At 43.5% G+C, this 56,787-nt stretch carries 60 protein-coding genes (2 of these 60 only partly in view); 29 read left to right on the top strand and 31 right to left on the bottom strand.

The window, feature by feature from the left end; translation table 11 throughout:
* On the bottom strand, nt 1-26 hold the 5' portion of the coding sequence (locus ACYVGZ_RS15015) for an isocitrate lyase (protein WP_460757370.1). Its footprint begins 1,579 nt before the window's first position; only the first 26 of its 1,605 coding nucleotides appear in the window; the start codon lies at nt 24-26; its stop codon lies off the left edge, out of view.
* Between the two features lie 79 nt (nt 27-105).
* A complete protein-coding gene (locus ACYVGZ_RS15020; RefSeq protein WP_460757373.1) occupies nt 106-2,268 on the bottom strand; it encodes a malate synthase G in 2,163 nt (720 codons plus the stop codon).
* A gap of 130 nt (nt 2,269-2,398) precedes the next feature.
* Between ACYVGZ_RS15020 and ACYVGZ_RS15025 the strand changes: the two genes are divergently transcribed.
* Entirely contained in the window at nt 2,399-3,925 is a 1,527-nt protein-coding gene (locus ACYVGZ_RS15025; protein ID WP_460757376.1) for a DUF3612 domain-containing protein, read from the top strand.
* Nucleotides 3,926-4,035: 110 nt separating this feature from the next.
* The gene (locus ACYVGZ_RS15030) at nt 4,036-4,521 is read left to right on the top strand and encodes a TlpA family protein disulfide reductase (protein WP_460757379.1); all 486 of its coding nucleotides are present in this window, start codon (nt 4,036-4,038) and stop codon (nt 4,519-4,521) included.
* 1 nt (nt 4,522) lies between these two features.
* Here ACYVGZ_RS15030 and ACYVGZ_RS15035 read toward each other — a convergent pair whose 3' ends face one another.
* The 14 genes from ACYVGZ_RS15035 to ACYVGZ_RS15100 all read right to left on the bottom strand — a co-directional run bounded on the left by ACYVGZ_RS15035 (nt 4,523) and on the right by ACYVGZ_RS15100 (nt 17,002).
* Entirely contained in the window at nt 4,523-4,957 is a 435-nt protein-coding gene (locus tag ACYVGZ_RS15035; RefSeq protein ID WP_460757382.1) for a copper chaperone PCu(A)C, read from the bottom strand.
* 9 nt (nt 4,958-4,966) lie between these two features.
* Complete coding sequence (locus ACYVGZ_RS15040) at nt 4,967-5,467, bottom strand: hypothetical protein (protein ID WP_460757385.1); 501 nt, start codon at nt 5,465-5,467, stop codon at nt 4,967-4,969.
* 33 nt (nt 5,468-5,500) lie between these two features.
* On the bottom strand, nt 5,501-6,124 hold the full coding sequence (locus ACYVGZ_RS15045) for an SCO family protein (RefSeq protein ID WP_460757388.1): 624 nt from the start codon (nt 6,122-6,124) through the stop codon (nt 5,501-5,503).
* A gap of 10 nt (nt 6,125-6,134) precedes the next feature.
* On the bottom strand, nt 6,135-7,022 hold the full coding sequence (gene cyoE / locus ACYVGZ_RS15050) for a heme o synthase (protein ID WP_460757391.1): 888 nt from the start codon (nt 7,020-7,022) through the stop codon (nt 6,135-6,137).
* Nucleotides 7,023-7,041: 19 nt separating this feature from the next.
* The gene (gene cyoD / locus ACYVGZ_RS15055; RefSeq protein ID WP_460757393.1) at nt 7,042-7,374 is read right to left on the bottom strand and encodes a cytochrome o ubiquinol oxidase subunit IV; all 333 of its coding nucleotides are present in this window, start codon (nt 7,372-7,374) and stop codon (nt 7,042-7,044) included.
* Nucleotides 7,374-7,994, bottom strand: a complete 621-nt coding sequence (gene cyoC / locus ACYVGZ_RS15060; RefSeq protein WP_460757396.1) for a cytochrome o ubiquinol oxidase subunit III — start codon at nt 7,992-7,994, stop codon at nt 7,374-7,376. The genes cyoD and cyoC overlap by 1 nt, the downstream gene beginning before the upstream one ends.
* Nucleotides 7,995-8,086: 92 nt before the next feature.
* Complete coding sequence (gene cyoB, locus ACYVGZ_RS15065; RefSeq protein ID WP_460757398.1) at nt 8,087-10,162, bottom strand: cytochrome o ubiquinol oxidase subunit I; 2,076 nt, start codon at nt 10,160-10,162, stop codon at nt 8,087-8,089.
* Entirely contained in the window at nt 10,149-11,000 is an 852-nt protein-coding gene (cyoA, locus tag ACYVGZ_RS15070) for a ubiquinol oxidase subunit II (protein ID WP_460757401.1), read from the bottom strand. The genes cyoB and cyoA overlap by 14 nt, the downstream gene beginning before the upstream one ends.
* Before the next feature lie 456 nt (nt 11,001-11,456).
* The gene (locus ACYVGZ_RS15075; protein WP_460757695.1) at nt 11,457-12,032 is read right to left on the bottom strand and encodes a hypothetical protein; all 576 of its coding nucleotides are present in this window, start codon (nt 12,030-12,032) and stop codon (nt 11,457-11,459) included.
* Nucleotides 12,033-12,186: 154 nt separating this feature from the next.
* Entirely contained in the window at nt 12,187-13,443 is a 1,257-nt protein-coding gene (locus ACYVGZ_RS15080; protein ID WP_460757403.1) for an amidase family protein, read from the bottom strand.
* A 17-nt stretch (nt 13,444-13,460) separates the two neighbouring features.
* Nucleotides 13,461-14,114, bottom strand: coding sequence for a DUF2848 domain-containing protein (locus ACYVGZ_RS15085; RefSeq protein WP_460757406.1), 654 nt, complete (start codon nt 14,112-14,114; stop codon nt 13,461-13,463).
* Between the two features lie 8 nt (nt 14,115-14,122).
* Nucleotides 14,123-15,403, bottom strand: a complete 1,281-nt coding sequence (locus tag ACYVGZ_RS15090; protein ID WP_460757409.1) for a TRAP transporter large permease — start codon at nt 15,401-15,403, stop codon at nt 14,123-14,125.
* Nucleotides 15,400-15,933, bottom strand: a complete 534-nt coding sequence (locus tag ACYVGZ_RS15095; protein WP_460757411.1) for a TRAP transporter small permease subunit — start codon at nt 15,931-15,933, stop codon at nt 15,400-15,402. The genes ACYVGZ_RS15090 and ACYVGZ_RS15095 overlap by 4 nt, the downstream gene beginning before the upstream one ends.
* 10 nt (nt 15,934-15,943) lie before the next feature.
* On the bottom strand, nt 15,944-17,002 hold the full coding sequence (locus ACYVGZ_RS15100) for a TRAP transporter substrate-binding protein (RefSeq protein ID WP_460757414.1): 1,059 nt from the start codon (nt 17,000-17,002) through the stop codon (nt 15,944-15,946).
* Between the two features lie 194 nt (nt 17,003-17,196).
* On the opposite strand from ACYVGZ_RS15100, the gene ACYVGZ_RS15105 reads away from it, so the two are divergent.
* On the top strand, nt 17,197-18,090 hold the full coding sequence (locus ACYVGZ_RS15105) for a LysR family transcriptional regulator (RefSeq protein WP_460757416.1): 894 nt from the start codon (nt 17,197-17,199) through the stop codon (nt 18,088-18,090).
* A gap of 8 nt (nt 18,091-18,098) precedes the next feature.
* On the opposite strand, the gene ACYVGZ_RS15110 is transcribed toward ACYVGZ_RS15105, so the two are convergent.
* Nucleotides 18,099-18,491, bottom strand: a complete 393-nt coding sequence (locus ACYVGZ_RS15110) for a hypothetical protein (protein WP_460757419.1) — start codon at nt 18,489-18,491, stop codon at nt 18,099-18,101.
* 145 nt (nt 18,492-18,636) lie between these two features.
* Here ACYVGZ_RS15110 and urtA point away from each other — a divergent pair, with 145 nt between their 5' ends.
* The 14 genes from urtA to ACYVGZ_RS15180 all read left to right on the top strand — a co-directional run bounded on the left by urtA (nt 18,637) and on the right by ACYVGZ_RS15180 (nt 32,586).
* On the top strand, nt 18,637-19,920 hold the full coding sequence (gene urtA, locus ACYVGZ_RS15115; protein ID WP_460757421.1) for an urea ABC transporter substrate-binding protein: 1,284 nt from the start codon (nt 18,637-18,639) through the stop codon (nt 19,918-19,920).
* 171 nt (nt 19,921-20,091) lie between these two features.
* Nucleotides 20,092-21,693, top strand: coding sequence for an urea ABC transporter permease subunit UrtB (urtB, locus tag ACYVGZ_RS15120; protein ID WP_460757424.1), 1,602 nt, complete (start codon nt 20,092-20,094; stop codon nt 21,691-21,693).
* A complete protein-coding gene (gene urtC, locus ACYVGZ_RS15125; RefSeq protein WP_460757426.1) occupies nt 21,690-22,820 on the top strand; it encodes an urea ABC transporter permease subunit UrtC in 1,131 nt (376 codons plus the stop codon). The genes urtB and urtC overlap by 4 nt, the downstream gene beginning before the upstream one ends.
* Entirely contained in the window at nt 22,817-23,677 is an 861-nt protein-coding gene (gene urtD / locus ACYVGZ_RS15130; RefSeq protein ID WP_460757429.1) for an urea ABC transporter ATP-binding protein UrtD, read from the top strand. The genes urtC and urtD overlap by 4 nt, the downstream gene beginning before the upstream one ends.
* A gap of 2 nt (nt 23,678-23,679) precedes the next feature.
* Complete coding sequence (urtE, locus tag ACYVGZ_RS15135; RefSeq protein WP_460757431.1) at nt 23,680-24,387, top strand: urea ABC transporter ATP-binding subunit UrtE; 708 nt, start codon at nt 23,680-23,682, stop codon at nt 24,385-24,387.
* A 40-nt stretch (nt 24,388-24,427) separates the two neighbouring features.
* Complete coding sequence (locus tag ACYVGZ_RS15140) at nt 24,428-25,351, top strand: urease accessory protein UreD (protein ID WP_460757433.1); 924 nt, start codon at nt 24,428-24,430, stop codon at nt 25,349-25,351.
* A 61-nt stretch (nt 25,352-25,412) separates the two neighbouring features.
* Nucleotides 25,413-25,715, top strand: coding sequence for an urease subunit gamma (locus ACYVGZ_RS15145; RefSeq protein ID WP_445977398.1), 303 nt, complete (start codon nt 25,413-25,415; stop codon nt 25,713-25,715).
* A 14-nt stretch (nt 25,716-25,729) separates the two neighbouring features.
* Nucleotides 25,730-26,062, top strand: a complete 333-nt coding sequence (locus ACYVGZ_RS15150) for an urease subunit beta (protein ID WP_460757437.1) — start codon at nt 25,730-25,732, stop codon at nt 26,060-26,062.
* Nucleotides 26,055-27,788 carry an urease subunit alpha gene (gene ureC, locus ACYVGZ_RS15155; RefSeq protein WP_460757439.1) on the top strand — a complete coding sequence of 578 codons (1,734 nt, stop codon included), beginning with the start codon at nt 26,055-26,057 and terminating at the stop codon, nt 27,786-27,788. The genes ACYVGZ_RS15150 and ureC overlap by 8 nt, the downstream gene beginning before the upstream one ends.
* 10 nt (nt 27,789-27,798) lie before the next feature.
* Entirely contained in the window at nt 27,799-28,248 is a 450-nt protein-coding gene (locus ACYVGZ_RS15160; protein WP_460757442.1) for an urease accessory protein UreE, read from the top strand.
* Nucleotides 28,223-28,900, top strand: a complete 678-nt coding sequence (locus ACYVGZ_RS15165; protein WP_460757445.1) for an urease accessory protein UreF — start codon at nt 28,223-28,225, stop codon at nt 28,898-28,900. Before ACYVGZ_RS15160 ends, ACYVGZ_RS15165 begins: the two co-directional genes overlap by 26 nt.
* Before the next feature lie 27 nt (nt 28,901-28,927).
* On the top strand, nt 28,928-29,575 hold the full coding sequence (ureG, locus tag ACYVGZ_RS15170) for an urease accessory protein UreG (RefSeq protein WP_460757448.1): 648 nt from the start codon (nt 28,928-28,930) through the stop codon (nt 29,573-29,575).
* A 30-nt stretch (nt 29,576-29,605) separates the two neighbouring features.
* Entirely contained in the window at nt 29,606-30,196 is a 591-nt protein-coding gene (locus ACYVGZ_RS15175; protein WP_460757450.1) for a HupE/UreJ family protein, read from the top strand.
* A 200-nt stretch (nt 30,197-30,396) separates the two neighbouring features.
* Nucleotides 30,397-32,586, top strand: a complete 2,190-nt coding sequence (locus tag ACYVGZ_RS15180) for a bifunctional diguanylate cyclase/phosphodiesterase (RefSeq protein WP_460757452.1) — start codon at nt 30,397-30,399, stop codon at nt 32,584-32,586.
* 57 nt (nt 32,587-32,643) lie between these two features.
* Here ACYVGZ_RS15180 and ACYVGZ_RS15185 read toward each other — a convergent pair whose 3' ends face one another.
* The 4 genes from ACYVGZ_RS15185 to ectA form a co-directional block, all read right to left on the bottom strand.
* Nucleotides 32,644-34,086, bottom strand: coding sequence for an aspartate kinase (locus ACYVGZ_RS15185; RefSeq protein ID WP_460757455.1), 1,443 nt, complete (start codon nt 34,084-34,086; stop codon nt 32,644-32,646).
* Between the two features lie 200 nt (nt 34,087-34,286).
* A complete protein-coding gene (locus ACYVGZ_RS15190; RefSeq protein ID WP_460757458.1) occupies nt 34,287-34,676 on the bottom strand; it encodes an ectoine synthase in 390 nt (129 codons plus the stop codon).
* Between the two features lie 27 nt (nt 34,677-34,703).
* The gene (gene ectB, locus ACYVGZ_RS15195; RefSeq protein ID WP_460757460.1) at nt 34,704-36,017 is read right to left on the bottom strand and encodes a diaminobutyrate--2-oxoglutarate transaminase; all 1,314 of its coding nucleotides are present in this window, start codon (nt 36,015-36,017) and stop codon (nt 34,704-34,706) included.
* Between the two features lie 27 nt (nt 36,018-36,044).
* Entirely contained in the window at nt 36,045-36,533 is a 489-nt protein-coding gene (gene ectA, locus ACYVGZ_RS15200; protein ID WP_460757463.1) for a diaminobutyrate acetyltransferase, read from the bottom strand.
* Between the two features lie 351 nt (nt 36,534-36,884).
* Here ectA and ACYVGZ_RS15205 point away from each other — a divergent pair, with 351 nt between their 5' ends.
* Entirely contained in the window at nt 36,885-38,231 is a 1,347-nt protein-coding gene (locus ACYVGZ_RS15205) for a sodium-dependent transporter (protein ID WP_460757466.1), read from the top strand.
* Between the two features lie 101 nt (nt 38,232-38,332).
* On the opposite strand, the gene ACYVGZ_RS15210 is transcribed toward ACYVGZ_RS15205, so the two are convergent.
* Together ACYVGZ_RS15210 and ACYVGZ_RS15215 are read right to left on the bottom strand one after the other, a co-directional pair.
* The gene (locus tag ACYVGZ_RS15210; protein ID WP_460757470.1) at nt 38,333-38,572 is read right to left on the bottom strand and encodes a DUF2061 domain-containing protein; all 240 of its coding nucleotides are present in this window, start codon (nt 38,570-38,572) and stop codon (nt 38,333-38,335) included.
* Nucleotides 38,573-38,671: 99 nt separating this feature from the next.
* Nucleotides 38,672-39,526 (bottom strand): MerR family transcriptional regulator, encoded by an 855-nt coding sequence (locus ACYVGZ_RS15215; RefSeq protein WP_460757472.1) that lies wholly within the window; start codon nt 39,524-39,526, stop codon nt 38,672-38,674.
* A gap of 156 nt (nt 39,527-39,682) precedes the next feature.
* Between ACYVGZ_RS15215 and ACYVGZ_RS15220 the strand changes: the two genes are divergently transcribed.
* From ACYVGZ_RS15220 to ACYVGZ_RS15245, 6 genes are all read left to right on the top strand, one after another.
* Complete coding sequence (locus ACYVGZ_RS15220) at nt 39,683-40,654, top strand: YbgA family protein (RefSeq protein WP_460757475.1); 972 nt, start codon at nt 39,683-39,685, stop codon at nt 40,652-40,654.
* 9 nt (nt 40,655-40,663) lie between these two features.
* Entirely contained in the window at nt 40,664-42,049 is a 1,386-nt protein-coding gene (locus ACYVGZ_RS15225) for a cryptochrome/photolyase family protein (protein WP_460757477.1), read from the top strand.
* Between the two features lie 162 nt (nt 42,050-42,211).
* A complete protein-coding gene (locus ACYVGZ_RS15230) occupies nt 42,212-42,700 on the top strand; it encodes a MarR family winged helix-turn-helix transcriptional regulator (protein WP_460757481.1) in 489 nt (162 codons plus the stop codon).
* 216 nt (nt 42,701-42,916) lie between these two features.
* Nucleotides 42,917-43,915, top strand: coding sequence for an ABC transporter substrate-binding protein (locus ACYVGZ_RS15235; RefSeq protein ID WP_460757484.1), 999 nt, complete (start codon nt 42,917-42,919; stop codon nt 43,913-43,915).
* 69 nt (nt 43,916-43,984) lie between these two features.
* Nucleotides 43,985-44,884 (top strand): ABC transporter permease, encoded by a 900-nt coding sequence (locus ACYVGZ_RS15240; RefSeq protein WP_460757487.1) that lies wholly within the window; start codon nt 43,985-43,987, stop codon nt 44,882-44,884.
* Nucleotides 44,877-46,052: a quaternary amine ABC transporter ATP-binding protein gene (locus ACYVGZ_RS15245; protein ID WP_460757490.1), complete on the top strand. Its 1,176-nt coding sequence runs from the start codon at nt 44,877-44,879 to the stop codon at nt 46,050-46,052. Before ACYVGZ_RS15240 ends, ACYVGZ_RS15245 begins: the two co-directional genes overlap by 8 nt.
* Before the next feature lie 54 nt (nt 46,053-46,106).
* On the opposite strand, the gene dapB is transcribed toward ACYVGZ_RS15245, so the two are convergent.
* The 3 genes from dapB to pomA form a co-directional block, all read right to left on the bottom strand.
* Nucleotides 46,107-46,907, bottom strand: a complete 801-nt coding sequence (gene dapB, locus ACYVGZ_RS15250) for a 4-hydroxy-tetrahydrodipicolinate reductase (protein ID WP_460757493.1) — start codon at nt 46,905-46,907, stop codon at nt 46,107-46,109.
* Between the two features lie 122 nt (nt 46,908-47,029).
* On the bottom strand, nt 47,030-48,028 hold the full coding sequence (locus ACYVGZ_RS15255; RefSeq protein WP_460757495.1) for a flagellar motor protein MotB: 999 nt from the start codon (nt 48,026-48,028) through the stop codon (nt 47,030-47,032).
* A gap of 26 nt (nt 48,029-48,054) precedes the next feature.
* Nucleotides 48,055-48,810, bottom strand: a complete 756-nt coding sequence (pomA, locus tag ACYVGZ_RS15260) for a flagellar motor protein PomA (protein ID WP_460757498.1) — start codon at nt 48,808-48,810, stop codon at nt 48,055-48,057.
* 171 nt (nt 48,811-48,981) lie between these two features.
* On the opposite strand from pomA, the gene ACYVGZ_RS15265 reads away from it, so the two are divergent.
* From ACYVGZ_RS15265 to dxs, 3 genes are read left to right on the top strand one after another with little or no spacing between them, the layout of a single operon-like run.
* Complete coding sequence (locus ACYVGZ_RS15265) at nt 48,982-49,224, top strand: exodeoxyribonuclease VII small subunit (protein ID WP_460757501.1); 243 nt, start codon at nt 48,982-48,984, stop codon at nt 49,222-49,224.
* On the top strand, nt 49,221-50,102 hold the full coding sequence (gene ispA, locus ACYVGZ_RS15270; RefSeq protein ID WP_460757504.1) for a (2E,6E)-farnesyl diphosphate synthase: 882 nt from the start codon (nt 49,221-49,223) through the stop codon (nt 50,100-50,102). Before ACYVGZ_RS15265 ends, ispA begins: the two co-directional genes overlap by 4 nt.
* A gap of 49 nt (nt 50,103-50,151) precedes the next feature.
* The gene (gene dxs, locus ACYVGZ_RS15275) at nt 50,152-52,032 is read left to right on the top strand and encodes a 1-deoxy-D-xylulose-5-phosphate synthase (protein ID WP_460757507.1); all 1,881 of its coding nucleotides are present in this window, start codon (nt 50,152-50,154) and stop codon (nt 52,030-52,032) included.
* 26 nt (nt 52,033-52,058) lie between these two features.
* Here dxs and ACYVGZ_RS15280 read toward each other — a convergent pair whose 3' ends face one another.
* Both ACYVGZ_RS15280 and ACYVGZ_RS15285 read right to left on the bottom strand, forming a co-directional pair.
* Entirely contained in the window at nt 52,059-52,520 is a 462-nt protein-coding gene (locus tag ACYVGZ_RS15280) for a GyrI-like domain-containing protein (RefSeq protein ID WP_460757510.1), read from the bottom strand.
* A gap of 49 nt (nt 52,521-52,569) precedes the next feature.
* Nucleotides 52,570-53,439, bottom strand: coding sequence for a LysR family transcriptional regulator (locus ACYVGZ_RS15285; RefSeq protein ID WP_460757513.1), 870 nt, complete (start codon nt 53,437-53,439; stop codon nt 52,570-52,572).
* A gap of 94 nt (nt 53,440-53,533) precedes the next feature.
* Between ACYVGZ_RS15285 and ACYVGZ_RS15290 the strand changes: the two genes are divergently transcribed.
* Nucleotides 53,534-54,034 carry a lactoylglutathione lyase family protein gene (locus tag ACYVGZ_RS15290; RefSeq protein ID WP_460757515.1) on the top strand — a complete coding sequence of 167 codons (501 nt, stop codon included), beginning with the start codon at nt 53,534-53,536 and terminating at the stop codon, nt 54,032-54,034.
* A 64-nt stretch (nt 54,035-54,098) separates the two neighbouring features.
* Here the strand turns inward: ACYVGZ_RS15290 and ACYVGZ_RS15295 are convergent, their stop codons facing one another.
* Complete coding sequence (locus ACYVGZ_RS15295) at nt 54,099-54,839, bottom strand: DUF1499 domain-containing protein (RefSeq protein WP_460757518.1); 741 nt, start codon at nt 54,837-54,839, stop codon at nt 54,099-54,101.
* A gap of 107 nt (nt 54,840-54,946) precedes the next feature.
* Nucleotides 54,947-55,210 carry a Rho-binding antiterminator gene (locus ACYVGZ_RS15300; RefSeq protein ID WP_460757520.1) on the bottom strand — a complete coding sequence of 88 codons (264 nt, stop codon included), beginning with the start codon at nt 55,208-55,210 and terminating at the stop codon, nt 54,947-54,949.
* Between the two features lie 70 nt (nt 55,211-55,280).
* Here ACYVGZ_RS15300 and ACYVGZ_RS15305 point away from each other — a divergent pair, with 70 nt between their 5' ends.
* A complete protein-coding gene (locus ACYVGZ_RS15305) occupies nt 55,281-56,459 on the top strand; it encodes a putative manganese transporter (RefSeq protein ID WP_460757523.1) in 1,179 nt (392 codons plus the stop codon).
* Between the two features lie 13 nt (nt 56,460-56,472).
* Here the strand turns inward: ACYVGZ_RS15305 and ACYVGZ_RS15310 are convergent, their stop codons facing one another.
* Nucleotides 56,473-56,787, bottom strand: the 3' portion of a protein-coding gene (locus ACYVGZ_RS15310) for a LysR family transcriptional regulator (RefSeq protein WP_460757525.1). Its footprint extends 591 nt past the window's final position; only the last 315 of its 906 coding nucleotides appear in the window; the start codon falls outside the window, past its right edge — the gene reads right to left on this strand; its stop codon occupies nt 56,473-56,475.

Below are 56,787 nucleotides of genomic sequence, written 5' to 3' on the forward strand. Positions count from 1 at the left end.
TGGATTTTATTGTTATAAGTTGTCATCGCTTTTATCCTTTTTTAAGAATGAATGGCATAAGCCTTCTACGTTTTTAGTCATGCTTGGAATGCATACCTAGTATGCTTATTGCTCTTGCTTGGCCATCAATCGATGGGCATGCAATAGAGGTTCGGTGTAGCCGTTTACTTGCTCAACACCCTTGAAAATAAGGTCATGAGCGGCTTGGTAAGCACGGCTTTCAAAAAGTTTGTCTGACATGCTGATATAGCCTTTGATGTCTGCATTCTGCTCATCTACGACCTTGGCCATGCGCTCCATAGCCGCTTCTACTTGCTGCGGATTACACACACCATGTAGCAACCAGTTGGCAAGGTGCTGGCTCGAAATACGTAGTGTTGCCCTGTCCTCCATAAGGCCGACATGGTTGATATCAGGGACTTTTGAGCAACCTATGCCGGCATCAATCCAGCGCACAACGTAGCCCAAAATGCCTTGTACGTTATTGTCGATCTCTTTGTTGATCACGGAGTCAGACAATCGCAGTGTATTAGGAATCACAGGAATACTAAGTAAGTCATGTAGCTTGGCCTCAGGACGAGTTAGCACTCTTTGCTGCTCACTAAACACATCAACCTTATGGTAATGAAGCGCATGTAACGTGGCAGCAGTAGGAGAGGGAACCCAAGCGGTATTCGCTCCGGATTTAGGGTGGCTAAGCTTTTCTTCCATCATGGCAGCCATTTCATCAGGCATGGCCCACATGCCTTTACCAATCTGTGCTCTGCCAGATAAACCGCATTTAAGACCTATCTCAACATTGCGATTTTCATAAGCTTTTATCCAAGCTTGCTGCTTAATTTGCGCCTTAGGTAAAAAAGCACCACAGTGCATGCTGGTATGAATTTCATCGCCGGTGCGATCAAGAAAACCAGTATTAATAAACACCACTCTACTCTTCGCTCTACGGATGCACTCTTTTAAGTTCAGTGTGGTTCGACGCTCTTCATCCATGATGCCAATTTTTATTGTGTTCTCAGCAAGACCCAAAAGCTGTTCAACACGTGAAAACAGTTCACAGCTAAAAGCGACTTCATCTGGGCCATGCATTTTAGGCTTAACAATATAAATACTCGCTGTTCGGCTATTGGTTAACGCCCCCTTACCCTGTAGATCCAACGCGGCAATCAAACTGGTTACGACGGCATCCACAATTCCCTCTGGAGCAAATTGTCCATTTGCATCCTGCATTAAATCTGTTTCCATCAAATGACCCACATTGCGAATAAGCAATAAAGAGCGTCCGTGAAGTACGTAGGGTTGGCCATCTAAGTCAGTGAAGATGCGATCTTTTTGTAAACGGCGAGTTATCTGCTGACCTTGCTTATTAAATTGTGCAGTTAAATTACCAAGAGTTAGCCCCAACCAGTTACGGTACACGTCGATTTTGTCTTGCGCGTCGACTGCGGCAACCGAATCCTCACAATCCATAATGGTGCTTAAGGCTGACTCAATAATAATGTCATTAATACAAGCTTGATCTCTTGAGCCATTTGGCCCATTACGGTCAAATTGAATTTCTACATGCAAGCCATTGTTTTTTAACAATATAGATTCTGGCTCACTGCGTTGTCCGTTTACAGCAACCAACTGTTGAGGATGCTGTAAACCCGCTTTCGAGCCATCTTTAAAAAATGCTAAGAGGTGATGGTAGTAAACCACATAGCTGGTCACTTCCTTATGAGAGCCTCGGTCTAATGGAAAAATATCATCCAGCAAGGCTTTACTCTGCTCAACGACACGGTTTTTGCGACCGTTTACATCTTGTTCATCCGTTTCTTCATGAGCCAGCGCATCCGTACCGTATAGTGCATCATATAAGCTTCCCCAACGCGCATTCGCTGCATTTAAAGCAAAACGCGCATTCTTTAATGGCACCACAAGCTGAGGTCCTGCCATGGTAGCAATTTCTGCATCAACATTTGTGGTCTCTACTTGGAAATCTTCTCCCTCATCCACCAAGTAGCCAATCTCACGCAAGAAGGCTTCATAATTAGAAATGTCCAAAGGCTGGGATTGATTGGTCTGATGCCACTCATCAATTTGCTGTTGCAATCGATTTCTTGTGGCCAATAGTTCACGGTTTCTAGGGGCCAAATCAGCCACTAAGCACTCAAAGTCACGCCAGAAAGCGTCTGGATTTAAGTTGTGCAAAGGCAAAACTTCTTCATTGATGAAGCTAATAAACCCTTCATTGATGCTGCTGTTTTTGTGTAGGGGCATATTCATCTAAATTATCCTTTATGGCGTTGTTCTTATTGTTAATGTCAGTAAGCAAGATGTGTTGCTTGATTTTTAGTCTATGTGAAACTAAATTAAAATTTCACAATAAAAATTACACAGTGTAAATTTTACAAAAATGAAAAATAAAAATAGTTTGTCTCGTAAAGCCCATTTTTTGGGCACAAAAATTCGCAACCTTAGAAAAAGTAACCGTTTAACAATGGAGGATTTGTCTGCCCGCTGTATCAAGTTGGCACCAGATTACGCCCCTTCAGTGTCTTATTTATCCATGATTGAGCGAGGCAAACGGGTACCAAGTGAAGAAGTGTTAGAAGTGATCGCCGAGGTGTTTCAAAAAGAAGTCGCTTGGTTTTTAGATGATATTCCTGAACAGCAAGCCATTACCCCTAACAAAGGCGCAAGCGGTGGCATCAATGGCATGGCTTTAGAACCTAACTTTTTGTTTTCAAATGAAATTTTACAAATTGCCATCCCAGAAATTTTGTCCCAAACAGGCACTAGCGGCCGTCAGTTTGCACATCTATTAATTCGCGCCCATCAAGAACATCATCAGAATCATTTCCCCGATTTAGAAAGAGCGGCAGAAGAAATTGGCCAAAAAAGATTACCCTTGAGTTTGGAAGAGTTATTCGCCATTACTAAACAGCACGGCATACAAATCAAATGGTTTAGTCGTACTCCAAAAACGGTTCGAGAGAGCATGCAGTTAGAGCCACATCACGTTGTGACTTCTTTCTTCGAGCCTCCACATACCATTTACATCAATAAAATCATGGAAAACCAACCCATTCGATTGAAGTATAATTTGGCCGTCCACATTGGACATTGTGTATTACACGACAAAGACGGAATGCGAAATGTATTAGTAACAGGGCGTGATGAAATCACCCCTTTACAAGAAAGAAGCCAACCAATACAGGGTTCGGGCATGGACGCTCAAGATATTTTAAAAGCTTGGCGTGATTTTGAATGCAGCTTCTTTGCCGGTGCCCTACTGTGCCCCAAAGTACCATTTAGACAAATGTTAGATCGCCGTGGTTATGAGATAGACACCTGTCAAATGGCTGGAGTGTCTCCTTCTGTTGCCATGCGCCGCATGACCGCCGTATCCCCTTACCCTCATTGGCATTACTTTGACGCCTATGCACCAGGTAAACTTAAAGCGGTTTATCGGGGCAATGGTATTCCACTTCCCTGGGGGAATATGCGCCTAGTTGAAGACCCATGCCAGCATTGGGCGGTATTTCGTATGATTAACACTCCTATGGAAGGTACTTCCTCACAAATATCCATACTCAATGTGGGAGATCAGCCAAGAATTTACGCTTGCGAATCAATTAAGGTATCGGATCTTGCTAATCACCAGCACGTGCTTTGCTCCGGCATTGATTTAAACCCTGCCATTGAAGCACAAGGTGGGGATGCAATAAGCCTTGCAGAAGAATTAAAACAAGCCTGTGTAAGCAAAGGAGGGTCGGCTCAGATTCCGAGAAAAATTCAAAAAGAGCTCCTAAGTGTTGCAAGAATTCTAAACATTAATTGGGTGGAAAGAGGCATAGCAAACGAAGCTCGTACAATCTGTTCAAGAGGTGCTGTGTGCCCAAGAACACCAAGCTGCTATCGAGTCTGTGAAACAAATTAACACTTTTTTAGTAAGCCTTGCTCATCGCTGTTCGCCTAGCTATTATGCCCTCACCATGGTGGGGGCAACCCTTTCTTTGAGTTTTTTGCGACCGTTTTGAGTGTCTGAATATGTTACTGAAAAATAAATCTCTCGTGATTAAATTGTTTGCCTGTGCCATGTTGCCTGCGATTGTACTCTTGGTTGTATTAAACCTGAAAAACAACCCGAGCTTTACAACGGTAGATGATCAAAAGCATCACTGGCAGAGTGAGCAATGGACACTAATCAATTACTTTGCAGAGTGGTGTAAGCCATGTTTAGAAGAACTGCCAGAATTAAATGAGCTTTCTCATAGTACTGAGTTACGAATTTTTGGTATCAGTTATGACAGCCTAACTGACCCACAAATTAAGGATTTGATCGACAAGTATAACATTGAATTCCCTATTCTCACTACCCCTTCAGCAACCAAACTCCCAGTTGCCTTACCCAGTGTCCTACCTACAACTTACTTAATTGCCCCAAATGGTGAGATTGCCGGTGTTATTCACGGCGTGGTAACAAAGCAGTTGGTCATGGAGCGTATTGCTAAACTTCAAAATGAAGAGAGCTGAGTTATTTACTCAGCTTTCTTGGGTCAATGATGTCGAAGGGAACATCCTGTGATGTGCCGTCATCATATTGGAAGGTAATAGTCGCTTGCTCACCATGCTTAAGGCGCTGCTTTAAATTAATAAGCATCACATGGTAACCATTCGGAGCAAAGCGAACAGACTCTCCTGAATCAATGTCTAAATGCTCAATGTGGCGCATCATCATTCGATCGCCGTCCATCGTATGAGTATGTAGCTCGGTAAACTCTGCCACATCGGACTGAGCCCCAATAATACGCACATCTTTGTTCGATGTATTTTCAACCAACATATAGGCAGCGGTATTATCACTGCCAGGTACATTAGCCTTAAGATTCGTTCGGCTAATTTCTAACTCAGCAGACACGGCAATTGAGCTTACTAAAGCGACGGCCAGTGCTGAAACTCGTTTTTTCATATACAGTCCTTAAATTCCACTGTGACGGCGAGTGACTAGACACTCAGATCCAGACTTAATGCTGGTCAAGGTTGCATTACGAGTTAAGCGCTCTTTATGTCGTAAAAAGAAGCTGTCATCACTTAATCTTCCAACATATTCCCACTTTTTAAACACCTGCTCACGCACGGCCAGACAGGTTTCTGGTAATGCAAAAACCTCTTGATAAGACACTTCACATTCACCGTTAACCATAGGTGATGCGTTGAAAACAACTTGAGAGTCTTGATCGTTATAGGTAATGACTCCTATTACTGTAAAAGGGTATTTGTCAGCATGACTTTTAGGCTGATCTACATATAATCTATGTTCTTTCTTGTCGATTATCTCATCTGCAATGGCAAGCAAGGGTTGTCGACATTGTTGAATATTATGTTCATCAACAATTTCAATCATTTTAGTTTCAGCAAAAGCTGCCGTTGATAACCCCAACATTGCTGTAACGAGAGGAACAAAAATCAAATTTCCCATGGCTTGGCTACCCTAATCAAAAAATATTGGCACTTAAGATGCAAACTGGCTTGAACCCATTAACTGCTTAATTCGAGCAGCTAACTCACTTGGAGTGGTACTGTGACTCATAGTTGTAAACAGTTCGCCGTGTTTATCAATCATGTAAAAGCGTGATGAGTGATCAACCGTATAGCCAAGTGCAGAGCCTTCTAGGTCTTGTAGCTCAAAGAACACGCCATAATCTGAGGTAACTTTATCGATTTCTTCTTGGCTTCCAGTCAAAGCCAGTAAATCATTATCGTAATATTCACCAAAATCGTATAGATCTTCTAAAGAGTCACGCTCTGGATCAACGCTAACAAATAAAAATTGAACCTTATCTCTTTCCTCTGGAGTAAGCTGCTTATAAGCCGCTTGCACCACACCAATCGATGCGGGACACGCTTCTGTACAACTCAAAAAACCAAAGTATACAACCCCTACTTTGCCTTCAATGTCTGACAATGAGAAAGGTCCGTTTTTGGTTTCTAAAGTAAAAGGGCCACCCAATTCTTCAATCGGGCGATACTTCTCACCGATTGGTACAGTCGTAGTAGTGACATACAGTACAATGATCACAACTGACAACAGGATGGCACCAATCACGGACATTTTCAGCAATCGAGACTCATTCATACAAACCTTCCTAATAGCCTGTCAACAAGGTCACGCTTGGCGCGGCATTGACATAATCAACTGAAATGAGCACGCTAAAAACGGTAATCATAAGAATAGAAAATACGAACAACTTTCTTCCCCAGACTTGTTCACTTTCAGCTTTATAGCCTACTTTCACTAAATAGATCCAATATAGACTCATAGCACTAACGACCAGTGCATAAATATTGCCGACGTACCCTCTTTCTACTAATAACAAAGCAGCAACGGCAAAGGCTAAAATGTACACATACATATGATATTGCGCAGCCTTAACACCATATTTCACAGGCAAGACTGGAATATTTGCCGCTTTGTAGTCCTCGAAACGACAAATGGCAATGGCATATGAGTGAGGAATTTGCCAAAAGCAAAAGGTTAACAGCAATATTGCGGCTCCAGCATCGAAGCTATTAGTCACACTAACGTAGCCCATTACAGGAGGACAAGCACCAGATAGACTGCCGACCAAGGTGCCATATACTGAATTACGTTTATACTTTAACGTATAAAAACCCACATACACGAGTATGCCAATAACACCAAAAAGTACGGCATAAAAAGTGGCATAGAGGTAGAGAAGAAGAAAACCAACCGCCCCTAGAACAAAAGCTAGAGACAAAGCAGAAGAAACACTGATTCTACCTTGAGCGAGAGCACGATTCTTGGTGCGGCTCATTTTCAGGTCAATGTCGCGATCGACATAATTATTCACAATACAACCAGCAGCCACAATACAAGCCGTGCCTACTAGGACAATTAGCAACAAAAAGAGATCAATATCCCCTTTTGCTGCAAGGAAAAAGCCGCTTGCAGCGGCTATAAGATTTCCGAAGATAATGCCTGGCTTGGTCAGCGAAACATAGTCTTTAAGCATAATTTTCTCGACTAGGTTATTAATGACCCATAAGCATGTTGTGATTAAGATGCTCAAAAATCCAAAGTGAGCCAATCACAACCAAAAGCATAATCAGTACTGTGTAAACAGCAGATGCTGTTAACCAAGTTTGCTCTGATGAGCCATTCATGTGCAAAAAGAAAACCATTTGCACAAGCACCTGAGCAACAGCAGCAATAACAATAGCAACCACAGTTAGTGTATCGCTTGCTACACCAGACATAACTAGGTAGAAAGGAATAACCGTTAAGATAATAGATAGGATCAAGCCTGTAACGTATTCTTTAACGCTACCGTGCGCTTGACCACCATGACCTGTTTCAGATGACATTACATTGCACCTCTCAAATAAACGAAGCTGAATACACAAATCCAAATAATATCTAGGAAATGCCAGAACAAACTTAGGCAAGACAGTCTGATTTTGTTCTCATGAGAAAAACCATCACGCTTAAAGTGAATGAACAGGATAAACATCCAAATCAAACCGGCAGTAACGTGAAGACCGTGAGTTGCTACAAGGCTATAAAATGCCGTCCAGTAACCACTCGTTTGCGGCGTGGCACCTTCATGGCTGAAATGGACAAATTCGTATATTTCCATTCCCAAGAAACCCAGGCCAAGCAAAGCGGTTACCATTAACCAACCTTTGGTTTTCGCCATATTCTCTTCATTTGCGCCCAACATAGCCATACCAAAGGTAAAACTACTGAATAGTAGCAAGGTCGTTTCAACCGCTACAAAACCCAAGTCAAAAAGTTCATGTGGGGTAATTTGGTTTGCAAAGTTCTGGCTCATTACCGCATAGGTTGCGAATAAGGTACAGAACAACAAACAGTCACTGATTATGTATAACCAGAAACCAAACATGTAGCGATCAGCCGCCTCAGCCTCATGGTGGTGGTGATCATCATGTTCATGAATGTCATGATCGTTCGTTAATGCAGTCATATGTATATTCCAAACATTTTAATTTCTAGGGCAATACCTAACTTTAGGTATTGCCGCTATGGTTCACTGAATACTTAGTAACAACCTTGCTCTTACTTAGATGGCGTCCACTTTTTATAGTGCTTAGCGAACTTCTCAAAGTAGTAGCTACGACCTTCGTTGCTCTTCAAGAACTTAGACTCAATCTCTTCAACTTCAGGCACTTCAACATAGTAATCCTTGTTGCGCTCGAAGTTTAGTTTGATCCAACAAGCAAAGATAGCAACAACAGATGCAATGACCATCCACCAAATGTGCCATACGAAACCAAAGCCCATTGGTAAAGTTAGTAAGCCAATGACTGGACCTGCCCAAGAGTTTTTCGGCATATGGATACGCTCGTATTTCTCTGGACGCTTATAAGCCGCACCTTTTTGTTTCATGTCTAACAGCGGATCACGGTCATCAATGTGAGGGACTTCACCAAAGTTATAGAACTGCGGAGGCGAACTTGTGTACCACTCAAGAGTATGACCATCCCATGGGTCACCCGTTTCGTCTTTGTAACCAGGCTCATTGCGCTTGTACAAACTCCAAGCGATGTTTGCTACTTGAGTACCAATACCTAGCGCAATTAAAGCAACACCAATCAGAGCGATGTTCATACTGAATTGCCACTCTGGGTTGTCAACGTACTGTAGACGACGTGTCATACCGTCGAAACCTGTGTAGTAAAGCGGTAACCAAGCGAAGAAGTAACCGAAGAACCACAAAGCTACAGACCATTTACCTAAGGTTTCATTCAATTTCACACCAGTTGCTTTAGGGAACCAGTAAGTGAAACCAGCAAAGTAACCATACACGGCACCACCAATAATTACGTTATGGAAGTGAGCAGGTACGAACATACTGTTATGTAGAACAAAGTCATTGGCAGGAATAGACAACATTACCCCTGTCATACCACCAATGGTAAAGGTAATCAGCATGGCAATTACCCACCACATAGAAGCCGTTAGCTCCACGCGGCCCTTGTACATGGTAAAGATCCAGTTGTAGAGTTTAACACCTGTCGGAATACCTATGATCATGGTCATGATACCGAAGAAGGCGTTAACACTTGCGCCAGATCCCATTGTAAAGAAGTGATGCAACCATACTAGGAAGGATAACAGCATGATAACAACGGTTGCCCATACTAGAGAGGCATAACCGAATAGTCTCTTACGAGAGAAAGTCGCTGTTACTTCTGAGATCATACCGAATGCAGGTAATACTAAGAAGTATACTTCAGGGTGACCCCATGCCCAGATAAGGTTAACCCACATCATCTGATTACCACCGTCGTCGTTGGTAAAGAAGTTGAAGTCCAGGTAGCGGTCTAATGTTAGTTGCGCAATAGCAATGGTCAAGATAGGGAAGATAACCAAGGCAATTACGTTGGCACAAAACGTTGTCCAAGTGAATACAGGCATTTTCATCATAGTCATGCCTGGAGCACGCATCTTAAGGATGGTTGCTACAAAGTTAACCGCTGTTAACGTTGTACCAATACCCGAAATTTGCAGTGCCCATATCCAGTAGTCGACCCCTACCCCGGGACTGTATTCAATACCTGATAGCGGTGTGTAAGCCAACCAACCTACGGCAGCAAACTCACCTACGAACAAAGAAATGTTCACAAGCAAGGCACCTACTAGGAAGAGCCAGAAACTTAATAAGTTCAGGAATGGGAATGCCACATCACGAGCACCAATTTGCAATGGCATGATCACGTTCATAATACCCACCATAAGCGGTGTGGCAACGAAGAAGATCATAATAACGCCGTGGGCGGTGAAGATTTGGTCATAATGCTCTGGAGGCAAATATCCTCCTCCAAAGCTGTCACTCGTCGCTAGAGCTTGGTGCGTTCTCATTAGAACCGCGTCAGAGAAGCCTCGTAATAACATCACGAGTGCGACGATACAGTACATGATACCTATTTTTTTGTGGTCTACTGATGTGAACCACTCGTTCCACAAATAGCCCCACAATTTTTTGTAGGTAAGGAATCCTAGCAGCATCAATCCGCCAACCACAACGGCTGCCATAACCGGTGCGACAACAGGATCATGAATAGGCAATACACCCCAGTGCAGCTTACCAGTCAGCACATGTGGGTCTTTAATTAGATCAGTTTGAACCATTTTGGGCTCCGATGAAAGACTCAATAATATTCTTGAATTGCAAAGGGTTTATAGAAGAGAAGTACTCTACTTTATGATCACGGGTCTTTTCTGTTAAACGATCATACTCTTCGTCTGTCAGCGCTTGACCAGAGGCTTTTACGCCCTCTACCCATGCCTGAAAATCTTCTTCGCTTGTCACTTTTGCTTTAAAGCGCATACCAGCAAAACCAAAACCACTGTAGTTAGAAGAAATACCGCGGTATTCTCCAACTTCTGTGCCCATTAAGTTCATACGGTTTTCCATCCCAGCCATGGCGTAAATCTGACCACCAATTTTAGGGATAAAGAAAGAGTTCATTGTAGATTGGGAAGTAACCAAAAACTCAACGGGACGGTCAACAGGAAAAGCAACTTCATTTACGGTTGCAATTTTTTCTTCTGGGAACAAGAACAACCATTTCCAATCCATTGCCACAACTTGAATGGTGAGAGGCTCTTTATCAGAAGCAAGCTCTTTACGTGGATCAAGAGAATATGAGGTTACGTAAGCAATCCAAGCTAACACCACGATAATGGCGACAGGTACACCCCACGCTAAGAATTCGATCTTAGTTGAATGCTCCCACTCAGGCTCGTACGTCTCGTCTGTTTTCTTTTCATGGAATTTGTAGGGAATCCATACAGACATAATTATGGTGGGAATCACCACTATAAGCATTAAGCCCATAGTCAATAAGATAGTATCACCAATTTCTTTTCCTGTGACACCGCTAGAATCGAACAAGGTCAAATCACAACCACTTAACAAGAGTGCCAGTGAAAATACCATAGTTGATTGGAACAGTTTTCTCTTCATCTGTAACCTCAGAATGTCCTAGAGCAAGCTTTGCAAGCGAACTAGGCGCTTAAAAAACGCTTAGAATTCATTAACACAACCCATAAAAATCAGGTCACGAAAGCTAAATGGAGTGCTTAAAAAATAAAATCATGATTATCATTGAGAGACACAATTCATCGCTTGCGCATCACGCGTGGCGAAATTTAAGCGCAACAATTATATTTTTGCCACACGGCTTTTACAATAGATAACCCCTAGAAATTGTAAAATGGCAGGTGTTTCCTCAAGAGTATTGCGAAATATCAATAAAATATGCTTTATCCGCTAATTTTATTGCGACCTTGTCACTTTTTTGTATCTGTAATTTACATGAGCGAGGTTTCTGACCAGATCACACCTCACTCTATATTGAAGAGTTACGCACCTGTTAAACAACTGGATCACTTAAAATGTTAGAAAGTTATCCTAAAAAACCTACTCTCTAAAAGTAAATAATAAGATGTCTTGAATTTTTCGCTCCACCAAGACCTGTGCAGTATCAAAGTCTGATTTTTGAAGTTTATACAAGAAAGGTTGGACATTACGTAGTTTTTTGATGGCTTCAGGGTCTGTTGCTAATACATCAGCAGCATAATTAAATGCGTCATAATAGGAGAACCCTCTTTGCTCTAACGCATTAATATAAGTGGCTAATGTTTCTTCCCCAAACACCTGATTGATTGCTGTGACGGCACCGTAAACAGCAACTCCTTCACTCAATACATTCGGTTCGAATGCTTGATCCTCTAATGGGTACAAGCCTCTTACCAATTCCTGAACAACATCACAGAGCAGCATCACCTCGTTAGTAAAGCTACGTTCAGGAATTTGAATCTGGTAAGTAAGCTGTTGCTCTTGTTTTGTCACTGTTACCACAGGCTTGGCTATTTCATTACTGACGTCAAAACCTGCAAAGCTAACATTGTCAGGGGATGGGCCAAAAAGAAATTCAACGACAGGCAACCAAGCCGTGCGCAGTTTATTAAGCTTTTCAATTTGGTTGGTTTTCATTTCGGACACTGTGACTTCCTTCGTTACACTATTTGTACTTGTCTTATCACGTTAAAAAAACAGGCACTCTAGCACAAAGCGTATGGGATTTATAAATCGTTATAAAGAAAAAAAGCCCTATATCTTCTGCAAGAAATAGGGCCAAAGGGATATGCTATTGACTTATATCAGCTTCCAGCCGTTTTGCTACGCCGAGCAAACTAAGATCACTACCGTTTATACCTGTCAGCATGATGCCGATATGATCTCCCTTGTATTGATAGGGCAAGGAAATGCTACACGCGTCTAACACATTCGCTATGGAGGTATTCCTCAAACACAAAAGATTAATGCGATCATAGTCGCTATCTTGCTCCAAAGAAGACAGTTTAGGCGGCAAAATAGCGACCGTAGGCAATAACAACTTGGCATCTCCAACCTGCTCTTTATAAGCTTTGATTAACTCAGCTCGTTGTTCACAGGTCTCTGCGAACTCCTGCTCTGTAACCTGCTGAGCTCGTGCCATTCTCGAAGCAACCCTTGGATCCAACGATTCCAAAGCGACACCTAGTCCGTCTTGATAATAACGACTGGACTCTACTGCCGAAAACTGCCAAACAGGAAGCTTTTTATACTCATCAAAAATACTTAATACCTTCTCTTCTACTGTAATGCCAGGCAGTTTTTTTAGTTTGTTAACAAAATCATTAAAAGCCGTTTTCACCGTGGCATCCATATCGTCAAAACCAAAGTTCGTAGGCACAATAAAATGCGCCTGCGTTGCCTCTTCAGCAACACCTGTTTCTCCTGACAAAACCCGCCAAGCGGCTTCACAATCAGAAACCTTGTTTGCAATCGGTCCAATAGAGTCTAAGGAGTTCGACAAAGGCAGCGCTCCTTGTAAGGAGACACTTTGCTGAGTGGGTTTGAACCCTGTTACACCACAAAATGCTGCAGGTATACGTAAGGAACCTCCCGTGTCACTGCCTAAGGCAATATCGGCCATACCCAAAGCAACCGACACCGCTCCTCCACTGGTTGAGCCACCCGCAATGGCACCAGGGTAAAGAGGGCTTTGAGGAGTGCCATAGTGTGGGTTCACCCCCAAACCAGAATAAGCCAGTTCAGTCATGTTCGTGTGCCCCAATAAATATGCTCCTGCTTGGCGTAAACGCTTTACTGCTTCAGCATCCTTAGTGGCGGGTTCAGCACAATTAAGAAACACAGAGCCAGACCTGGTTTGATAACCTTTTACATCAAATAGGTCTTTTATTGTGACAACGGCCCCTGCCAACTCACCAACCTTATTTTGATCTTCAACTGGCTCATGAAAACGCTCGGTAAAAATCGCGTCACCGCGTGTTTCAATTAGACTTTCAACTTGCGTTAAATGAGAGGTAAGTTCTCTGCCTTGCCATGCCTTTGACGTCATATAAACTCCTTAAATTGCTACTTAACCGCAGGTAACTCTTGTGTGCTATAAACACACTCAATCGTTCGATTTAAAACAGGGTCATGCAAACTCATCTTAAATTTTAATGTTTTCCGCACACCACCAATGGCTGCAAAAGTACCACATAGCATGGCACTGTTATCTTGTAGGTCAGCGTTCTCAATAAGCTCTTTAAGAGGACGAATCGCAGCCAAAGTACCTTCTTGATATAAGGTCCAACCCTGCCCTTCATCTACCCAGGACTTCATTTCTAATTGGTCAAGGTGGCCTTCAACTTCGTCAAAAGACCATAACTCTTTTGCGACTGGTTTAGGACAAACCTGCTTAGACAATGCAACTGAATGTGCTTCAAGCTCTCTATCAGTATGGTCTGAACCAATACCTAACCAGCATTCATTACCTTGTTTAATAATAAGCGGCTCTACTTCTCCTGAAGAGTCTTCACCAACAACTTCCACTTTTTCTTGTTGTGTCACCAACAGGTTTGCCGCACGGTAGTAAAGTGGCACACTTGATGGAGGAGCCACGCCGATTTCAGCCAATTCATCAATATGGATTTGAACAGCACGAGCATCACGAGCAGTCCAGCCAGCCACGACCAAATTTTCTATATTAAACTCTTTTGATACGCCATTTACTTGAAAAAACATAATATTCCTTAGAAATTATCCGGTAAAAATAGGGCTAAACTTGGGAAGGCGATCAATAAAAACACCATCATAAGCATAATCAGTACATAAGGAATACTGCCCACTATGACATCCATCATGTTACCTTTCTGGCGAGCTGAATTAACCACATAGAGGTTGAGTCCAACAGGCGGTGTGATCAAAGCCATTTCCACTAAAATGATCATTAAAATACCAAACCAAATGGTGTCGTAACCCATAGCCGCTATGATGGGAACAACAATTGGAATAGTGGCAACCATTAATGAAAGGGTCTCAATAAAGAAGCCTAAGACGATGTAAGTCAGAATGATCACCAAGAGCGTCGCTGTTGCACTTAAGCCCAAGCCGTTAAGCAGATCCTGCAAAGCACGACCAACACCAGCGGCCGTTAAAGCAAAGTTCAAAACATATGCGCCAATCACCACCAGCATGATCATAGAGGTGATTTTGATTGTCCCGACCAAGCTATCAACCAACATTTGAGTATTTAGCGCTTTGGCCAGCATAGCAATCACAAGCGAGATCAATACACCTACTGCAGCAGCCTCAGTAGGTGTTGCCCAACCCATATAAATTGAACCCACTACCGCAATAAATAAAAACAAAATGGGTCCCAAAGCTTGGAGAGCACGCCATTTTTCAGACCAGCTACTGTGTTGCTTAGGGCCACCTAGCTTAGGATACAAAGTACACAGAATCACGGTCGCAAGCATGAAGAGCAGGGCCATTAAAATACCGGGCACTATACCTGCAAGAAACAGCTTTGGTATTGAGCTTTCAGTTAAAAAACCATAGACAATTAAGTTAATAGAAGGAGGAATTAAAATCCCCAACGTGCCTCCGGCAGCAATAGAACCAGTGAACAGGCGCGGATCATACCCCAGCTTTTCAGCCTGAGGCGTTGCCACGGTCGCCACGGTAGCGGCTGTTGCAACGGAAGAGCCCGACGTAGCAGAGAACATGGTTGCTGTTGCTATGTTAGCGTGAATCAATCCACCAGGTAACCAAGACACCCAAGCATTCAAAGCCGCGTAGGTTTTTTGAGCGACACCACTTCGCAGAAGTATTTCACCGATCAACACAAAAAAAGGAACAGCAATTAACGTAGGATGGTTAGACGATGACCAAACCACTTGCCCAAGTCCACGCATCAAGGGGAAAGGGCTAAAAAACTCATCAATACCAAATGCCAATAAAAAAAGCACGATACCCACAGGTATTGATAAGGCCAGTAACCCCAACAAACCTAGAGATGTAAATAAAATCATACCTCGTCTCCTGTACCAATACTTTCATCGACTTGTTGATACTTGCCTTGTAACACCATAACTAAGGCAACCAATAATAAAATTGAAGAAGATAAGGCCAACCATAACCAACCTGAGAACCAAATGGCTTGCGGAATAATTAAAGGCACTTCCAGGGCCGTATTTGATAGAGCACCAGACTTTAATGTCTTCTCGACCACAGACCAACCACGATAAGCCACATACACAGCCACATAAGATAAGGAAAACAAAGCAATCAAATCAAAAAGGCAGCGAACGACAGGCTGACTCTTCTCTCTTAACAGATCGATTCTTACGTGCGCTTTGGTGGTTAACCCGTAGCTTATGCCCCAGCTGGCTAATGCCGCCATCACATAACCCGAAATCTCTTCTGAGCCACTAAACGTAATGCCCACTTCTCGCAATAGAATATCGACAATAATAATGACAATGCAGGCTAGCAACGCTAGCCCTGCTATCACTGCCACGCCATTATTTATTCCTCTCAGAATAGAAATAATGCGATTCATAAAGAGTACCTTAGTTAATTTCGATCTCTACGTTGGCCACTTTACCAACGGACTCATTCCAACGAATTGCCCAATCTTGGCCAGCTCGTTCAGCCCATTCAGGCAACACTTTGCTAGTCAAAATGGTTTTGGCTTGCTCAACGTCTTGAGCACTTGGCTCTACTAACACAAGATCTCGTTTATCCCCTTTTGAACAATCGCCCTGACCTGTTAAACAAGCAATATCTTCATTCAAGGCACCCTGGGCGTCTTGCCATGCTGGCGCTTCTAACTTAGTAGCCACTGCATTTGCTAAGAATGTTTGGTCTTCTTTACTTAGGCTTTCCCATTTGTCTAAATTCACAGCGGTTACAACCGGATCCCAACCACCTAAAGGTAAAGTCATCAAATGAGTGGTTACTTCCCACCACCCAGCACTGTAGCCAGATCCTGCTCCAGTTACCGCACAATCAATCACCCCACGCTGTAATGCGCCTGGCACTTCACCAAAACTAATATTGACACTTTGAGCGTTTAACGCTTCAAGAAATTTTGCTGTCATACGGCCAGAAGCGCGTATTTTCAAACCTTCTAGGTCTTTAAGGTTTTCAACTGGTGCATTACAAAAAACAACTTGTGGAGGGTAAGGCACAATTGCCAACACTTTCGAGTTGAAGGTGTTTTCATATATGTCTTCCACCATTGGGCGAGCCGCTTCCACTAGAGATTTTGCTTGTAGGGCATTCGTTGCTAGTAAAGGCACATCCAAGCCTTCTAGCGCTGGCGCATCTGCTACTGCATAATCACCAACCGTCATACCCACATCAAAGACACCATCGCCCAACATACGAAATACATCACCGCCGCCAATGCCCATTTGGTCATGAGTGGTCATCGCCACTTCGAACTCACCTTGGCTCTCTGCTGGAACTGTCTTAGTCCAAAAAGGCGTTTCAAACTGCTTATTCAACGGTAAGCTACTCCAACTCCCTACTACAGAAAGAGTTTCACTGGCAGAAACGTTCATGGCAAAAGTAGCCGCTACAACTGAAGTGGCTAACAAACTTTTCGAGCTTAATTTCGTCATCATGCTGTCTTCCTATTTATCGTTTAAACGGTCGTTATCTCAAACTTCACCCAATGTAATTTTTAGGCCTCATAAGAAAGGCTTGGGTTTCAGTTTTGTTTCTAACCATGATAATGTCAATTCGTAAAATTTTATCATTTGTGATCAGATATTATGATCACCTATTGGCAAGCGTATTTATAAAGAGAATTTAATGAATGAATTTTGATCAGCTCAAAACCTTTTTATGGGTGGCAAAATTGGGTGGTGTGCGTCGTGCTGCTCATGAAATGAATCTTTCCCAGCCTGCTATTTCTGGGCGTATCGCCGCCCTAGAAGAGGAGTTAGGTGTTTCGCTATTTGAGCGCCAAAAAACTGGCGTCGTGTTAACCAAAGAAGGGTTATTACTGCGCGCCCATGCTGAAAAAATTGAATCATTTATGGAGCAAGTGAAAGACGAATTAACGCCGAGTGAGGAAATAAAAGGTGTTATTCGAATTGGCGTTGCCGAAACCATTGCCCAATCTTGGTTGTCAAATTTTCTTAGCGCGCTGCGAAAACTGTACCCAAAACTGGTGGTTGAGCTTTCCGTCGATATTACTTTGAACTTAAAAGAACAATTGCTGACAAGACACTTAGATTTGGCTTTTCTCATGGGACCACTGGCTGAGGGAAATGTCGAAAACATACCACTCCCAACATTTAAACTTGGCTGGTTTTGCAGTGTCGACGAGCCCTCTCCACACCCTTCAACCAGCCCTATTATGTCATTCTCACGTTTATCACGCCCATATCAAAATCTCACGACAGAGCTCATGCATAGGTACGGTTCAGTAGGCCAAATTTTTCCTTCTACGTCACTTTCCACCAGTTTTGAAATGATTGCATCAGGCATTGGGATTGGAGCACTCCCTACCCTTTTGGCACAACGATTTATTAAGGACAAGCGCATTAAAGCCTTTAGTCCAGGCTGGCGTCCGAAGGATCTTTTATTTACCGCGTCTTACTTGAATGATCCAAGATCTGAGATTGTCCATAAAGCCGCTTATTTAGCCGCTAAAACAGCCAATCAATATGCTCAGGCACAAGAACTTGAACAAGATTCTCATTAACCTAGAGACTAAAAAGGTTGTTTTTTTCGATCATAGGTAAAAGCCAATTCAATACAATGTGCTAAACAGTTGAGGGGCATATCCCCCTCTATTGTCATCATTAGCTCGCGATTGCCTTGGTAGTCAAACTGTTCGGGATACATAGCTCGAAAAGCACCAATCAGAGAAGTCTGGCAATGCACATAAAAGTGCAGCTTATCTTTTGTCGTTTCATTCCAGTCCATTCGGATTGCCGTTCCTTTTGAAACCTTATAACTTAATTGCCCCCATTTGAGTGACTCTTCCACCTCACCTAACCGGCAGTTCTCGGCCACACCAAATATGAGCTTACGGATACTCAGCATTATCTGCCGTATACTTTCTGGGTAGCCGTTCAGCTTTTGCTCAACATCTTGTTTCATACCGCCCTCATCATTACTCTAATTTTCAGCATACGTCATTTGACGTAGCTGACTGGGTCATTCAGCCAATATTCAGATCGAGCACTTTATTGAATACTAACTCTATCGTTACATACCAAAACACGACCTAGAGGAAAGCTCAATCATGAAAATGAAGACGTTAGTTTCCGCAATCGCTTTAACCAGTGCAACTTTTGTTGCTCTTCCTTCCTTCGCAGCTGACACCATTAAGGTGGGGGTTTTACACTCACTTTCTGGCACCATGGCGATTTCTGAAACCACATTAAAAGATACCGTATTAATGATGGTTGAAGAGCAAAACAAGAAAGGCGGCCTGTTAGGCAAGCAACTTGAAGCAATAGTGGTTGACCCGGCATCCAACTGGCCTTTATTTGCCGAAAAAGGACGTGAGCTGCTAACTCAGGAAAATGTTGATGTTATTTTTGGTAGTTGGACATCGGTATCACGCAAGTCTGTTTTGCCTGTTCTTGAAGAGCTTAATGGTCTGATGTTCTACCCAGTTCAGTATGAAGGTGAAGAATCGTCTAAGAACGTATTCTATACTGGCGCAGCGCCAAACCAACAAGCCATCCCTGCGGTCAATTACTTAATGGACGAACTGGATGTTGAGCGTTTTGTTTTAGCCGGTACGGATTACGTATACCCTCGTACGACCAATAAGATCTTAGAAGCTTACCTAAAAGCCAAAGGTGTTGCTGCAGAAGACATCATGATCAACTACACGCCTTTTGGACATTCTGATTGGCAATCAATCGTTTCAGACATCAAAAAATTTGGAAGCGAAGGCAAAAAAACGGCCGTGGTTTCAACCATCAATGGCGATGCCAACGTACCATTTTATAAAGAGTTAGGTAACCAAGGCATTTCTTCTGAAGACATCCCAGTGGTCGCCTTTTCTGTGGGTGAAGAAGAACTTTCTGGTTTAGATACGGCACCATTAGTTGGGCACCTAGCCGCCTGGAACTACTTCCAAAGTGTTGAAGCGGATGCCAACGATGAGTTTATCACCCAGTGGAAAGCCTTCACTAACAACCCTGATCGAGTTACCAACGACCCAATGGAAGCAACCTACATAGGCTTCAATATGTGGGTAAATGCAGTTAAAGATGCTGGCACTACTGATGTCGATGCTGTTGAACAAGCCATGATAGGTCAAGAGTCACCAAACCTCACGGGTGGCATCGCTGTCATGAACAAGAACCACCACTTGAGCAAACCTGTACTGATTGGCGAAATCCAGGATGACGGTCAATTTGAGGTGGTTTGGGAAACCGACGGGGTGGTTCCTGGTGATGCTTGGTCAGACTTCTTACCAGGCTCTAAAGACCTTATTTCTGATTGGACGGCGCCAATTAAATGTGGCAACTACAACACCAAAACAGAAACCTGCTCTGGTCAAAACTACTAGTATTATCTAAAGGGCTCGGTGCCATACCTAGCCCTTAACTCTACTACTTTGTTGTTTTCCCTCTGCTATGCAGAGGGCTTTTTAACCGCAAATGTGATGATCATAAGTCACGATCAAACCAGCCCCTTTGTTTGGATACAAATTCAAACACCTGCGACATGGAGTATAACCTTGAGACATTTAATTGCACTGTGCTGCTGTCTTTTTGGTGCCTTATCTTTTTCTGTCAACGCTTCTCAGCCAAGCCAGACTAACACCCTCTTGGCGGAGCTTACAGGCGCAAAACTGAAAGAGATGGCTCCCATTTTAGAACAGCTAGCGACTAATGAAGGTGAAAGTATTTTACCACTCTTCGAAACCCTATTGGCTGGAGACCTATACTATTTAAAAGCCAACAAACAAGTTCTAGGTCAATCAAAAGATCAAGGCACAACGCTTTATAAGGATATTTTTTCTCAAGATTTGGTTACCGTCCTAAGCAAAAGAGACGTTAAAAAAATTCGAGTAAACAACAAGCTTCGAAGCTTTTTGCGCTCTGCCATTGCGCGTATTCAATTAACCTCTGCTGATCCTGATAGCCGCGAATCTGCTGTTCAAGAATTACTTTCTCAACTCACCCCAAGCACGATTGAGCTCATCGAAAAACTCTACCTTAACGAGCAGAGTGAACAGGTTAAAGAGGCAATGGAAGTCGCCCTTGCAATACATACCGCCAGTACCACTGAACTGAAAACAAGCCAGCGCATCCAAGCTATCCAAACTCTTTCAACCAGCCTTGAGAGCGAGGTTCGCAATAGCTTAATCAAGTTAACCAAAGACCCGCAGCCGTCTATTGCTTCAGCGGCACAGACTTCCCTAGATAAAATCGCTCAACGCACCGAACGGTTTGCCTTTCTGGATCAATTATTTTTCGGCCTAAGCCTTGGCTCAGTACTTTTACTTGCTTCGATCGGTTTAGCTATTACCTTTGGGGTTATGGGTGTTATTAACATGGCCCATGGCGAAATGATCATGCTTGGTGCCTATACAACCTATGTTGTTCAATTACTGATGCCACATCATATTGACTACTCTATTTGGGTTGCTATTCCTGCGGCTTTCCTTGTTTCAGGGCTCATGGGGGTATTAATTGAACGCCTTGTCATTCGCCACCTTCATGGGCGCCCACTGGAAACCCTGCTAGCTACTTTTGGTATCAGCCTGATACTACAGCAGTTAGTAAGAACCATTTTCTCACCCTTGAACCGTCAGGTATCTGCACCAAGTTGGATGAGTGGCTCATGGGAGATAAACCCTGTGTTGTCACTGACTCTGAATCGTTTATACATTTTAGCCTTTGCTCTATTGGTCTTTTTCGCACTGGTTTTAATTTTGAAAAAAACGTCTTTAGGTCTAAATGTACGAGCCGTTTCGCAAAATCGAAATATGGCAAAATCTATGGGGGTAAAAACCCATTGGGTAGACGCTATGACCTTTGGTCTAGGTTCTGGCATTGCCGGTATTGCGGGGGTTGCACTAAGCCAATTAACCAATGTTGGCCCTAATTTAGGTCAGGCCTATATTATCGACTCCTTTATGGTGGTTGTATTTGGAGGCGTAGGTAATCTACTGGGCACACTCGTTGCCGCTTTCTCTTTAGGCATTGCGACTAAGTTCTTAGAACCTACCACTGGCGCCGTGCTAGCCGCCATCATTGTACTGGTATTCATCATCTTATTTATTCAAAAGCGTCCTAAAGGGCTCTTTCCACAAAAAGGGAGGGCGGCAGAATGACACGTCTTATCCAATGGTTTAGCGAGGGCCGTACCTCTGGTAAGCACACACTGCCTTTTGTTGTAGTGCTACTAAGCGTGACGCTATTAGCCAGTGCGGCCAATTTATTCTTAGCACCAGACTCGCCACTTTATGTGAGCACTTACACTATCACCTTACTAGGGAAATACCTTTGTTACGCCATGCTAGCGTTAGCAGTAGATATAATCTGGGGATATTGCGGTATATTAAGTTTAGGCCACGGCGCCTTCTTCGCCTTAGGTGGCTACGCCATGGGCATGTATCTAATGCGTCAAATTGGCGACCGAGGTGTTTACGGAAACCCTTTGTTACCGGACTTTATGGTGTTTCTTAACTGGCAAGAACTGCCTTGGTTCTGGTTAGGTATGGATCAATTTTGGTTTGCCATGATAATGGCCGTACTGGTCCCTGGTTTATTAGCCTTTGTGTTCGGCTGGCTGGCATTCCGCTCACGGGTAACTGGCGTATACCTCTCTATCATGACTCAAGCACTCACCTATGCGCTATTACTGGCTTTCTTTAGAAACGAAATGGGCTTTGGTGGAAACAATGGCTTAACCGATTTTAAAGAGATTCTTGGCTTCGATCTGCAGGCTGATAGCACCCGAGTGAGTTTATTCATGATAACTGCTTTTATGTTGGCGATTGTCTTTGTTATTAGCCAACGTATCTTGTCATCACGTTTTGGTAAGGTCGTTTTAGCGGTGCGCGATGCTGAATCCCGTTCACGTTTCATTGGTTATCGCACAGACCGTTATAAAGTATGGTTGTTTGTATTCTCTGCTGTGATTGCCGGAATCGCAGGGGCGCTATATGTACCACAAGTTGGCATTATCAACCCGGGGGAATTTTCTCCTATAAACTCCATTGAAATTGTGATCTGGGTGGCTGTAGGTGGCCGAGGCACACTCATTGGTGCCGTCATTGGAGCCTTATTGGTGAATTATGCTAAGACTCGTTTTACAGCAATTTTACCCGATGCCTGGCTATTCGCTTTAGGTGCTATGTTTGTATTAGTCACCCTATATCTGCCAAAAGGACTAATGGGCTTATACGAAAAATTGCGTTTCAAGCGTCCCCTTAACAACAAGGAATCACAAGCATGAATCCACTAGAAAACACTGTTGATAACTTACGCGAGACCTTTCGTAGGGACCAAGTTTGGCCGTTCTTAACCCCTGCCCAAAAGACCGTCAATGTAGACAACCAAATGATTCTCTACGTAGAAGGACTAAACTTGAGTTTCGACGGTTTTAAAGCACTTAACAACCTCAACTTATATGTTAATGATGGAGAGTTGCGTTGTTTAATCGGTGCTAATGGCGCTGGAAAAACAACCCTAATGGATGTTATTACAGGAAAAACTCAATGTGACTCAGGTAGCGTCTATTTTGGTCAGAATCATAATTTATTAGACAAGGACGAAGCCAGCATAGCCCAACTTGGGATCGGCAGAAAGTTCCAAAAACCCACAGTATTCGAAGAGCAATCGGTTTTTGATAACTTAGAACTCTCCTTAAAAACGGATAAAGGTGTGATACCAACTCTATTTTCTAGGCTTACCCCTACTCAAATAGATCGCATTGATGAGGTGTTAAAAATCATTGGTTTGGATCTGCACAGATTCATGCTCGCTGGAGCCTTATCTCACGGCCAGAAACAATGGCTTGAAATTGGCATGCTATTAGCAGCAGACCCTAGGTTATTACTGATTGACGAGCCAGTTGCGGGAATGACCCCACAAGAAACAGAGCGTACAGCAGAGCTTTTAACCTCTCTGGCCGGTGAAAGGACCGTTATTGTCGTTGAGCATGACATGGAATTTGTACGAAGTATTGCTCGCACTGTTACCGTGCTACACCAAGGCTCAGTGCTGGCTGAAGGCACAATGGATCAAATCCAAAGTAATAAAGACGTTATTGAAGTATACCTTGGCGAAGAAGCCGCAAGTGAAGGAGCCTAAGCATGATTTCCATAAACAACGTTGATCAACTTTATGGGGGCACACAAATTTTGTGGGGCTTGGATCTGGACATAGAACCCGGTTCCATCACTTGTATCATGGGCCGTAACGGAGTGGGCAAGACCACGCTTTTAAAAGCAATAATGGGGCTACTACCAATTAAAAGTGGTGATATTTCCCTAGCCGGCACCTCCTTAACGAAGCAAAGTGCAGAAAAAAGAGCCTATTCAGGCATTGGCTATGTTCCGCAAGGGCGCGATATCTTTCCCATGCTAACGGTTGAAGAAAACTTACGGATCGGCTTACCAGTCCGTAGCAAACGCACCAAGGACTCGCCAAAAGAGATCCCTGAAAAGATTTTTGAACTTTTCCCCGTCCTTAAGGATATGCTACATCGTCGTGGTGGTGACTTATCCGGTGGCCAACAGCAGCAGCTTGCTATTGGTAGGGCTTTAGTACTTGAACCGAAAGTGTTAATTCTTGATGAGCCCAATGAAGGCATCCAGCCAAATATTGTTAAACAGATTGGCGACGTTATTCTAAAACTCAACGAAGAAGAAGGTTTAACGGTTATTTTGGTAGAGCAGAAACTGGGCTTTGCTAGACGCGTGGGTAAGGAGTTCCGCCTTATGGAAAAAGGCCGAGTAGTCGCAGCGGATAAAATGGAAAGGCTCAGTGACGAGCTAATTAAGCAATATTTAGCCGTATAGCCTAATCGCTAAACTGATTGACTAGAGCAACAAAAAACACATGAGCAAACACAGTAATCTAGCCAGTGTTCAAGAGGATCCAAGTGCCGAGGCTGCTTATTCAAGTAGGCCGGCACCTGTTTCTGCTTCACGCTGGCGGGCTTTCCTTTCTTTAGGTTTCCAACGCACTAGCAGAGGAACCGTTCTTAAAACGTGTGAGCACAAGGGGCCGTTATATGTGCAAAAAGCCTTTTACCCTGAAGGGGCTGACGTTGCTCACACCTATTTATTGCACCCTCCTGGAGGCCTCGTTTCAGGAGACAAGCTTTCCATTGAGGCAAAGCTAGCAGAAAACTGCCATGTACTCATTACTACCCCCGGAGCAGGCAGAGCATATCGCGCTCGTGAGGACCGCAGCTTACAAGAACAAACCACAACATTAACGGTTGGCGAACACAGTACTTTGGAATGGTTGCCACAAGAAACGATTCTTTATCCTAATGCCAATACCCGTTTGGAAAGTGTTATTAATCTAGCCAAAACTGCCCATTTTATTGGCTGGGAAATTACCTGTTTTGGCTTACCTGCCAACCAATTAGATTTTGACCAAGGTCAAGCCGAACAAGGTCTAGAAATTCGAGTAGAGAACAGCATTAAGTTTCGAGAGCGTTTGATTATTAACGATGCTAATCGTCACCTAATGCAAGCTTGTGCTGGATTACAAGGGGCGGTGAATAACGGTGTTATGATCGCAGGGCCTTTTCCACCCAAGGCAGATACAAGCTCTCTTATCGAGCAGATCAGAACCGTATGTGATGCACACCCTGCTACTTGTGGTGTGACACAAACAGGAGAGTTTCTGGTACTTCGAGCATTACACCATGATTGCGAAGCGATGAAGCACTTGTTCAGCCATTGCTGGCAATATATTCGGCCCTGTCTAATTGACAAACCAGTTTGCGAACCGCGTATTTGGGCTACCTAAGAGCAAGCTGACGAGAGTCATACCATTCTATACAGAACAACAAGTTAATAAAGGTGATTTGATGGAACTACTGCCAAGAGAAAAAGACAAGTTATTAGTATTTACGGCGGCCTTGTTGGCTGAACGGCGTTTAAACCGTGGTCTGAAACTTAACTACCCTGAGGCTATGGCCTATATCACCATGGAGATTATCGAAGGGGCTCGTGATGGTAAAACCGTTGCCGAGCTCATGAGCTACGGTAAAACATTGTTAAGTGCTGAACAAGTCATGGAGGGGGTCGCCGATTTGATTCACGAAGTACAAGTTGAAGCCACGTTCCCAGATGGCACCAAACTGGTGACTGTGCATCACCCTATCAACTAAGCGAGGATATGCAGATGAAACCAGGAGAAATACAAGTTGCAGAGGGCTCTATCGCCTTAAACAACGGACGTAGAACGTGCCGTGTACGAGTAGAAAACACCGGCGATAGACCCATACAAATTGGTTCCCATTATCACTTTTATGAAGTAAATCCCGCTCTCAGTTTCGACCGTCAACAAACAAAAGGTTACCGCTTAAATATCGCCTCTGGCACAGCCGTACGATTCGAGCCAGGCCAAGGACGCGAAGTCGAACTTGTAGAATACGCAGGCAGTCGAACTATCTACGGCTTTAGAGGAGAAGTCATGGGTAAGCTGGAAAACAATACAGGGGATAGCCATGAGTAATTCAAAAAAAACCACCAGCCAATCCACCATGGATAGACAAAGCTATGCGCAAATGTTCGGCCCAACAACTGGCGACCGTGTTCGTTTAGGTGATACCGATCTGTGGATTCAAGTAGAGAAGGACTTCACCACCTATGGTGACGAAGTCAAATTCGGAGGTGGCAAAGTCATTCGTGATGGCATGGGCCAAAGTCAACTCAGCAATGATGTGGCCGTGGACCTCGTTATCACTAACGCTCTCGTTCTGGATCACTGGGGCATTGTTAAAGGTGATGTAGGTATTAAGAACGGACGAATCTACAAAATTGGCAAAGCCGGCAACCCAGATATTCAAGATCAGGTGGATATCATAATTGGCCCAGGTACAGAGGTTATTGCCGGAGAAGGTTCGATCCTGACTGCTGGCGGAATTGACGCACATATTCACTTTATTTGCCCGCAACAAATCGAAGAAGCCCTAACCTCTGGAATCACTACCATGATAGGCGGTGGCACAGGCCCAGCGACGGGAACGAATGCAACCACCTGTACTTCAGGACCTTGGTATATCGGAAAAATGCTACAGGCGACCGACAGTATGCCAATGAATCTTGGTTTTTTAGGGAAGGGCAACGCCAGTCAACCTCAAGCCCTTGAAGAGCAACTTGAAGCGGGCGCCTTTGGCCTAAAACTACACGAAGATTGGGGCACCACACCCGCCTCTATTGATTGCTGCTTAAGCGTTGCAGAGAAATACGACATACAAGTTGCGATCCACACAGATACGTTAAATGAGTCTGGCTTTGTGGATAGTACAATCGAGGCCTTCAAAGACAGGGTGATTCACACCTACCATACAGAAGGTGCGGGCGGTGGACACGCCCCAGATATTATTCAAGCCTGCGCAAACCCCAAAGTGCTTCCCTCTTCCACCAATCCAACTCGCCCCTACACCCACAATACGGTAGACGAGCATTTAGACATGCTCATGGTGTGTCATCACCTAGACAGTAACATCCCTGAAGACGTCGCGTTTGCAGATTCTCGAATTCGTAAAGAAACCATTGCGGCTGAAGATATCTTACATGATAAAGGGGCTTTCAGTATGATCTCCTCTGACTCTCAAGCAATGGGCCGAGTCGGCGAAGTGATTACCCGAACTTGGCAAACCGCTCATAAAATGAAGCAGCAATTTGGCTTGCTTGAAGAAGATAAAGCCATAGGTGCGGATAACTTTCGTGCTAAGCGTTACATCGCCAAATACACCATAAACCCGGCTATTGCCCATGGTGTTAGCCACGAAGTAGGGTCAATTGAAGCCGGTAAACTTGCCGACCTAGTGTTATGGAAACCCGCTTTTTTTGGTGTTAAACCATCCATGATCATTAAAGGCGGCATGATTGCTAGCGCGCCAATGGGAGACCCGAATGCCTCTATTCCAACCCCACAACCTGTCCATTATCGCCCTATGTTTGGCGCTTTCGGAAAAGCCGCGGCTGCCACTTCATTAACTTTTGTTTGTAAAGCAGCCTTGGGCAATGGGTTAAAAGAAACGTTAGGACTAGAGCGCCAGCTCGTAGCTTGTGCCAACACTCGTAATATTTCTAAACTAGACATGATTCACAATGATTGGCTACCCAATATTAGTGTTGACCCACAAACCTATGAGGTGCGTGCGGATGGCGAGCTATTGACTTGCGAACCTGCAGAGGTCCTACCTCTTGCCCAGCTCTACACTCTATTTTAGGAAGCTAACCATGCTAAATATATATGAACGATTAGGTACCCATTGCCACGCCCCCGTTGACACCAAGGTCGTGTTAAATCATGAACAAAGAGAACGGGGCCGTTTAAAATTAGTGGATATTCATGGTGAAGAAGTGCGCGTTTTCCTCGACCGAGGCAAACCGCTTTTGGTGGGTGAATACTTGCGCTCTGAATGCAATAAAATTGTCTTTATTGAAGGCGCCCAAGAAGACGTTGCCCACGCCAGTTGTGATGACTGGGAAAGCTTTGCCAAAGCTTGCTATCACCTTGGCAACCGACACACCAAGATCCAAATAGGTCAGCGCTGGTTACGGATAAAACCAGACCATGTTTTAGAAGAAATGCTGCACTTATTGGGGTTGGTCGTTAGCCATGAAAAAGCCGTGTTTATTCCAGAGTCAGGAGCCTATCAACATGGACATCACCACCACGGACACTAGCTTACTGAGATTATTACAGCTCAGCAGTGTCAGCTTACCTGTGGGCGGTTATGCTTTCTCGCAAGGTATGGAGTACGCCATTGATTGTGGCTGGCTCACAAATCAAATAAAGGTAGAAGATTGGATTAGCTTGCAGTTACATCAGTCTATTGCTCGTTTAGATTTACCTGCTCTCAGGCTCTGTTTAGACGCCTGTCAGATACCACAAAGCAATCGACTAGCAGAACTCAATGAACTTATTCTGGCCTGCCGCGAAACCAAAGAGCTACGTTTAAACGACACAGCGATGGGGGAAGCGCTGGGAAGACTTTTAACGAGTTTGACTGTCCCTCACCCTTTTCAAGGAAAGCAGGACGCTAGCTACATATGTTTATTTGCAGCGGCTTGTCATCACTGGCAAATAACATTTGACCAAGCCGCCATAGGCTTCACTTGGTCTTGGCTGGAAAACCAAGTCGCTGCTGCAACCAAGTTGGTTCCGTTGGGTCAAACACAAGCTCAGCGACTGCTTGGCACACTGCAACAAGATATTGGCGCCGCTATCACTGCGTCTTACGACATAGCCGAAGATCGACTTGGCGCAGGGCTTCCTGCACTGGCCATTGCAAGCACCTTACATGAAACACAATATTCTCGACTTTTTAGATCGTAACGAACAAAAACTAGATAAGGAAAACATATGACAAAGCCAAAACAAACTTTACGCGTAGGCGTAGGCGGCCCAGTAGGCTCTGGTAAAACAGCCCTATTACGCTCTTTATGTTCAGCATTAAGAGATCATTACAATATTGCAGTCGTCACTAATGACATTTACACCCAAGAAGATGCCAAATTTCTGACTGAGCACCAAGCCCTCGATGCTGATCGAATTTTAGGCGTTGAGACAGGAGGCTGCCCTCACACAGCCATTCGCGAAGATGCCTCGATGAACCTAGCTGCCATTGATCAATTAATTGGCCGTCATGGGGAACTGGATGTGGTTTTTGTAGAAAGTGGCGGAGACAATTTAAGTGCGACTTTCAGCCCTGAGCTCTCAGATCTAACCATCTATGTCATCGATGTGTCTGCTGGAGATAAAATCCCTAGAAAAGGTGGGCCAGGCATAACCAAGTCAGACTTATTAATCATTAACAAGACCGATTTGGCTCCGATTGTCGGCGCCTCTTTAGAGGTAATGGATCGCGATGCCAAAATGATGCGTAAAGAAAGGCCTTTTATTTTCTCTAACCTGAAAAAAGCACAAGGTCTTGATGACATCATTCAATTTATCATTCGCGAAGGTATGTTAGAATCTAAATCTATTCCAGCCGCAAGAGCGGTGGTTTAGTCGTATTATTCATTCATTTAGGAGAATTCCATGCGTTTAACTATGCTTAAGTTTAGCCTAGTCGCTTTTATTACATCACTACCCGCTCTTGCTCTTGCTCATACAGGCCATGAGGGACACGCCTCAAATAGCTTTATGACAGGTTTTTTACACCCTTTAGGTGGCTTTGACCACCTATTAGCTATGTTTGCTATCGGTATGTGTGCCAGCCGCCTAGGCGGACGAGCACTGTTTGTTGTACCTGCAGCCTTTGTCAGCGCTATGGTGCTAGGTGGAGCTGCGGCCATGGCCGGTACGGCCATTCCTTTCATTGAGCAAGGTATCGTTTTATCTGTCATCGTTGCCGGTGCTCTGTTAATTGCAACGGCTCGCCTTTCTACCGGCATTTGCGCTGCTATTGCAGCCTTGTTCGCACTATTTCATGGGGCTGCTCACGGTTTAGAAATGCCGATGAATGCCAGCGGTCTAACTTATGCAATTGGTTTTTCCTTAGCCACTGCCGCTTTACATTTAGCTGGCGTAGCTCTTGGCCAATTCATCAGCAAGTTACAACTACCAATTTTATCCCGTCTAATCGGTGGCATCGTTGCTTGCTCTGGTTTGGTAATGGTAGTCGCTTAACCCTTAAGCCTCCTTTTCAGATTCGAAAAACCACAATGAAGTAAATTCATTGTGGTTTTTTTGTAAAGTGAATTGTGAATTTAAGTTAAAATTAAGGTTTACTAATTTCCTCAAAAAGCAGACCATAGTCTATTATTCCCAATGAGTTATTCATTAGAAATATTTATGACCATGAGACTCAAAGATTCTAGGATAGAAACGTGAGGAACACTCCCAATCATTTGTTTGCCATTGCTTTTGCTCTGATCGCTTTTTTGGTTATATCAGTGACAGGGATCTATTGGACCAAAATATCTAATAACACCATTATTACAGAACAAAAGTTTCTCTTAGGTGGCATTGTTAGGTCGCAAGCATCTGCATTGGAGCGTCGACTTGCTCTGGCTTTCACCTCTGCGCAAATTCTTGCTTTGGATATAGAAAAGCATGGGGGTGATGATAGTCACTTCGATGAGTACGCACGAGATATCCAAGAAGCCATTGGTGGAGTCGAAAGTCTTCAGCTAGCACCACAAGGTATCATTAAGAAAATTTATCCACTTGAAGGCAACGAAACCGCGATAGGGTTAAATATTTTAAAGCATCCTCAGTGGGGAGCGGTAACAAAAAGCGCCATAGAAAGTAAGGAATTAGTACTAATTGGCCCTATGATATTGGTGCAAGGTGGAGAAGCAGTACTAAGCAGATCTCCAATTTTTCTTAATAGGCATACGCCAAACGAAACATTTTGGGGGTTCGCTACCACCGTCATCATGATGAAGCAACTCATTGACTCGACAAATCTAAGAGAGTTAGAAAACGATGGCTACAGTTATCAGTTAGACAGGCAATTTACTCATTCAAATAGCCACTCCATTTTCTTTCGATCCAAGCAACCTCTATCGGAAAGCTACGTCTCAACAGAATTGATATTACCTTCTGGAAAATGGACATTGAAAATTAGCCGAGACCTTTCCGTTTCCATTAATAGCCGAGCCTATATTGGCTATGCCCTGACCTTTACTTTTGCAGTGCTTGCGGCTTTGTTTTTACATTACATGGTGTCTCAACCTGCAAAATTGCGCGAACTCGTCAAAGAAAAAACCAAAGCATTACAAGATATTGCTTATACGGATCCGTTAACGGGCTTGCCAAATCGACGCTACCTAAACGACTACCTCCCTAAAATTCTTCTTAAGAATAAAATTAATCGACAAGCCTCCACCTTTGTTTATTTTGATTTAGATAATTTTAAGCGAATTAATGACACCATAGGACACGACATTGGCGATAGAGTACTTGAGCTTATCGCTTTGCGGCTTAATAGTATTATTCAAGATGATGATAAGATAACTCGTCTAGGTGGGGATGAGTTTGGTTTATTTTTACACAACACCACAGGGCAAGAAAACATCACAGCCATAGCAAAGCAAATTTTAGAAGCTGTGCGAGCCCCTCTAAAAATAGACAATAGAGAGTTCGCATTGACCACTTCATTGGGCATTGCACAGATCCCTAAAGACGGAGACAATTTGGTCAGCATAATGCAAAATGCTGATATGGCTCTGTATCATGCTAAACAAAGGGGTAAAAATAATTTCTCTTTCTACCACTCTGACATGAAAGATCAGGCTATCCTTCTTGCCGCCACTGAAGCAGATCTTGATCACGCTATTACGAATCAAGAATTTGAACTGTATTATCAGCCCCTTTTTAATATTCGCGATCAAAAAATCTATGGGGCTGAAGCTCTAATCCGCTGGAACCACCCTGAACGAGGTTTGTTATTCCCTGACAGTTTTATCGAACTTGCTGAAAGTACTGGGCAAATAGTTGATATCGGATATTGGGTTATTGAACAAGCTATCATGTATTTAGCCAAGCGAAGCTCTTCCAATCAAACAGAGCTCTTGGTTCACGTTAATTTGTCAGCCCTACAGCTGGCAGACCAAACATTAGTATCACAGGTTAGCAAGCTACTTAAGAAGCATTCTGTTCATGCCAACCAGTTAGGGTTTGAAGTAACGGAAACCGCACTTCTGAAAGACAATGAACTTGCCATCAATGCACTACAAGCCTTTAAAGATATGGGGATTTGCATCGCCATTGACGATTTTGGTATTGGCTACTCATCATTAGGCCAGCTCAAAAACTTACCTGTAAACCAGTTAAAGGTTGACCGCAGCTTTATTACTGACATAGAAGATGACCCTAACGACCGAAAAATTGTCGAAGCTATCATTGCCATGAGCCATAAGTTAGGTCTATTGGTTGTGGCCGAGGGCATTGAAAACCAAACACAATGGCAAATGCTCAACGACTTTCAGTGTGATTTCGGGCAAGGTTATCTGATCGGCCGCCCAATCCCTGAAGAAGACTTTACTGCTTTATCAAACCGGCAGGCTCTATAACACAAAAAAACCCTTTAAGATTTCTCTACAAGGGCTTTGTTATAAAGGCCTATACGCTTAAGAAGCTAAGCAAATAGCACTACCATGGTTATGCACTTCAACTAGCTCACGATGCAAACTGCATATCGCTTTATCGTAGTCTTCCTCATCTACAACAAACTGCATATCTACCTGACGCATAGATTGGTGCATTGCCAGAACATTCACATCTTGCTCAGCAATCGCTTTTACTGCTTTTGCCAACATACCAGTCGTTTTCATATCACTGCCTATAGCAGACACAAGCGCCACTTTGCGTTGCGCAATTTCGGCATCAACAAATTTCTTCTGTAGGCACTTCATCACACGCTTAAGGTTTTTCAAGTTTAGCGCTAAATAATGGGTAATTGTATTAGCGTTAATGTCTTTAGCAATAATGTGTACATTAAACTGGTTTAATATATCTAAAATCGCACTGTCGTATTGATCAATGTCACCCGCCATATCCTGATCAAAGACCTCGACAGCAAAGACACCACGACAACCAGCAATAATCTCAACACAAGGAGCATCACTGACATAATCCCCTGTGATCAGAGTTCCCGTGTGCTCAGGTTCAAAGGTATTTTTTACTCGCAGTGGAATATTGCTTTGACGCAGACCTTTAGCCGCTTTAGGGTGAATGGCTTCCATTCCTAGATTGGCCAGTTGATCCGCTACATCATAGTTCGTTCGGCCGATAGGCACTGCTTTATCTTCCCCCACTAGGCGAGGGTCCGCACTACTTAAATGAAACTCTTTATGAATAACCGCTTCGACCGCTTGCGTCAGTACCGCAATGCGGCTAAACGTCATCTCGCTATAACCGCGGTCAAACGTAGACATTAAACCGTTTTCGCTGTGAGCATAGCCTGTCACGATAGGCAATTGTGTCGACAGGTCCACGTCTTTAAAAGCATCAAGGATACGCTCATCTAGAGACATATGGCTTGGACTATTCCAACCTGTCAAATCAACAAATACTGCATTCACACCGTCTCTCTTTAAGAGCGTTGCGGTGTTCCAAGCACTGTGCGCTTCACCAATACTGGCTAGCATTTCGCGTACGGTCGCCAAATGCTCATTGATAGAAAAATGACCATGCTGACATAAACGGTGCAAATCTTCTAAGCACTCTTGCGCTTCTTGCAAACGGCCATGTAAAAACGCATTTGCTTCAATCAACAATTCACCTTGACCAAATAAAGAAGCGTTTATTTCTCGCATTGTCTCTCGTACATCTTGTAATGCACTAGCCCAACGATTTTGCTGGCGGTCTTGAGCAAATAAGGCATAAACACCCGAATCGCCTGTCTTTTTATGTTCAAGTAGTTTGTCCGTAATACCACCATAAGCAGATACAACAAAAGCTCTTTGGTAAACACTATTCTCACGAACAGGCTTAAAAATAATATTATCTCTTACCGACTGGTAGTCACTCATGGACGTACCGCCGATTTTCTCAACTGTATGCTGTCCCATTTCTAACCTAGATATCATGCGGCTAAAGAGGGTACTTCAGCCAAGTTTAAACGTGGCGCTATATTGTCATAAGGCGAGACAAAAATTAAGCACCTTAAAAGTAATTTTAGAGAATACAATAGGTAACACTAATAAGGTGCCCTTTCGCCAAATTTTATACTGGTCTTTCCCCAAAGTGAGCACCCTACACTCTGGCTATTTTAATCAATAAGTTCGTAAGCACCTTCTTTATTGTGAACTTCCTTACCTGTAATCGGCGGGTTAAACACACAAGCCAATTTAAGCTCTTTAAAGGCTCTTAATGTATGAGGATCGTGCTGATCAAGCACATACACCACACCTGGAGTGATCGAGTGTTTTTCGCCTGTCTCACGAGACTCCACTTCACCTTCCCCTGAAATACAATAAACGGACTCCAAGTGATTTTGATAGTGCATGTCAAAATCCTTGCCTTCATAAATAGTTGTTATATGAAATGAGAAGCCCATATTGTCTTCTTTTAGGATCATGCGAGTACTTTCCCAGTTCCCGTCCGGTGACACCACGCGGCGATCGGTTTTTTCACACTCTGCTAAATTACGAGCAAACATTTTACCTCCTTATTAGTAATGTTTTGATTAAATAGCGATATCGTAATCTTCATCAAAATAGCTTTTCGCTTCTGGCATGGTGTCTTCTTTTGCACACACCTCTCGAATGGCTTTCTCAAGAATATCAATGCCTTTTGCTAGATCTTCGTCACTGATAATCAATGGACAAAGGAACTTCACTACTTGGTCGTCTGCTCCTGACGTTTCGATCATAAGGCCGTTTTGAAAACATTTTTGAGTAATTTTGCTCGCTAACTCACCACTCACACAGTTAATACCTCGCATCATGCCTCGGCCTTGTAGTGTGAAATTACCCTCACCAAACTCGTTCACTATTTGTTGAGTACGCTCGTGGATATACTTCCCTTTACGTTGCACTTCTTTGGCAAAATGATCGTCCTTCCAATAATGGTCAATTGCGGCTTTAGCCGTCACAAAAGCCAAATTATTACCTCTAAAAGTACCGTTGTGCTCGCCCGGTTTCCATTCATCAAGTTCAGGCTTCATCAAGACCACAGCAAATGGCAAACCATACCCACTTAGAGATTTAGAAAGAGTGACGATGTCAGGCGTGATACCGGCTTCCTCAAAGCTAAAGAAACTCCCAGTTCGCCCACAGCCTGCTTGGATATCATCGACGATAAGTAACACACCATGTTTCTTACATACCGCTTCTAAATTTCTTAGCCAACTTACACTGGCGGAATTTATTCCCCCTTCACCCTGTACTGTTTCAACAATAACGGCAGCAGGTAGATCTACCCCACTACTAGAGTCAGTCAGGACTTTATCAAGGTATTCTGTTGTTTCAATACCTTCACCTAAGTAGCCGTCAAACGGCACCGTCGACACACATGCCCCTAAACTTGTACCAGCCGCACCGCGGTGATGAGAATTCCCCGTGATAGATAACGCTCCTAAGCTACAGCCGTGAAAACCATTGGTAAAACTGACAATGTTTTCTCTGCCTGTAACGTTACGAGCCAATTTCAATGCAGCTTCTACGGCATTTGTGCCTGTTGGTCCAGTAAATTGCATGACATACTGCAAATCTCTAGGCTTGAGAATGTGGTCATTAAAAGACTCCATAAACTCTCCCTTCGCCTTAGTGTGCAAATCCAGTCCATGAGTGATAGCGTCTTCCATTATGTATTCAACCAGCTTTTCTTTTAATACAGGGTTGTTATGACCATAATTTAATGTGCCTGCCCCTGCTAAAAAGTCGATATAACCTTTTCCACTTTCATCGTATAAGTAAGCGCCTTGGGCACGATGAAACACTCGTGGAAATGAACGGGCGTAAGATTGAACTTCAGATTCTAACTCTTCAAAGATTTTCATTATTTTCTCCGTTTAAAAGTATCTAAATTAAAAAGGGCCAATTTGTACTAAATATTCAGTGTCATGCTGGTGATCAAAATGTTTGGCTTTATCAAACATAACTCGCTCTGTAAGAGGCGCGTTTAAATGGACGGCTAGGCGACGAAATAATGCCCATGAGGCTTCGTTGGAACGAGTAATCGTGGTTTCTAAGAGCTGCACATCTGTGCATGCCTCTCGAGCCAACAGCGCTAGTAACATGCGTAAAGCCAAGCCTTGCCCCCTTGCACTTTCAGCCACCGCCACTTGCCAAATAAACAAACAGTTCTGACGTTTAGGAATCAGGTACCCCGAAATAAAACCTTGTAAGGCGTTATCTCTTTTGGCTGCCACGGACGTGCCATTGAAATGTCCCGCTTGCAGCAAGTTACAGTAGACCGAGTTGCTGTCTAACGGTGCACACGCCTCTACTAGTCGATTTATTGCCATTCCATCCTCAAAACAGGGTTCAACAAGTTTCATTTCACCTAGGTCCATCAAAACACCTCATTAGAACTCAAACATTAAAATATGAAAAAAAAGCCTATTTTTCTCAAAAAAAACCGAAAATTAGTTTGAACTCTAATTAGATTAACAAACCAGGAGTATTTATCAAGAATTAATTAGAACTCTAATCTTTTACGGGAAATTATTTGGTAGGTTTGATTACAGAACCGTCCATCAGAGCCGGTAGAAAAAGAAAAAATAGATAAAAAAACAACAAAAAATGCTTTTTTGTTGCAAAATTCGCTTAAAATCAGGAAAATGCGCGACTTATGTCAAAGAACATAGAACATTTTTCATGCGCCAATTTGGGGCAAAACATTACACCTATAAAAAGAGAGTTCCATGGAAAACAAAACATCAATTCAAGGCTCTTGGGCGAGCCGTTGGATTTTCGTACTAGCTGCAACCGGTTCGGCCGTTGGTCTTGGTAATATTTGGAAGTTCCCCTATATCACTGGCGAAAACGGCGGCGGTGCCTTCGTACTGGTTTACTTAATTTGTATTGCTCTAGTTGGCTTACCGATTATGATGGCGGAAGTCTTTATTGGACGAAGAGCACGCAAGAACCCTGTTAATGCCTTACAGGACGTTGCAGCTGAGTCAGGCCAGTCTAAACACTGGGGAATCATTGGCCTAATCGGCATGCTCTCAGGTGTGTTTATCTTCTCTTTCTACTCTGTTGTGGCTGGTTGGGTATTGCATTACATTAAAGCAATGGCAACTGGAGAAATGGTTAATATTAGCTCTGAAGATGCCGGTAACGCCTTTAACACCTTACTTGCGGACCCTGCAACTATGCTCGGTTGGCATACCCTCTTTAGCATTATGGTACTAGCCGTGGTTATTGCAGGTGTGAATAAAGGTTTGGAACGTGCGACACGCATCATGATGCCAGCACTTTTCTTCTTACTAATTGCGCTACTGGGCTATGCCATGACAACAGATGGCTTTGCACAAGGCTGGGACTTCATGTTCCATTTCGATTTCAGTGAACTGTCTTGGGATGCAGTACTGGTTGCTCTTGGGCACGCTTTCTTTACCTTATCTTTGGGAATGGGCACCATCATGGCTTACGGTTCTTACATGACCAAAAAGTCTTCAATTGGCAGCACGGTTCTAATGGTAGGCACACTTGATACCCTTGTTGCTCTTATCGCTGGATTGGCAATTTTTCCAATCATTTTTGCGAATGGAATGAACCCAGGCGCAGGCCCTGGCTTAATGTTTATTTCTCTGCCTGTTGCGTTTGGTCAAATGGCACTAGGTCAATTCTTCGGCCTGCTGTTCTTTATTCTGGTCGGTGTGGCTGCTTGGACTTCTGCCATTTCTCTTCTAGAACCAACAGTGGCCTACTTAGTTGAGCGTTTCAACCTGACTCGTACTACCGCATCGGTTGCATTAGTCGTTGTTGTTTGGGCTCTGGGGATCGCATGTCTAGGCTCATTCAACTTTATCAGTGATGTTACCTTCTTTGGCAAAAACACATTTGACGCGCTTGATTATCTAACGGCGAATATTATGTTACCGCTAGGTGGTATCTTAATTGCTATCTTTGCAGGTTGGTTCGTTAAGAAACAATACGCTGCTGAAGAGCTCGAAATTTCTGCAACTACTTTCTCTTTATGGAAAGTAGCCATTATGATCATTGCGCCAATTTCAGTCTCTATCGTATTCATTCTTAACCTCTAGTTAATACTTGGTTAAATAACGACAGAAGCCTCAGCAATCACATTGCTGAGGCTTTATTTTTTAAGCCCCGCAGAAAGGAAGAAAAGCATCATCGATAGCATTTAAATGGATTTTAGAGCATAGCTTTCACTTACGGATGCGATCATACTGCCCATGGCATTTCGACTTTTGGCTTTTTCAAAACTAGCCCATATTTTCTCATGAAAAAAGAAGGCCACCGTATTCACGGCGGGCTCTACAATGGCAACCAAGCCACCCACGACGAAACTGCCTGTTAATAAATAAGCTACCGTAAAAGCAATAGAAAAGTGCATCGCGGCAAAAGTCATCGTTTTCATCATCACTGTCTCTCCAAATCTCTTCAAATTATCAACAAGATTAATCAGAATCAGAAAAACAATAAAATAAATTAATGTGAATATTTCAATAGATATTATCTATTACCGACAATTTTCCAACACGCCTGATATTTCAGCTAGATTAAACTGCGCCATGAGATGTAATTGCTCTGGCAAGACAATGCCCTTTTCCTTAACAAGGAGCCACAGGTTTGGGCTTACTAAGACTAAATGCTTATTACTAACTTGCAGATAAGACAGCAGGGGCTCTAGCCCCTTATCATTTAAAAGATCGCATAAGAGCACACTGGTAGTCACATCAACCTTCTTCAATAAGGATAGGCAAGAAGCTAGGTCACTAAGGTTCGGCATAACCAATGTAGCACTTCCTTGGTCTTCCAGAACAGCAGCGGTTAGCAAACAAAGAAAGCTTTTTTCACTGCCACAACTGGTAATTAAAAGCTGATTAGACTTGGCTGATGCATTAACAAATCGCCCAAGACGTTTTGTTAATGCCTGCGCTAGAAGCCCTTCACAAACAATTTTTTCAGCTCCGACAAGGCGCTCTACAACCGGTAGCAACCAACTCTCAGCGTATGTGAGTGCTGGATATTGAGAAGATACCTGTTTATACAGTTGCTCAACTTTGTCTATATGACAGTCTACTACAGCTTGGATCAGTACCTCTTGGTACTTCACCCATTGCTCACTCACAGGAACGGAAGAAGTTTCACTTTGCAATAATGCTCGAACCTTGCTTACCGCTACCCCCTGTTGAATCCAATATAAAATACTCTCAACTAACTGAATGTCTTGTTCACTGTATAAGCGGTGCCCTTTATCCGTCCTTTGGGGTTTTAATAAGCCATATCGTCTTTCCCATGCACGTAAGGTCACGGTATTCACCCCAGTACGGAGGGATAGTTCTCTTATTGGAAAAAGGCCTTCAGTATTCATACATGCTCATCATTTTTTAAGAATTCATACACTTAATTTATTTATACAAAATTTATTTTGTATAAATATTTGATTTCTTTCTTATACAGAGCTATAAGTTGTACAACATAAAAAGTTATACACACATAGCTTTCGTATAAGTATTAGGAGAATCTCATGATCTACTCTTTAAAACAACAAAATAAAAAAATCCCAGTCGGCATTAGTGCCTGCCTTGTTGGAGATAATGTTCGTTTCAATGGAGGCCATAGCCGATCTTCTTTCTGCACTAACGATCTTGCTGATTTTTTTGAATACCAGAAGTTTTGTCCAGAAATGGCTGCGGGGTTCGACTCTCCAAGACCCAGCTTACGATTAGAGGGAGACCCAAATAGCCCACGCATGGTTTTTTCGAAAAACTCAGAGCAAGACGTGAGTGGGGTCTTTTTGTCTGCTTCCACCCCTTACATTGATACCTTAAGTCACCTTGATGGCTATATTCTGATGAAGAAATCGCCAAGTTGCGGCTTAGAACGTATCAAGGTCTATCAAGAAAATGGGCATCCACATATGCAACGCACACAAGGACTTTTTACCCAGGCGCTTCAAAAGCGATTTCCCCTGTTACCCATGGAAGAGGAAGGTCGCTTAAACGATCCGAGATTAAGAGAAAACTTTATTTTACGGGTTTTCACTCATCATGATTATCGTCAGAGCATTGGAGACACCCCAAGCATGCATAAATTAATCAACTTCCATAGTCGATACAAGTACACTGTGATGGCTCATTCTCAAAGCACTTACAAAGCATTAGGAAAACTACTTAGTGGACAAGATATACGACCAGTTGAGCAGATTGCAGACGATTACTTTACTCAATTAATGACCTGCCTATCGACACCTGCGAACCGTAAAAATCACTGCAATGTCCTTATGCACTTGGTCGGTTACTTAAAACGTCAAGTCGATGTGGGAGTTCGCCAAGACATTCTTAACGTGGTGGAGCAATACCGCCGTGGAGAAGTCAACCTAGCCACCCCTATGACCTTGTTACACCATTACCTGAAACAATATGGCAGTCGTTACATCAATCAACAAAGTTACTTTATGCCCTACCCAGCAACCTTAGGGATAAGAAATCAAATTTAAGGAGTCAATATGATTTGTGATGCTGTATGGCTCAGAAACGACTTAAGGCTAGTCGATAACCCTGCCCTATTTTATGGGCAGCAAGCTGGCAATATTCGCGTAGTAATTATAACCAGTCATAAGCAGTGGAAGGAGCACCATGAGTCTGAGGCCAAAACAGCCTTAAGGTTAAACTTAATTAATGAGCTTGCAGCTAAGCTTGCTCAAAAAGGTATCCCTTTATCAATCATAGAAGAGGTCGATTTCTCTCATACCGATAAAGCTCTTGGTAATTTTTGTCACGAATTTGGTATCAAGCGTCTGTGGTATAACCAAGAAACGCCTCTTGATGAGCAAAAACGTGATCACCGCGTGCAGGCGACTCTTTCTCTGCAGGGAGTTGAGTGCTGCCCGCAGAGTGTTGACCTAATGGTACCCACTAAACTCTACAACCAGCAGGGCAACCCCTTTCAGGTGTTCACTCCTTTTTATAAACGATGGTTAACCCTATTACAATCGCAGGATTGTATACCATTGGAGGAGCCGCAAAATCAAGCTGCTCCCATCACATCCCCCCTCCTCTCTACCCTTGACAATGAAGAGTATCGCGAAGACTTATGGCCAGCGAATTTTGTCCATATTCGACAGCGCTTATGGCATTTCTGTCACCACAAAGAAAACCAGTATTCAGCGACTCGAGATTTTCCAGCTACAGCCGGCACTAGCTCTTTATCTCCGTATTTTGCACTTGGGGCTATTGGGCCCAGGCAATGCCTTGAAGCCATCCAATACAATTGCGAACAGCAGTGTAATATCTGGCAACACAGCATCTGGCTCAAAGAGCTTGCTTGGAGAGATTTCTATCGGCAATTAATGTGGCACTTTCCTAATTTGTGTAAAGAAAAACCATTTAAACCTGCTACACAACAGATCATTTGGCACTCTGATGAAAGCCAATTCACAGCTTGGTGCCAAGGTAAAACAGGCTTCCCCATTGTGGACGCCGCCATGAGACAACTGAACCAAACAGGATGGATGCATAATCGGCTACGTATGATTTGCGCCAGTTTCTTTTGTAAACTACTCTTTCACGATTGGCGTCAAGGTGAAAAATACTTTATGTCTAAATTGATCGATGCTGATTTTGCTTCTAACAACGGTGGCTGGCAATGGAGTGCATCTACTGGTTGTGATGCCGCCCCTTATTTTCGTGTTTTCAACCCGACCAGACAATCGCAAACCTATGATCCAAACGGCGATTTTATAAAACGTTTTTTGCCTGAGCTGGCCTCTTTAGATGCAAAGAGCATTCACGACCCAAACGACAAACAACGCCAACAGTTGGGCTACCCCGTGCCCATCATCGATTATAAGTCAGCAAGAGCTTCGGCCATTGCCACGTTTGCCGACTTATAACTTGGTGTAAAGAATCCGCAAGATTAAACTGGACACGAAACAAGTACTTTGAGCTATAATATTAGATTAATCATGCTTACACCTGCTGGATTTTTAATAGAATTAAAACCCGCAGTCTGAGCAACAAGATATTAGAATTCAAATTTTTAGGCTCCAAGTATTATGTCAAACCCTCAACATTTACATGATGTACTTGTGCATCTAAGACGCATTATTCGTGCGACAGATTTACAATCAAAACGGGTTGTAAAAGCATGCGGCTTAACCATACCTCAAATAATGGTTTTGCGTTCAATAGAAGAGTTGGGGGACGTAACTGTTAGGCGCATATCGGACAGCGTGTCTCTTAGCCAAGCGACGGTTACCACCATTTTAAACCGTCTTGAAGACAGAAAATTTGTAGAACGCGTTAAAGCACAAAAAGACAAACGTATTGTGAATGCACGCTTAACCGAAGTAGGGCGTACTATTTTGGATACCGCTCCGCCATTAATGCATGAAAAATTTATTTCTGAGTTTGAATCTTTGGCCGAGTGGGAACAAACCCAAATGCTTTCCTCTCTGCAAAGAATCGCCATGATGATGGACGCAGAAAGTATCGATGCCGCTCCATTGCTAGACATTAATTCTCCTCATTCCTATCCAGCTTAACCACCAAGAGGCCTTTTCATCTCACAAAAGGCCTCTTTTCGCTCTCACTTTTTCGTCACAAATTCCTAGATTACACTTTTTTTGCGTGTTTATTTCTTGCAATGAGCTGTAACTTTTGTTTAAAAACATTTGTACTATAAATATTAGAGGTATAAACTAAATAAGATTTGAGAACTAATGAATATACTTTTCCCCACATACTAAGGAATTGACACCATGCAATTTAAAACCCTTTCAGCGCTGGCTTTAACGCTATCCGCTTCATCTGCTTTTGCCGCCGACTGCGGTACAGTACAAATCGCAGACATGAACTGGAAATCGGCCTCATTGATTGCAAACATTGACAAATTCATCCTAGAACACGGTTACGATTGTGACACCGAACTCGTTCCAGGCGACACTATGCCAACGGGTACTTCAATGATTGAAAAAGGTGAACCTGATATCGCTCCTGAACTTTGGTCAAATGCCCTTAAAGACGCACTAGAGCGTGGTATCGCTGAAAACCGTCTGACCAAAGCAGGACAATCTTTGTCTGATGGCGGTGAAGAAGGTTTTTGGGTACCAGCCTATATGGTTGAAGAAGATCCTTCTATGGCAACCATTGAAGGCATTTTGAAGCGTGCTGAAGAATTTCCACACCCTGAAAGTAAGGACGTTTCTGGCTTTTACGGCTGCCCTGCTGGTTGGAACTGCCAAATTTCCACCAACAACCTTTTCCGTGCTCTTAAATTAGGTGAAGCAGGGTTTGAATACGTTGATCCAGGTTCTGCAGCTGGCCTAGCAGGTTCATTAAGCCGCGCTTACGAACGCAAAGAACCTTGGTTTGGTTATTACTGGGCTCCAACAGCACTATTAGGTAAGTATGAAATGGTTAAGGTAGATTTCGGCTCAGGTGTCGACCTTGACATGTTTACAAGCTGTATCACTCAGGAAGATTGTTTAGAGCCGAAAGCGACTATGTACCCACCTTCTCCTGTAGACACAGTGACTACTGTAGAGTTCGCAAACAGAGCACCAGAGGCATTTGAGTACTTGTCAAAACGCTCTTTTGCTAACGATGATATGAACCAGATCCTTGCTTGGATGGAAGACAATCAAGCAGACGGTCAATTTGCTGCAGAAAACTTCATGTTCAACCAAGAAGACATTTGGTCTGCTTGGGTAAGTGATGAAGCCAAAGCAAAATTGGTAGAAGCACTCGATAACCTTTAATTTTTATTGCTACAAAGCCGCACAGTCACTGTGCGGCTGATTTTTCTTCGCTACAACGGTTTACAATTTATGGCAAACGCTTCATGGTTGACTGAATTCCCCGACATGAGTCGCAGGGAACTACTCAGTGTTAGACAAACTCTTGATAACGCATATCGTAATTTTTCTCGTGAATATGGGGATACAATTGAGTCCTTATTTGACCCTCTCCTTAGCTTCTTAGTCTGGTTTGAAGACCTACTAATCAGCACGCCTTGGTGGCTTGTTTTAGGGGCCATTGTAGGCTTAGTCTATTTTGCCTCACGCTCTTGGAAACTTTGTCTTGGTGTGACTGCCTCTCTCCTCGCCATTGGCTACTTTGGTATGTGGGAAGACACCATGCGTACTTTAAGTATCATTACAGTTTGTACGCTTATGTCGATTATTATTGGGATTCCGATAGGAATTTGGATGGCTCGCTCTGACCGAGTGAGATCAATCGTCACCCCACTACTGGACGTCATGCAGACCATGCCGGCATTCGTTTATTTAATTCCTGTGGTTATGCTACTAGGAATAGGTAAAATTCCTGGAGTGATCGCCGTAATTATTTACGCTATTCCCCCAGTGATCCGACTCACTAACCTAGGTATTCGCTTGGTTAATAAAGAAACCCTTGAGGCAGCAACGGCTTATGGGGCAACACCAACGCAACGACTATTCGGCGTACAACTTCCTTTGGCCATGCCGACCATTATGGCAGGCATTAACCAAACCATCATGATGGCTCTTGCCATGGTAGTGGTTGCTTCCATGATAGGCGTTAAGGGGTTAGGACAGCCAGTTTTGAAGTCCATCACTAACCAATACTTTACCCTTGGCCTATTAAATGGTCTCGCCATTGTGGCACTAGCGATTATTTTTGACCGTGTCTCTCAGACCTATGCAAAGCGAGCTCAAAAACATTTAGAAGGGTCTGGACATGAGTAACGTAAAAGACGAAACATTAATTGAAATTGAAGGCCTATACCAAATTTTTGGTAATACGCCTGAGAAAATTTTACCGAAAGTAAAAGCCGGTGAATCTAAGGATGATATACTGGCTCAAACAGGCCACACTGTTGGCCTGCAAGATATTAACTTACAAGTTAAACGTGGAGAAATCTTCGTGATCATGGGGCTTTCAGGCTCTGGTAAGTCTACCTTAATTCGTCACTTTAACCGTTTGATTGACCCAACTGCAGGTAAAATCATGGTAGAAGGCGAGAACATCATGGATTTGTCTCTAAAAGATCTAACGACTTTTAGACGCCACAAAATGGCCATGGTATTCCAAAACTTTGGTTTAATGCCCCACCGTTGCGTACTTGATAACGTCGGCTACGGGCTACTGATCAAGGGTGAAAAGAAAGCGCAATGGAAACCCAAAGCTTTAGACTGGCTGGAAACCGTTGGTCTGTCTGGCTATGAAGATCAGTACCCTTCTCAGTTGTCGGGTGGACAACAACAAAGGGTTGGTCTAGCGCGCGCGCTGTGTACCGATGCAGAAATTTTGCTGATGGACGAAGCCTTCTCTGCGTTAGACCCACTGATCCGAAGCGAAATGCAAGATCAGTTGATAGAGTTACAAGAAAAACTAGAAAAAACTATTATTTTCATTACCCACGATCTTGATGAGGCACTGCGTATTGGTGACCGTATCGCGGTATTGAAAGATGGTAAGTTAGTACAAGTAGGTCGACCTGTCGATATTGTATTAGACCCAGCGGATGATTACGTGCGTGAATTTGCTAAGGACGTAAACCGCGCCCGAGCATTAACCACACAGACAGTCATGACCCCTTGTGTCAATATAATTAACGGCTCCAGCGTTGCAGACGCGAGAGCACAGATTAAAGACCCTGATCAAGCGTTAGTTGTGTTCACTAACAGTGAATACCAAGGTGTGCTAACAACGGACAATCTAACAGGCCAATCAGACGATGCTTTACTTGAAGCCCTGTATACGAAAACCCCAACAGTATCACTGTCAACGCCACTACAAGACGTTGTGCCTTTAGCCTTAGTTAACTCTCTACCTCTACCTGTTATCAGCAAACAAGGTGAGTTGGTAGGCCTTGTTAAACCCGAGTCTTTGGCTCAGGTGCTCAACAATTAGCAAAAAAAAGCGGTTGCTTGTCCAGCAACCGCTTTTTCATGTTCAGACTAATCGTTACTTAAGATTCAAAACATCTTGCATGTCATACATGCCGGCTTCTTTGCCTTCAAGCCATTTTGCGGCTCTCACCGCACCTTTTGCAAAGGTCATTCGACTACTGGCTTTGTGAACAATTTCAATCCGCTCACCTTCGGTTGCAAACCAAACACTGTGCTCGCCTACTACATCACCAGCCCGAATGGTTTCAAAGCCAATTTCTTTCTGAGTACGAGCCCCAGTTTGCCCTTCACGACCATAAACAGCACACTCTTTTAAATCTCTGCCTAACGCTTCTGCAACAACTTCACCCATACGTAGCGCAGTCCCTGAAGGGGAATCAACTTTGTGTCTATGGTGGGCTTCAACCACCTCAACATCATAATCGTCACCTAAAATCTGAGCAGCAGTGGCCAATAATTTTAACGTTAAATTAACACCGACACTCATGTTAGGTGCAAACACTACAGGGGCCTGTTTTGCTGACTCATTCAGAGCGGCCTTTTCTTGTTCGGTTAAACCTGTTGTGCCAACAACAATGGCTTTTCCATGCTGAGCACAAAACTGAGCATTTTTAAGCGTTAATGAAGGAGAAGTAAAGTCAATTAAAACATCGAAGTCGGCAACACAATCCGAAAGCGTTGCTACCGCACTTACGCCCATTTTACCCAGTCCTGCTATTTCACCGGCATCCGCACCGATTAAACTACTACCCGGTTTGACAATAGCCGCTCCAAGGGAAACTTCTGGCAAGTCCGACACTGCTAAAATTAAGTTTTTACCCATGCGCCCAGATGCGCCGATCACCGCTACTCGCATTTCTATACCCCCACTAAAATTTTGCCACAAGATACCAAAATTCCACTCAAAACTCAGCTTTTATCCAACTCTAGAAACGAAAAAAGAGACTCAAGGTCTCTTTTTAGTCGTTAACAGCAAGTTTAAAAAATTTCGTTAGGCGCTAGATCAAAGCTGTCAGCATCCAAACCTAGCTCTTCGAAATCTAATAAACCATCGTCATCCACGACACCTGGCTGAACAATAGGCCGTGATAAATCATTCTGTTTAATCACAATATCTACACGCCTATTAGTTGCTCTGTTAGCACTGCTGTTATTCGGCACCAAAGGACGAGTATCAGCATAGCCTGTCACAGCAAAGCGACTTTCATCTAGCTGACCCGTTGCAAACAGCTCCTCTGCAACCGCAATAGCACGCGCTGATGACAACTGCCAGTTAGAACGAAAACGCGGACTATCAATAGGAATATTATCCGTATGCCCTTCAACGGCAATCGTGCCTTCAATGCCTATCAAAACATCTCTAACGACATTAATAATAGGAATAAAGTCGTAATTAAGCTCGGCAGAGCCTGATTCGAACGAGCCCTTATCTTTCAATCGAATCGTAATGGTTTGCTCTTGAGTCTCTACTTCTACAGTACCTTTAGAAATTTCTTCTCGCAAAACAGACGATATTTGCTGAGCATCTTCTTCGGTCTGTTGAATTTGTTGTTCACGAGCCAAATCGGCACTGGACTTATCCACAAAAGTACTTGGCGATTGGGAACCAGCCCCATCTTTTTCATTTAACTCAGCCGAATCCGGTCGGCATAGCACTTCTAAGGTGTTCTCTGGCGTATCGTCCGACTTTTGCCTAACCTCATTAATCGGTGTAGGCTCTGGGCGTCCAGGGCTAAATTCTTGGGCAATAATCGAGGTACCCATTGGAATAGCTTCCGCTTCTATTTGCTTTTGCACACCAAAAGCTGCACGCATTGACCCTGCAATTTGCTTAAACTTAAGCACATCCATTTCTGCAAAGGACAACAACAGTACAAAGAAACACATCAGCAACGACATTAGGTCGGCGAATGTCCCCATGTAGGCGGGCAAGCCTTCTATACATTCGGGGCAATCCGGTTCTTCTTCTTCGCTCATCTCGTAATCCGCTTACTACAACAATATTATTCGCGCTCAACGCGCTTTTTCTCGGCGATGTAAGTTTTCAATACGCCATCGAGTACCCTTGGGTTTTGCCCTGCTTGAATGGCTAATAAGGCATCCAGTATCAGCTGCTGACACAAAAGCTCTTCATTAGCACGATTTTTCAGCTTTGACTCCAATGGCAAGGCCACCATATTAGCTAAAATAGCACCATATAGTGTGGTTAAAAGGGCTACGGCCATGGCAGGCCCAATGGACTTCGGGTCGTCCATGTTCGCCAACATCTGTACCAGACCGACCAGCGTACCAATCATGCCCATTGCAGGTCCGGTATCACCTAAGGCTTTAAAGATTTTGGCCCCCTCATCGTGACGGGTAAATGCCATTTTCATGTCTTTTGACATTTGCGCGCGAACTACAGTGCCATCTTGCCCATCCACCAGCATCTGGATCCCTTTTGATAAAAATGGATGGCTTACCTCCTTCCCCTCTAAAGACAATAGTCCGCCTTTACGGGCCTCATCGGCTAAGCCATAAATTTCATCAATTAAGGTATCCATTGGCACACTTTTAAACATAAAAGCTTTACCAACTACTTTACCTGCCCCTAGAAACTGCTTAAGTGGGTATTGCATCAGTACTACAAACGTCGACCCTATCAAAACGATCAAAATCGAAGCTGGGTCAACGAACATCCCTGCCGAGCCACCTAACAAGATGGCCATTAAGACAATCACAAATGAGCCTACGAGCCCAATCAGCGTTGCGATATCCACACACGTCTCCTACCAAAAAAGCTATAATATGACACTATACGCACCATATTATACGAAACTATGAACAAGACTAAGAACTTACGCATAAAAATTTGTAACTTTCTCTTCCTTCTGCTCGAAGAGTTTGGTGTTTTCTGTTAAAAACATGGGTAAAAATTCGAGAGCCGTTTTATGTCTAGAAAAACCAGTGTTCGTCATTTCGAGGACAACCTCGCTGAACTTGACTCAATCGTTAACCAATTGGAATCTAATCAACTGTCCTTAGAAGAAGCTTTAAAGGCTTTTGAGAAGGGCGTAAAGCTTAGCCAAGACTGCCAGGCTGTTCTCACTACAGCCGAACAAAAAGTCCAAATCTTACTCAAAAAGCAAGATGGGGAGCATTTAGAAACTTTTGACCCGGAAAACCACTCGTGACCCTCGATACCTTTTCAACCTACGCTCGAAATCGAGTAGATGATTATTTGAAGCAAGCTCTTAGCCAATACACGCCCGCCAAGGACCTGCAAATAGCTATGGAATACAGCTTATTCAACGGTGGTAAGAGAGTAAGACCCATGCTTACCTATGCAGCCGCTTCATTATTTACCAAGGAAACGTCTTTAACAGACGCATGCGCGGCAGCCATTGAAGCCATCCATGCTTACTCTCTGGTTCATGACGACTTGCCTGCAATGGACGATGACGACTTACGCCGAGGAAAGCCTACTTGTCATATTCAATTTGATGAAGCAACTGCGATTCTCGCAGGTGACGCTCTACAGACATTTGCTTTTGAATTGCTAAGTAAGCCTGAACTGAATCAAAGCCAAAATCAGTTACTTTTGATTCAAGAGCTCAGTAAGGCGTCTGGCAGACACGGCATGGTAACAGGACAAATGATCGATTTAAGTCATGTAGGTGAAAATATTAATATCAATACGCTTGAAGAAATGCATCAACATAAAACCGGCGCATTAATTAAAGCCAGCGTTAGAATGGGGGCTTTAAGTGTTGCTCAACCTAACACCAAAGAACTGACCGCCTTAGACCGTTATGCAAATGCAATCGGCTTAGCTTTCCAAGTGCAAGATGACATTATCGACATTACCAGTGACACCCAAACACTAGGAAAAAACCAATTCTCAGACGCTGAATCTAACAAGCCAACCTACCCTAAATTATTAGGGCTTGCAGGCGCTCAGAAGCTAGCTAACGAGCTAAATCAAGAGGCAATGGATGCCATTTCTTCCTTTGGGGAAAAAGCGACTCCGTTAATAGAGCTAGCAAACTATATTATTGGTCGCAACCACTGATATACTTAGTTCCTTTTAGATAGATTATTTTTTCATACAACTGGTGCCCATGTTCGAGACTATCCCAACTACACGCCCTGATACACCATTACTAGATCAGGTAAACTCGCCTGCTGATTTACGTGAATTTAAAAAGAATCAGCTTCCTCAGCTAGTGAGAGAGCTACGCGAGTTCATGTTATACAGTGTTGGCCAAACTGGTGGGCATTTTGGTGCAGGACTAGGAGTCGTTGAACTCACTGTCGCACTACACTATTTGTACAACACTCCAGAAGATAGAATTGTTTGGGACGTGGGTCATCAAGCCTACCCTCACAAAATCCTCACAGGGCGACGTGAAGCACTCTTAAGTATACGCCAAGAAAACGGCATTTCAGGTTTCCCTAAACGTGAAGAAAGTCCCTTCGACACTTTTGGCGTAGGTCACTCCAGTACTTCCATTGGTGCAGCCTTAGGTATGTCTCTCGCTGCACGACAGTTAAATTCTGGCCGTAAGGCGGTTGCCGTTATTGGCGATGGTGCCATGTCAGCAGGTATGGCCTTTGAAGCATTAAACCACGCTGGTGATGTCAAAGCCGACATGCTAGTCATTCTTAATGACAATGAGATGTCCATATCAAAGCCCGTTGGCGCACTCTCTAGTTATTTCGCCCGCCTATGGGCAAGCAAGACTTATGATTCTATTCGAGAAGGCAGCCGGAAAGTCTTTTCTGGGCTCCCTTCTGCATTAGAACTGGCCAGAAAAGCCGAAGAGCATATGAAAGGTATCGTGTCTCCTGGCATGATGTTCGAAGAATTGGGCTTTAACTACATTGGTCCTATCGACGGACATGACCTCGATCATTTGGTTACCACTATCTCCAATTTACGAGACCGCTCTGGCCCTCAGTTTTTGCACGTTATTACCAAAAAAGGCAAAGGCTTTGAACCTGCAGAAGGAGACCCTATTGGCTACCATGCTATCAACAAGGTGGAACCCGACCCAAAGCCCTTGGCTCCTAAAAACTCTAAACCCAAATACTGTAATGTTTTTGGACAATGGATATGTGATTCAGCGGCAGTGGATGAAAAACTGGTTGCCATCACACCTGCCATGAAAGAGGGCTCCGACTTAATTGATTTTGCCGAACGTTATCCTCAGCGGTATTTCGATGTCGCCATTGCAGAGCAACACGCAGTCACCCTAGCCGCAGGCATGGCTTGTGACGGGCTCAAGCCTGTGGTCGCTATCTACTCGACTTTCTTACAAAGGGCCTATGACCAATTAATTCACGATGTAGCACTGCAAAACCTTGATGTTTTATTTGCCATCGACCGTGCTGGCCTAGTAGGTGAAGACGGTCCTACCCATGCGGGAGCTTACGACTTAAGTTATTTGCGCTGTATTCCCAATATGCTGGTAATGGCCCCTTCCGATGAAGACGAATGCCGCAAGATGCTACAAACAGGCTACCAGTATGCTGGCCCTGCAGCTGTTCGTTATCCTAGAGGAACTGGCCCTGGCGTCACCCTTTCCAAAGAGCTTGAGGTGATCCGTATCGGTCAGTCAAGAACACTTAGAACAGGCCAGTCAGGTATCGTTATTTGTGCGTTTGGCCGTCCTACTTATGATGCCCTAGCAGCCGCTGATAAGCTGGATGCCAGCCTGATAGATATGCGTTTCGTGAAACCCATTGATGAAGAATGCTTAAATGCTCACTTAAATGCCAAGTTAATCGTCACGGTTGAAGAGAACGCCATTATGGGTGGCGCTGGGTCTGCGGTGGCCGAATACCTTACGTCACAAAACGCCTCCACTCCCATTTTGATACTTGGCTTACCCGATCAATACGAAGAGCATGCTAGCCATAGTGCCATGTTAAAACGAGCGGGGCTGGACGCCGTGGGTATTGAAGCGGCCATCAAGAACAAGCTTAATGGCCTACCTTAGAAGGTTAACTCAAGACAAGTTAGCCTCTAACTTGTCTTGAGTTTCACTGAAATATAGATAACCACTGTATTAGGGCTCGTGTAGTACTCGAAATCCACTGAGAAATTGCGTTCGTATCGACAGTCCTTTTGATTAAAGTAATCCCAAACCTTTTGCCAAACAGCAACAACCACATGGGGCATTGTCCCTTTTCCAGAAAAGGTTAAATAGTTTCCTGCGGGAATATGCAGTTTTTGCAAGGCCTGACCCTGTTGGTCACGAGAGGAAGAAGCGCCGACAAAGACAGAGTAACCTGATTTATGTTCGGTATCATAATCATGGTAAACACCATACATTCTATCACCTTGGGAAAAGTCGACTTTGACACGTTTCAAGTAGGTTTGATGCAGACTTTTAATAGACTCTACTTTAGGGCTTAATTCCCCTCCTGCAGATAACCTTTTGCCCATACCCAACAAACTCATTGCTTGTCGATGCACTAACAGCATGTTTCCTCCTAGGCACTTCAAATATAATCAACAAAATCCAGTTAATCAGCTATTTTAAACACAACTCAATTTCCCGGATCGCCAGCTTGACTCGATTAGGTAAATTTTTATATCGGTGCGTAACAAGGAAGATAGTTTCGTTACATTTTGTATCCAAAGTATGCACTTTTAACCGATCTCTATCACTAAAGGCTTCAAAGGCAAAACGTGGTAGCACAGTAAACCCAAGCCCCATAGAAACCGGTAATAAAATCTGTCCGATTTGATTTGAAAAACCTTTGATTGAAAACTGCTGCATACTCTTAAATTCTTTAAAGTTTTCGCCAAGCAATGTTTTTCCATGATGAAAACCGTCGGGATGATTAATAAAGCCTAAATCCACTAAGCCCTGCCAGCTTACGTCTTGCACATATTTGGCCGTAATTAAGCACAGCTCCTCCGTTGCTATCGCTCGACAGTTTAAATCGTCGGCTTCAGAAAGTGAGGTCACCAAACCAATGTCTACCTTATGATCCGCAACGGATTGAAGAACATCGTTATTCGGTGCAAGACGATAATCGACCACAAGCTGCGTACCCTGCTGTAACGCCAACAAATTTGGATACAATTTAAGACCAACACTACCAGGCGATGCCAAACGAACGAGTCCCCTGTCATGGGGGTCCTCCCCCACTGTGGTTTTTAACTCTTCCAAGGCAAACAGTATCTCTTGAGCCTCCTTGAATAATCGCTCTCCAGCATCCGTTAAACTCATGGGTTTGCTCTGCTTTACAAACAAAGCGACAGCAAATTGTTCTTCCAATTTTTTAATATGCTGGCTGACACCAGATTGAGTCATATTTAAAAGTTGAGCGGTTTTAGTATAGTGGCCTACTTCAGCGAGAGTACAAAAGGTGCGAAGAAAAACAGGGCTAATCATTATTCAATATTCTCAAAATAATAATTTTTAATAATTTCAAATAATATTTTGTATTTTATACACTACTCCTTAACAAAACAACAGGAGTCATACTATGTTAAACACTTATCCACGCAGCTTTTCACATATTGGTATCTCCGTACCTAACCTAGAAGAAGCCGTGAAATTCTACACTGAAGTAATGGGGTGGTATCTCATTATGGAACCAACCGAAATCCAAGAAGATGAAAGCCCAATTGGTGAAATGTGTACCGATGTTTTTGGCCCTAACTGGGATAAATTCCGCATCGCTCACCTCTCGACTGGAGACCGAATAGGGGTAGAAATTTTCGAATTTAAAAACCAAGAAAACCCTGAAAACAACTTTGAATACTGGAAAACTGGCATTTTCCACTTCTGCGTGCAAGACCCAAACGTTGAAGAGTTAGCAGACCGTATCGTTGCCGCCGGCGGTAAAAAGCGCATGGCTGAGCCACGTTACTACTACCCTGGTGAAAAACCTTACCGCATGATTTATATGGAAGACCCATTCGGCAACATATTAGAAATTTATAGCCACAGCTATGAATTGATCTACAGTGCTGGTGCTTACTAAGCCCCTAAAGCAAAAGACCCGCTAACTGAGTGGGTCTTTCTTATCTTGATTACTTAAAGCTCACTTAATCTTGATTAAACGCGCTCACGAAGGCACGAATACGAGCTGCATTCACTCCACGGTCACTACGGCCGATACGAGACACACTGCGAATATCAATTCGTACCTGATTTTCATTTGGCGTAACTACTACCACCACATCATCAACGAACTGGTATAATGATGTTTTGGCACTGGCCTCAAAACGATAAGCTTGCAAATCTTCAGCCACAATGGACCAATTCATATCTTTGGCGACAGACAAGGCTTTTTGAAAGGCTTGCTCTGGGGTTGCAGACACCATTATTGGTGCAATATCAGGATAAGCCTGCAGCTGCATGGCCGCCACCTCTTGACCGCCATATACCAAACTGTTGCGTGCACCTTCGCGAGTGTCATCTAGTACTAAAAATTCCGGTGGTGTTTGGGTATTAGTAGTGATGTCATGAATTGGTGGTACACGAGGTGGAGGCGAAATTGTACCTATGATCATTGGTAATAAAAGGCCAACCCCGATTAGTGTTGCCAGTACCGTTTTCACCATGCCCACTCGGTTGGCAGAAAACAAATGGTAAAGGCCCCCTAGCGCACCTAAAGTCAGCACGGCAAAACCCAATGGGTTCATATATTGGCGAACCATGCCAAAACCCACGATCGGTAACCATAAATTAAAACGAGCACCAAGCATCATGATTGCTACGGCAATAACCGACAACACAGCTACCAGCAAAATGATATTTCCTATTTGAGCGCGTAATTTTTCCATTAGATATTATTCCTATCAAGTTTCTATCCATTAAGGTAAAAATCAGTTCGATACATGATTTTGAAAGAGTGTATGTACTTCTACAATGACGCACTAGGTCGGTCTCTCTACTTAGCTTGCGCGAGTCGCAATGAAAGGATTTTAAAATGTGGATTGTCCTCCATGACCTCTAATTCAAGTATCTCATGCAGAGCATGAATTTTTTCTTCTCCGTCCAAGCCTTTAAGCTTGATACTCTCTTCCCCCAGATCGTTTCGAGTTGTATCCCAAGCTGTCCCTAAAACAACCTCTCCAAATTCCATTATCAACTTTACTGGATAACGATACATACAAACCAATTCTATGTAGTCGTACTGCTGACAGGTAAGCATTTTCCTCTCCAAGTTTTGAAACCAAAAAAATAATAATGGGAATTATTATCATTTAGTATATGATAGACACATGAACTCAAAAACATACTCTTATCTTAGCCACGGCTCATTGGTTCTAAATAAGCGCTTTATGCTGGTTACCATTATCTTATTGATATGGTGTTTGCCGAACTTTAGACCCATTGTCAACGAGGTGCTGGCCGAAGCATTTTTACAGGTCTCCGCTTTTGTAGCCATGACTCTGTGTGTCTACTATAGCGTAACACATTACCTTAATACCAAACCCTTACAAAACTGGGTGGCAATCACCCCATCAAGAAGCGTCTACTTAGCTGCGATTATGGGGGTTTTACCTGGTTGCGGTGGGGCTATTTTGGTCATCACTCAATACACTCAAGGTAAAACAAACTTCGGAGCGGTTATAGCTGTTCTCACTAGTACAATGGGAGACGCCGCTTTTTTGCTCATTAGCCAAAAACCTCAGGATGCGCTCATTGTTCTATGCATTAGCTTTTTTGTTGGTATCATTGCAGGACTAATAACACAGCATTATTTACCACACCCTCGTTTACCTCTCGCTAAAAAGCCCCCCTCTACTGACCAACAAACATCTAGCTATGGAGTAAAGTTTAATCAGGCAATAGATTTTTTTAGTCTTAGCTTTTGGGGCCTAGTGTTAGTCCCGGCGAGTATCATTGCCATATTATTCGCCCTACAAATTGATACAGACCATTTTTTTAGCCTTCCAGCCCAGACCACAGAATTATTAGGAGTATGTGGTGGGGTTCTGAGCATCATACTATGGGCTCTGAGTGCTAAAACAGGCAAGTATTCAGAACTGGCTAAAGAAGACAGCAACCCACCCCCTTATAATTGGTTACGTAAAGTGGCGCAAGATACGCAATTCGTTACCACTTGGGTCGTCGTGGCATTCTTACTCTTTGAACTTGGCCTTGCTTTCTTTGGCGAAGGCGCCCTAGAAGAGATCAAACATTGGGGCAGTACTTCAATATTGTTAGCCACACTAGTAGGTTTACTGCCCGGTTGCGGCCCTCAAATCATGGTTACAGGCTTGTACCTACAAGGTAGCATCCCTTTATCTGCGCAAATAGCAAATAGCATCAGTAACGATGGTGACGCTTTGTTTCCAGCGATTGCCCTGGCCCCTAAAGCTGCGCTTATCGCCACTCTTTACTCATCTGTTCCGGCCTTAGTAGCAGGTTATACCTATTACATTTTGATTGAATAGCACTGGCCAGTGACTAGGAGTGGAAACGACTATTTTCTTGCTCGCAAGCGTTTATAATAAACTCCCAAGTTTGTTTCAATTCTTTAAACTGATGCAAATCTTTGCTGGTTGATATCCATAATTCTCGATGTAACAGAAAGCTCGGTAAAACCGGGCAAATGCTGTCGTCACCATAGGAAACAAAGTGCGGTAAGATACCAATCCCCAAGCCACTTCGAACCGCCTTACACTGAGTATGGATGGTCGTTGACTTATAAACGAACTGTAAGTCTGGATGAATTTCTCCTTGATATTTCAGTAAATTAGAAAATACTTGATCTTCAATATA

It is taken from the genome of Marinomonas epiphytica (assembly GCF_054780655.1).

What these genes read in the sequence shown, in the direction of transcription:
- ectA (WP_460757463.1), bottom strand. Translation starts at nt 36,533, where the DNA reads ATGGACCTAGGTGAAATGAAACTTGTTGAACCCTGTTTTGAGGATGGA.
- cyoE (WP_460757391.1), bottom strand. Translation starts at nt 7,022, where the DNA reads ATGCTTAAAGACTATGTTTCGCTGACCAAGCCAGGCATTATCTTCGGA.
- ACYVGZ_RS15305 (WP_460757523.1), top strand. Translation starts at nt 55,281, where the DNA reads ATGAACTCAAAAACATACTCTTATCTTAGCCACGGCTCATTGGTTCTA.
- ACYVGZ_RS15185 (WP_460757455.1), bottom strand. Translation starts at nt 34,086, where the DNA reads ATGGGACAGCATACAGTTGAGAAAATCGGCGGTACGTCCATGAGTGAC.
- ACYVGZ_RS15160 (WP_460757442.1), top strand. Translation starts at nt 27,799, where the DNA reads ATGCTAAATATATATGAACGATTAGGTACCCATTGCCACGCCCCCGTT.
- ACYVGZ_RS15095 (WP_460757411.1), bottom strand. Translation starts at nt 15,933, where the DNA reads ATGAATCGCATTATTTCTATTCTGAGAGGAATAAATAATGGCGTGGCA.
- urtD (WP_460757429.1), top strand. Translation starts at nt 22,817, where the DNA reads ATGAATCCACTAGAAAACACTGTTGATAACTTACGCGAGACCTTTCGT.
- ureC (WP_460757439.1), top strand. Translation starts at nt 26,055, where the DNA reads ATGAGTAATTCAAAAAAAACCACCAGCCAATCCACCATGGATAGACAA.
- dxs (WP_460757507.1), top strand. Translation starts at nt 50,152, where the DNA reads ATGTTCGAGACTATCCCAACTACACGCCCTGATACACCATTACTAGAT.
- urtE (WP_460757431.1), top strand. Translation starts at nt 23,680, where the DNA reads ATGATTTCCATAAACAACGTTGATCAACTTTATGGGGGCACACAAATT.
- ACYVGZ_RS15140 (WP_460757433.1), top strand. Translation starts at nt 24,428, where the DNA reads ATGAGCAAACACAGTAATCTAGCCAGTGTTCAAGAGGATCCAAGTGCC.
- ACYVGZ_RS15255 (WP_460757495.1), bottom strand. Translation starts at nt 48,028, where the DNA reads ATGAGCGAAGAAGAAGAACCGGATTGCCCCGAATGTATAGAAGGCTTG.
- ACYVGZ_RS15210 (WP_460757470.1), bottom strand. Translation starts at nt 38,572, where the DNA reads ATGATGAAAACGATGACTTTTGCCGCGATGCACTTTTCTATTGCTTTT.
- ACYVGZ_RS15045 (WP_460757388.1), bottom strand. Translation starts at nt 6,124, where the DNA reads ATGAATGAGTCTCGATTGCTGAAAATGTCCGTGATTGGTGCCATCCTG.
- ACYVGZ_RS15245 (WP_460757490.1), top strand. Translation starts at nt 44,877, where the DNA reads ATGAGTAACGTAAAAGACGAAACATTAATTGAAATTGAAGGCCTATAC.
- ACYVGZ_RS15035 (WP_460757382.1), bottom strand. Translation starts at nt 4,957, where the DNA reads ATGAAAAAACGAGTTTCAGCACTGGCCGTCGCTTTAGTAAGCTCAATT.
- ACYVGZ_RS15150 (WP_460757437.1), top strand. Translation starts at nt 25,730, where the DNA reads ATGAAACCAGGAGAAATACAAGTTGCAGAGGGCTCTATCGCCTTAAAC.
- urtC (WP_460757426.1), top strand. Translation starts at nt 21,690, where the DNA reads ATGACACGTCTTATCCAATGGTTTAGCGAGGGCCGTACCTCTGGTAAG.
- ACYVGZ_RS15280 (WP_460757510.1), bottom strand. Translation starts at nt 52,520, where the DNA reads ATGCTGTTAGTGCATCGACAAGCAATGAGTTTGTTGGGTATGGGCAAA.
- ACYVGZ_RS15265 (WP_460757501.1), top strand. Translation starts at nt 48,982, where the DNA reads ATGTCTAGAAAAACCAGTGTTCGTCATTTCGAGGACAACCTCGCTGAA.
- ACYVGZ_RS15020 (WP_460757373.1), bottom strand. Translation starts at nt 2,268, where the DNA reads ATGAATATGCCCCTACACAAAAACAGCAGCATCAATGAAGGGTTTATT.
- dapB (WP_460757493.1), bottom strand. Translation starts at nt 46,907, where the DNA reads ATGCGAGTAGCGGTGATCGGCGCATCTGGGCGCATGGGTAAAAACTTA.
- ectB (WP_460757460.1), bottom strand. Translation starts at nt 36,017, where the DNA reads ATGAAAATCTTTGAAGAGTTAGAATCTGAAGTTCAATCTTACGCCCGT.
- ACYVGZ_RS15085 (WP_460757406.1), bottom strand. Translation starts at nt 14,114, where the DNA reads ATGTTTTTTCAAGTAAATGGCGTATCAAAAGAGTTTAATATAGAAAAT.
- cyoC (WP_460757396.1), bottom strand. Translation starts at nt 7,994, where the DNA reads ATGACTGCATTAACGAACGATCATGACATTCATGAACATGATGATCAC.
- cyoD (WP_460757393.1), bottom strand. Translation starts at nt 7,374, where the DNA reads ATGTCATCTGAAACAGGTCATGGTGGTCAAGCGCACGGTAGCGTTAAA.
- ACYVGZ_RS15285 (WP_460757513.1), bottom strand. Translation starts at nt 53,439, where the DNA reads ATGATTAGCCCTGTTTTTCTTCGCACCTTTTGTACTCTCGCTGAAGTA.
- ACYVGZ_RS15300 (WP_460757520.1), bottom strand. Translation starts at nt 55,210, where the DNA reads ATGCTTACCTGTCAGCAGTACGACTACATAGAATTGGTTTGTATGTAT.
- ACYVGZ_RS15205 (WP_460757466.1), top strand. Translation starts at nt 36,885, where the DNA reads ATGGAAAACAAAACATCAATTCAAGGCTCTTGGGCGAGCCGTTGGATT.
- ACYVGZ_RS15175 (WP_460757450.1), top strand. Translation starts at nt 29,606, where the DNA reads ATGCGTTTAACTATGCTTAAGTTTAGCCTAGTCGCTTTTATTACATCA.
- ACYVGZ_RS15220 (WP_460757475.1), top strand. Translation starts at nt 39,683, where the DNA reads ATGATCTACTCTTTAAAACAACAAAATAAAAAAATCCCAGTCGGCATT.
- ACYVGZ_RS15230 (WP_460757481.1), top strand. Translation starts at nt 42,212, where the DNA reads ATGTCAAACCCTCAACATTTACATGATGTACTTGTGCATCTAAGACGC.
- ACYVGZ_RS15100 (WP_460757414.1), bottom strand. Translation starts at nt 17,002, where the DNA reads ATGATGACGAAATTAAGCTCGAAAAGTTTGTTAGCCACTTCAGTTGTA.
- ACYVGZ_RS15240 (WP_460757487.1), top strand. Translation starts at nt 43,985, where the DNA reads ATGGCAAACGCTTCATGGTTGACTGAATTCCCCGACATGAGTCGCAGG.
- ACYVGZ_RS15225 (WP_460757477.1), top strand. Translation starts at nt 40,664, where the DNA reads ATGATTTGTGATGCTGTATGGCTCAGAAACGACTTAAGGCTAGTCGAT.
- ACYVGZ_RS15040 (WP_460757385.1), bottom strand. Translation starts at nt 5,467, where the DNA reads ATGGGAAATTTGATTTTTGTTCCTCTCGTTACAGCAATGTTGGGGTTA.
- ACYVGZ_RS15110 (WP_460757419.1), bottom strand. Translation starts at nt 18,491, where the DNA reads ATGAAACAAGATGTTGAGCAAAAGCTGAACGGCTACCCAGAAAGTATA.
- ACYVGZ_RS15235 (WP_460757484.1), top strand. Translation starts at nt 42,917, where the DNA reads ATGCAATTTAAAACCCTTTCAGCGCTGGCTTTAACGCTATCCGCTTCA.
- ACYVGZ_RS15075 (WP_460757695.1), bottom strand. Translation starts at nt 12,032, where the DNA reads ATGAAAACCAACCAAATTGAAAAGCTTAATAAACTGCGCACGGCTTGG.
- ACYVGZ_RS15105 (WP_460757416.1), top strand. Translation starts at nt 17,197, where the DNA reads ATGAATTTTGATCAGCTCAAAACCTTTTTATGGGTGGCAAAATTGGGT.
- ACYVGZ_RS15080 (WP_460757403.1), bottom strand. Translation starts at nt 13,443, where the DNA reads ATGACGTCAAAGGCATGGCAAGGCAGAGAACTTACCTCTCATTTAACG.
- ACYVGZ_RS15145 (WP_445977398.1), top strand. Translation starts at nt 25,413, where the DNA reads ATGGAACTACTGCCAAGAGAAAAAGACAAGTTATTAGTATTTACGGCG.
- ACYVGZ_RS15190 (WP_460757458.1), bottom strand. Translation starts at nt 34,676, where the DNA reads ATGTTTGCTCGTAATTTAGCAGAGTGTGAAAAAACCGATCGCCGCGTG.
- ACYVGZ_RS15090 (WP_460757409.1), bottom strand. Translation starts at nt 15,403, where the DNA reads ATGATTTTATTTACATCTCTAGGTTTGTTGGGGTTACTGGCCTTATCA.
- cyoB (WP_460757398.1), bottom strand. Translation starts at nt 10,162, where the DNA reads ATGGTTCAAACTGATCTAATTAAAGACCCACATGTGCTGACTGGTAAG.
- ureG (WP_460757448.1), top strand. Translation starts at nt 28,928, where the DNA reads ATGACAAAGCCAAAACAAACTTTACGCGTAGGCGTAGGCGGCCCAGTA.
- ACYVGZ_RS15025 (WP_460757376.1), top strand. Translation starts at nt 2,399, where the DNA reads ATGAAAAATAAAAATAGTTTGTCTCGTAAAGCCCATTTTTTGGGCACA.
- ACYVGZ_RS15215 (WP_460757472.1), bottom strand. Translation starts at nt 39,526, where the DNA reads ATGAATACTGAAGGCCTTTTTCCAATAAGAGAACTATCCCTCCGTACT.
- ACYVGZ_RS15295 (WP_460757518.1), bottom strand. Translation starts at nt 54,839, where the DNA reads ATGGAAAAATTACGCGCTCAAATAGGAAATATCATTTTGCTGGTAGCT.
- ACYVGZ_RS15030 (WP_460757379.1), top strand. Translation starts at nt 4,036, where the DNA reads ATGTTACTGAAAAATAAATCTCTCGTGATTAAATTGTTTGCCTGTGCC.
- cyoA (WP_460757401.1), bottom strand. Translation starts at nt 11,000, where the DNA reads ATGAAGAGAAAACTGTTCCAATCAACTATGGTATTTTCACTGGCACTC.
- urtA (WP_460757421.1), top strand. Translation starts at nt 18,637, where the DNA reads ATGAAAATGAAGACGTTAGTTTCCGCAATCGCTTTAACCAGTGCAACT.
- ACYVGZ_RS15165 (WP_460757445.1), top strand. Translation starts at nt 28,223, where the DNA reads ATGGACATCACCACCACGGACACTAGCTTACTGAGATTATTACAGCTC.
- ACYVGZ_RS15290 (WP_460757515.1), top strand. Translation starts at nt 53,534, where the DNA reads ATGTTAAACACTTATCCACGCAGCTTTTCACATATTGGTATCTCCGTA.